Consider the following 51944-nt stretch of genomic DNA (forward strand, 5'->3'; position numbering starts at 1 on the left):
CGACGTCTCGGAAGGATTCTCGACAAGATGTCGATGGTGAGGTCGTGAAGTGACAAATGAAGCGCGCGGGTGTACTCGTGTTTTTTTTTTAGTTGGAGGCGCCGGACGATGATGTGAATCCGCCTCTGTTTCACGGGGGGAAGGTTGAGATTGTTAAAAGGAAGTTTTTTATTTTTAAACACCTAAAAAAAAAGGGGGGGGGGGGGGGGGGGTATTCTAAGCATTTTGATTTAAACATGTGTTATTCATCTTTAAAAAAAATTTTAAATTGTTATAATAACCTAACAAAGATAGCTTGGATTTTATAAATGTGAGCTATGAAAATTTTAGATGATTGTTATTAAGAATTTGCATTTTGCGTGTCCATCGGCGGGCATGTGGATTTGTTTTTTATTAGATAACTAAGTGGAAGAAGGACAACATGGTAGCAAAATCTAGAAAGCACGCACGTAAGGTAACGCTTGATGCTGCAGTAAGTAATGCGATTGCGAAGGCTGTGGATGCTCGCAAGGTGGCGGCATTTACGGTTGGAGCTGCTGGTGTGTTGGCTGGTGCTGCATTCGCTTTTGGAGCAACTCCTGCAATGGCTGCGGATGCTGGTGCTGCGGCTGAGCCTGCAAAAGCTCCTGTGGCTGTAGATAAGAAGTCAGGCACTAAGCCTGATGATAAGGATGAAAAGAAGGAGCAGAGTTCCACTAATAAAGATTCTGAGCAGAAGAATGATGCTAAAAATGAGCAGAAGGATGAGCAGAAGAATAAGATTGAAGCTAATACTGAAGACAGTAATAAGATTAAGCTGACTGACGAAAATAATAAGACTGACGAGAAGGTTTCTACAGATAGCGCTCCGGTAGCTAATAACACTAATGCGGAAACTAACACTCCTGTATCTAATAGCACTCCAGTAGAAACTAGCACCTATGCAGCTAGCGCTTCTGCAGCTAGTAGCGCTCCTTCAGAAACTACTGCAAGTCCAGTACCTAATGGACAAGATCGCGCTGGCGACGAGCACAGTCCTAATGAGATAGCTTTTTCCAAAAACCTGCCAAATATTTATGGTTGGGCAACTCCTAGCAACACGTTTGACGAGAAGCTTGAAAAGCAAGAAATCGTGTACCATTTGCCAAAGAAGGATAATAAGCCGGTTGTACGCGTAGTAATTCTTCCAGATTCAAAAGATAGTATTAATACTGATGATCCTAGTGCTTACGAGAAAATCATCGAATTTGATTCTGAGCATGTAAAGGACAGGCGCCAAAGCTATTCTGGAATTTACGAGTTAAAGACGAATGAGTCTGACGGTAGCGTGGACTTGATTATGAAGCAGCCATTCAGTGATGGCGGCATATCTTCGGGTCAAGGCTATTGTGCAAATCGCTCAATCTTCTTGTATTACGATAAGGATAATTTGCAGCATGACAAAACATCTAATAACTTCCGCGTCGCAACGCTTGTTCCGCCAAAAACAGCGGGATCAATCGTCTTAAAGTACAACGAGAGTTTGTCGGCAGATAAAGTACGAGAAGTTCTTCACAAAGCAGTAAATCTTCCTACTGAACATAAGGCTGGTAGCACTGTAGCTGAGCAGCTTGTTGCTCAAAGTAAGTCAGCGGGTGTTGGTTTACGTGTTGATGAAAGCACTGTTAATAACACTCCAGATACGGTAGACGCAAAAATTCCGAAAGACATGGGTTCTTATGACGGTGACATGTTCTCCGAAATTAATAAAACCAATGATAGTGGAGATTACTCATTTGGCGAGCGAAAGCTCAAAACGTATCTTGTAACAGATTTGGGAATGAAGTCTCCGGAAATACCTCTTACTGTAGTGCGCTATAGCACTCGCATTGAGAAGCCGGTTGTGGAGGACCCGACTCAGCTTTCGCAAGATGTTAAGGAAGAAATTGCAAAGAAGCTTGCAAAACTTAACGGCGTATCTACCGACAAAGTCAAGTTTGACAGCAATGGCAATGCAATAATCGACTTCGATGGCTTGAGCCCGCAAGATGATCCAAAGATTCCTTTGAGTGACTTAGTGCTTACAAGAGTTGCTACTGATAAAGTTGCAATTCCAAGTGATTCTGATACTTCAACGGTTAAGGCTGTAGTTGTTGCTAATCCTTTGGGTTACTCGCAAGCTGAGTTGAAGCAAATCAAGAAGGCTATTTACGAAGCTAATAAAGACAATCAAGAGCTTGGTTTGAGCGGAACAGACTATGAGAAGCAGATTTCGCTTGGTTGGATTGAAGGTAATTTGCAAAACTCTGGTAAAAATAACCAGGGTATTTCAAACGGTCAGAGTGAAAATACTATTACTGTTACTATCAGAACCGATAAAGCATACGCTCAGTTTAAGTCTAATATTAAAGAGCATCAACTTACGCGTTTGATTGATTTGCGCAAGGATTACACGCTTAGCTGGGATGCTGATAAGAACAAGATTAATGGTCGCGCAAGCGATGAAGGTCTTGCTTGGATAGAAAATGGCAAGACGCTTGTTTATCGTTACGATCCAGATAAAGGCGAACAAATCAATACGCAAGCCGTACTTGATTTATTGAAGGCTACCGTAAAGTCTGATGTGAAGGCTGATAACCCACAATTGCGAGATAATCTTCTTGGCACTGAGATTACTACTGTTAAGCGAGAAGGTTTGAAAGGGGAGACTACACGTAGCCACAGATCTTACACAATTGACGACAATAAAGAGCCAATTGGTGTTCTAAACCTTGTTAAGCTCAATGGTGGCGGTTATGGTGGCTTTGCAAAGCCTGTTGATAACTCCGACAAGAAGATGGGTGACGAGCAGTCAAGCGTAAATAAATATACGTTTGATGACGAAAGTAAAGCGGTTGAAGTTGCTGGCAAGAATGGCAAGTGCATGATTGGGCGCTTGTTCATTGAGCCTTATAGCTTGTATTACTACAACTACGTGTATGGCGAGAACAAGTATAATTTGCGCAATACTCCTAAGGGTATCAACGTTGTGTTTGTACCGCAGACGAAGAATAAGAAGGATAATCTTTCTAAGTCGATTGGCGAGCACAAGCTTGCTGACGACCAGAAGACTCCTACCGAGTCGAAGTACTACAACGCGTCTGCTGATAAGAAAGATGCGTACGACAAGGCACTTGCTGCTGCCAAAGAAACGCTTGAAAAAGTTGGTAACAAAACTGATGCTGATTTAAGTGAAGACCTTAAGGCTGAGGTTGATAACGCAACAATTAACCTTAAAAAGGCGCGTGAAGCTCTTGATGGTGATGATACTAAGAAGGAAGAGCTGAAGAAGTCGATTAATGCTAATGGTAAAGCTGCTGATGGTAGTACTGCTGCAACTCCTGGTACGGTAACTACTGACAAGTATAAGAATGTTACTGATCAAGCATTCCAGACCGATGATGGCAAACCTGATACTAAAAAGAATGAGGATGCCAAGAAAGCTAAGGAAGATTACGATAATGCGCTCACTGAAGCTGAGAAAGTAAACAACGACAAGAACGCCACGCAAAAGGCTGTTGACGACGCAAAGGCTAAGCTTGATGCTGCGCGTAAGGAGCTTGATAAGTACAGCACTAACAAGGATAAGCTTAACGCTGCCATCGCTGAGCATGGTCAGGTAAACACGGGTGATGCGACTAAGACTGATCCTACAGAGAAGCTCAAGACCGCCGACCCAACCTACCAAAACTCTGAAGAGAAAGAGCGCAAGGCGTATGACGACGCTGTTAAGAAGGCAAACGAGCTTTCTAAGGATCCTAACGCTTCTCAAAAGGATGTAAACAAAGCTATTGAGGATCTTAAGAAAGCTAAAGCAGATCTTGATGCTAAGGCTACGGATAAGTCCAAGCTCGCTGCTGCAGAAAAGCTAAGTTTTGATAATCCTGATACTTCTGACCAAAGTAAACAAAGCGTCTTCTACAAGAATGCACTTACTAAGAAAAATAATGGTAACGATCAAGAAAAACAAGCAGCCGACCAAGCAATTAAGAATTATGACCAGGCATTAGCTAATGCTCGCACCATTCTTAACAACGAAAAGGCGACACAGGCGCAAGTTGACGAAGCTAAGAAGAAGCTTGAAGCTGCTGAAAAAGCTTTGCATGAGAATTATAAGTCCGACGATAACGACCTTACGAAGGCAATTGCAAACAATGTGAGTGGTTACCTTATGCCAGCGTACTTCAATGCGTTTGATCAGGCTCAAAAGGATGGCGCAGACTCTCAGGCTGCAAAGGACTTTAAGGCGTATAACGATGCGTATCAGAAGGCTAAGGAATTAAGCAAGAAGCTTAAGGAAACTGAAGAGTCCAAGAAGCCAAAGCAAACAGAGATTGATGCTGCCAAGACTGCGCTTGAAGATGCTCGTAAAGTCATCGATAAGTATGCAACTGACACCAGTAAGATTTCTGCGGCGTTGCTTCACAGCTTGGCTATAACTAAAAGCCCAGCGTATCTAAACGCGTCTGCAAATACTGATCCAAATTCTGACGAAGCTAAGGCAAAGAAAGCATACGATGATGCGCTTGATGCTTTGCAAAAAGCCTTCAATGATGAGATGCCTCAAGATACGGTCGATGGCAAGCCTGGTAGTCAAGTAATCTCGACTGACAAAGTGCCTGACAAGGATGTAGACACAAATAGTGCGAGCTACCTTGACGGCATCCAGTCCCACGCTAAGGGTCAGCCTTTGAATAGGGATGTGCCAAAGCTACTTGCAGATCTTAATGCTGCTGTAAAAGGCTTGGATAAGTTTAAGACTAATACCGACGACTTGATTAAGTCGATTAACGAGGACGACAATACCAAGCAGACGCCTGCGTATAAGAATACGAAAGATCCTGACTATAAGGGCGAAGATGGTACGACTGCTGATACTAATAAGAACAGTGAAGCATCTGCTGCAAAGACTGCTTACGACAATGCTCTTGATGCAGCTAAGAAGGTGATGTTGAATCCTTCTGCAACTCAGGCTGATGTTGATTCTGCAAAGAAGAAACTCGACGAGGCTCGTAATGCTCTTAAAGATTACAACACAACTGTCGATAAGCTGAAGAGCAGCGTTGATAAGAACGGTAAAGACGCAGAGGGTACAAATCCTGCTGTCGAAGGTACAAAGGATTCCGACGCATACCGCAATGCGTCTGATCCTCACTTCATGAAGGAAGAGGGCGGCAAGCTTGTTCCTGATAAGGAGAAGAATGAGAAGGCCGCCGCAGCCAAGAAGGCGTATGATGAAGCTTTGACAAAAGCTCAGGAGCTTTTGAAGAAGCATGATGATGAAAATACGCCGCAAGACGCAAAGCCAACTCAAAAAGACATCAACGATGCGCTTAAGGCTCTCGATGATGCTCGTACTGAGATTGAGAAGTATAAGACTGATACCACTGAGCTTGACAAAGAATCGAAGAAGTCTACTGCAGACGGTGCTACCGTGGCAGATACAGACTTTGAAGCTACGCCAGAGTTCAAGAACGCTAAAGCTAAGACAAGCGATGGTAATGAAAACGCAGACGTTACTGCTTACAACGCAGCCCTCAAGAAAGCTCGCGAGCTTGTAAAGGCTGCAGCAGATCAAGGCAAGAAGAACAGCGAACGTCCAACGCAGCAGCAGGTTGACGAGGCGCTTGATGCCTTGAAGAAAGCTAAGAAGCAGATTGAAGACAACTACAAGACGGATACTTCGAAGCTTGAAGAAGCCAAGAAGTATGCAAATGGCGACTTCAAGAAGACTCCTGAGTATAAGAATGCTGTGGCGCTTAAAGATGACACCTCTACGACTGCGGATCAACAGAAGAAGAATAAAGCCAATACTGACGTTAGCGCTCTCGATGAGAACACTGAAAACGGTGCTCTGAAGAAAGCTAAGGATATTATCGATAATCCAGCTGGTAAGACTCAGAAGGAAGTTGATGATGCGCTTGATGCTTTGCAAAAGGCGATGGACAAAGTTACCAGCGATTATAATACTGATGTCAAGCTGCTTTCTAACGAAGTAGGCGATAAGGATGAACATGGCAAGGATGTAACACCTCCATTTGAGGAGTCGATTCCGTACAAGAATGCTCTGTATAAGAAGCAGTCCGAAACTGGTACTGATGCAGCGGCTAATACTTCTGCCACCAAGAAGCTTCAAGATTATAACGATAAGTTTGAAGCAGCGAAGAAGATTATCAATCAGGTGAATAACCCAGATCCGAATGCAAAGCCAGAAGATCGTCCAACGCAGAAACAGGTTGATGATGCTCTTAAGGCTTTGCAAGATGCAAAGAAAGCTATCGATGATGCCTTTACGACCAGCGCTAAGGATTTGAAGGATGAGTCTGCGAAGTCCACTGCTGATGGTGCAACTACCGTTGGTAAAGATGACTTTGAGAATACTACCGAGTTCAAGAACGCTGATTCTAAGAAGAGTAAAGACGGCAAGGATAATGCTGACGTCACTGCTTATAATGAAGCGTTGAAGAATGCTAGAACTTTGCTTGGCAAGTTCGATAAGGATGGTAAGCCAAATTCTGGTGTTAAGGATGTTCCAACCCAGCAAAAAGTTGACGAGGCTCTTAAGAAGCTGAAGGAAATCAAGGACAAGATTACTGCTGACTACAAGACGAGTCCTACTGAGCTTCAGCAAGAAGTTGACAAGTCTAAGGACGGAGATAAAGACAAGCGTGATGACGTGTTCGAGAACACTCCTGCGTTCAAAAACGCGACTGCTAAGGGTGATGATGCGGCTAAGCAAGCTCTTAAGGATTACAACGACAAGCTTGAAGCTGCTAAGAAGCTTCTCGGCGCCTTCAATCGCAACGATGGCAGTGTAAAAACTCAACTTCCAGAAGGCATGGATAAGGCTCCAACTCAGAAAGAGCTTTACGACGCTCTAGATGCATTGCAAGCCGCTAAGAAGAAGATTACTGATGACTACAAGACTAATAAGTCTGATTTGAATACTGAGGCTGGTAAGGATTCTGACTTCACTAAGACTCCTGAGTATCAGAATGCTCAAGCTAATGGTGATGACGAGTCTAAGAAGGCTCTCGAGGATTACAAGAAGGCTCTCGAAGACGCTAACAAGGTTCTTGGCGACAAGGATGCAACCCAGGCTCAGGTTGATGAGGCTTTGAAGAAGCTTCAGGATGCTAAGAAGAAGCTTACTGATTCTAATAAGACTGATAAGTCTAAGCTTCAGACTGAGGCTGATGATGATGCTAAGTTCCGTAAGTCTTTGTACTTCATTATTGGCAAACGCGACGATATTGAGGCTTATAAGAAGGCTTTGGCTGAAGCTGACAGCGTGCTTAACGATCCTAATGCAACTCAGGCTCAGGTTGATGAGGCTTTGAGGAAGCTTCAGGCTGCTAAGTATAAGCTTAATCACCCGTTTGGCGCTGGCAGTGGTGTTGGTAGCGGTAGCGGCTATGACACCGATGCTGATGCTGGGGATGGTTTTGATACTAGTGATTCTCAGAGTGCTTCGGTTGATAAGTCTGCTTTGCAAGTCGAAGTTAATAATTCTGAAGCGGATTCTTCTGCTGTGTCTAAGTCGAACACGGCTGCTGCTAAAGCTTACGTGAGTGCTTTGGCTGAAGCTAAGCGTGTGCTTGCTGATAAGAATGCTACTCAGGCTCAGGTTGATGAGGCTTTGAGGAAGCTTCAGGCTGCTAAGGCTGCATGGCGTAATGCTTCTGGCGCTTCCGGTAGTGCTAGTGGTCTTGCTAAGACGGGTGCTGAAACCGGATTGTTCGCAAGTATTGCTGCAATCTTTGCTGGCTTTGGTGTTGCAGGCGTGGCGTCTCGCCGCCGCAAGCATTCCAACGAGTAAGTTCGCTCATAACTAAGTAATCCCTCGCAGGTTATCCTACGATAATCCGCGAGGGATTTTTTTTTTCGCTGCTGCACTAAACTAAACCCTCCAAACGTGAGGTAAGTTACTCGCGCAGCGCGACGACCTGCCTGAGCGCATAGAGCGTAGCACGCGAAGGCAACTCGGAGCGGAAACTCGCTTAAGTTGGAAGTCCAGTGGACTTCCAACGCGAGTTTCGCGCGCGAGCGTAATCCGCGCGAGCGCTGACTGCACTAGTAACGAAAAAACGACATTATTCGTTACTGACGCAGAACGCAATCTGCGCTAGTAACAAAAATGCTTAGTTTTGCGATTTGACATACCGGTTCAGTTAACAAATTTTTGCCAGAAGTGCTAGAATTCTACACGGTAGTGTGATGAAATTCACATAATTTTGTTACATCTACCTGCAGCATTTGGGTATTGCTAAGTTAGCAATATTGAAACGTTCTGCATTTGTAATTCTTGAAAGTCAAGGTTACATCGCGGGAGCTTGTTCTATACAGGCTGAGAGGGCGAAAGCCGACCGTAAACCTGATGCGGGTAATGCCGCCGTAGGGAAGGAGTATTATGCGAAATATTCGTATTATTGGTGCAGGTATTATTGGTTTAGCAACAGCGTGGAGACTTACGGAAGCTGGCGTAAAAGTTAGCATAATTGATCCAGATCCAGTCTCGGGCGCTTCTCACCATGCTGCCGGCATGTTAGCTCCTACCGCAGAAATGCAATATCAGCAAGAAGCGTTGTATCCGCTTATGTTTGAGTCCGCAACCATGTATAAGGAATTGGTTGATTCGGTTGCAAAGTACACCGATAAGCCAACCGGCTACTTAGAGTGCGGCTCTTACGTAATTGGCGGCGACGCTGCAGATAACGAGCACGTAAACGAGTTGCTAAACTTGCAGCACCGTTACGGCCGTAGAGCTGAGCATATTTCTGTGAGTAAGCTTCGTGAAATTGAACCTGCTCTTTCGCCAACTATTGCTGGCGCTGTAAGCGTGCCTGACGACCATCAAATCAACCCTCGTCAGTTTACTGCAGCAATGATTGATGCACTTGAAAAGCGTGGTGTTGTTATTGAGCGTCGCGCAAGCACTCCAGACGATTTGGGTCCAGACACAGTTTTGGCATCTGGCTTGGGTGCTAAGGATATGCTTCCTCAGCTTAAGCTTCGCGCTGTGTGGGGCGATATGATTCGTATGACTATTCCAGAGCCTTTGCGCCCAATTTTGAGCTCTGTGGTTCGTGGATTTGTGCATGACCGCCCAGTTTATTTGGTGCCTCGCGCTAAGGAAACAGGCGAGCTCGTGCTTGGCGCTACTTCTCGCGAAGACGACCGCGATATTCCAAAGGTCGGTGGCGTGCTTGACTTGCTTCGCGATGCCGCAAGTGTGCTTCCTGGCATTCAGGAATGCTCGATTACTGAGGTTACCGCTGGCGGTCGTCCAGGAACTCCAGACGATTTGCCATTCATTGGTATTGATCCTAAGACGCATACCACGATTTCTACTGGCTACTTCCGTCACGGCATTTTGCTCACCGCTTTGGGTTCTTCTTTGACTACAAAGCTTGTGCTTGAGCAAGAGTTGACTGAGAAGGAAAAGGGCTTCTTGGAGAGCTGCAATCCTGCTCGCTTCTAATTGCTAATTCCAGTGAATTCGCTAGATTCCGCTGTGAATTGTGTGAAGCGTTCAAATATAGACGTAAATGTGATGCAGAAAGTACTTTTAGTAATTCAGCTTTTAGTTAGTAAAGGTTAGATTATGCAAATCGTAGTCAATGGTGAAACTGTTGAAGTGCAAGACGGATTGACTGTTGCTCAGCTTATTGCGCAACGTTATGGATCGGATGCAGGACCCGGCATAGCGGTCGCAATTGGCGACGATGTGCTTTCTCGCACGCAATGGGAATCAGCCGTCATATGTGATGGGAATCAAATCGAGATTCTTAGTGCAGTTCAAGGCGGCTGATTTCAAATAATTTGAGTATAGTTTCAAAAAAAATTTAAATAAAAGGCTTAAAATGACAGAAAATAATACAGAAGAAAGTGCCGATACTTGGCAGCTTTGCGGTAAGACTTTGCATTCAAGGCTTTTGCTTGGCACTGGTGGCATGACAAGCATTGACATTATGGAGAAGTCACTTGTGGCTTCTGGTGCGGAAGTGGCAACGGTTGCTATGCGCCGTCACGCAAAAACAGGCGTGGATATTTACGGCATGTTGCAGCGCCACAATATTAACGTTTTGCCAAATACTGCAGGCTGCAAAACTGCGCATGACGCCGTGCTTACAGCAAAAATGGCTCGCGAATCTCTTGGAACTGATTGGATTAAGCTCGAAGTGATTGCAGACGATGATACTTTGCTTCCAGATACTCGCGAAGTTTTGCTTGCTGCAGAAAAGCTTATTGAAGAAGGCTTTAGCGTTCTTTGCTACACGAATGACGACCCGATTGTGGCTCGTCGCTTGGTTTCGCTTGGTGTGAAGGCTGTTATGCCTGGTGGCGCTCCAATTGGAACTGGTCTTGGCATTTTGAATCCTCGAAATATTGAGCTGATTGTTCAAGAATGCAAGGAAGCTGGCGTTCCTGTGATTTTGGATGCTGGCGTTGGCACTGCTTCCGACGTTGTTAAAGCTTTTGAAATCGGCTGCTCTGGCGTGCTTCTTGCAAGCGCTGTAACTCGCTGCCCAGATCCTGTAACGATGGGTCGCGCAATGGCTGCTGCTGTAACTGCTGGAAAGCTTGCTCACGATGCTGGTCGTATTCCTAAGCGTGAACATGCGCTCGCTTCTTCGCCTGTTGAAGGTCGCGCTTGGGCTGATTCTGTACTGTAAATTTTGTACTGTAATTTTTCGGCATATTATTCAACATGACGATTAATAAAATTTACGACAACCTGCAGGAGCTTGAGGCGGAACGAACTAGCCGCCACTTGCTCCTGCCGGGCTTTACTAATGAACATCAGCAGTTACTTCGCGATGCGAAAATCTGCATGGTTGGCGCAGGTGGACTTGGTTCGCCGTGCTTGCTTTCGCTTGCTGCAGCAGGAGTTGGCGAAATCACGATTTGTGACGACGATGTTGTTGAGCTTTCTAATTTGCAAAGGCAGACTTTATATACTGTCGATCAGTGTGGCAAATCTAAAGCGCAACTTGCAGCTAAACGTTTGCAAGCGTTATCTCCAGGTTTAAAAATCAACCTTGTAGATAGATTTAATGAAGACAACGCAAAGCAGCTTGTAGAAAATCACGACTTAATAATTGACGGTTGTGATAATTTTGCTACTCGCTTTTTGATTGCGGATGCTGCTTGGAGCGCTGGTACGCCGGAAGTTTACGGCTCGGTGCTTTATTATGAGGGTCAAGTAAGCGTTTTCGTTCCAGGAAAAGGGCCTGGTTTGCGTGACTTATATACTTGCCCGTCTCCTAAAGAAAAAGTGCCAAAATCGGCAGTATTGGGTGCGACTGCGGCTATTGTTGGCGCAATGATGGCAACTGAAGCAATCAAACTTATAACCGGTATTGGCACGCCGCTTATTGGCGTTTTAGCGCGCTACAACGCATTAGATAATTCTTTGCGCCGCTTTAAGTTCAGCGCGTGAAGCTTGCGTAATTTCTCCTTAAGTTATGCTTTTATTTAAAACTTGAGTCTGGTTGTATAAAGTTTTTTGTAATTTTTGGGAATAAAAGTTGACTTTTACAAGTTGAGTGTAGTAGGCTCAAGTTTTGGAAAGTAAAAAAAGCTGATGCTTTGCTAGTTTCCAACAAGGAATCTAAATAAAGCTCAGCTCACGTAACTACAAAACTTGAAGGAAAGCGTAATTGCACAAAATGTGCAATACCTAGTTAAGGAGAAATTATGGGACGCGCAGTAGGTATTGATTTGGGAACAACCAACTCTTGCATCGCTACTCTTGAAGGCGGTAGCCCAACCGTTATTGTAAACGCTGAAGGTGCTCGCACAACACCATCTGTTGTGGCATTCAGCAAGTCCGGCGAAATCTTGGTTGGTGAAGTTGCTAAGCGCCAGGCTGTAACAAACGTTGATCGCACGATTAGCTCCGTAAAGCGCCACATGGGCACTGATTGGACTGTTGACATCGACGGCAAGAAGTGGACTCCACAAGAGATTTCTGCACAGGTTTTGATGAAGTTGAAGCGCGACGCTGAAGCTTACTTGGGCGAGCCGGTAACCGATGCTGTTATTACATGCCCAGCTTACTTCAACGATGCTCAGCGTCAGGCAACTAAGGATGCTGGCAAGATTGCAGGCTTGAACGTGCTTCGTATTATTAACGAGCCAACTGCTGCAGCTTTGGCTTACGGCCTCGAAAAAGGCAAGGAAGACGAGCGCATTTTGGTATTCGACTTGGGTGGCGGTACTTTCGATGTGTCCTTGCTTGAAATTGGTAAGGATGACGACGGATTCTCCACAATTCAGGTGCAAGCAACTAACGGCGATAACCACTTGGGTGGCGACGATTGGGATCAGAAGATTATCGACTGGCTTGTTGGCGAAGTTAAGAACAAGTACGGCGTTGATTTGAGCAAGGATAAGATTGCTTTGCAGCGCTTGAAGGAAGCTGCTGAGCAGGCAAAGAAGGAGCTTAGCTCTTCTACTTCCACCTCAATTTCTATGCAGTACTTGGCAATGACTCCTGATGGCACTCCAGTGCATTTGGATGAGACTTTGACTCGTGCTCACTTTGAGGAAATGACTTCTGACTTGCTTGGCCGCTGCCGTACACCATTTAACAACGTGCTTTCTGACGCTGGTATTTCCGTAAGCCAGATCGATCACGTGGTTCTCGTTGGTGGTTCTACTCGTATGCCAGCTGTGAAGGATTTGGTAAAGGAACTTACAGGCGGTAAGGAAGCTAACCAGTCCGTGAACCCAGATGAAGTCGTGGCCGTTGGTGCAGCCGTGCAGTCGGGCGTTATTAAGGGAGATCGCAAAGACGTTCTGCTTATCGATGTAACTCCACTTTCCTTGGGTATTGAAACCAAGGGTGGAATTATGACAAAGCTTATCGATCGCAACACTGCAATTCCAACGAAGCGCTCGGAAGTCTTCTCTACTGCTGAAGACAATCAGCCATCTGTGTTGATTCAGGTTTACCAGGGCGAACGTGAGTTTGCTCGCGATAACAAGCCTCTTGGCACTTTTGAATTGACTGGTATTGCTCCAGCTCCTCGTGGCGTTCCTCAGATTGAAGTCACTTTCGATATTGATGCTAACGGCATTGTGCACGTTTCCGCTAAGGATAAGGGCACTGGTAAGGAACAGTCCATGACTATTACCGGTGGTTCTGGTTTGCCAAAGGACGAAATTGACCGCATGGTGAAGGAAGCTGAAGCTCACGAAGCTGAAGATAAGAAGCGTAAGGAAGAAGCTGAAGTTCGCAACCAAGCAGAAGCCTTTGCTTACCAGACTGAAAAGCTCGTGAACGACAATAAAGACAAGCTTTCCGACGAAATCTCTAAGGAAGTTACCGACAAGGTTAATGCTTTGAAGGAAGCTTTGAAGGGTGACGACGTTGAGAAGATTAAGTCTGCTCAGAGCGAGTTGATGACTTCTGCTCAGAAGATTGGTCAGCAGCTTTACGCTCAGCAGGGTGCTGCTGGTGCTCAGGGTGCTGCTGGTGCCGAAGCTGGCGCTCAGTCTGCTGCTGGTGCTCAGGCTGGTTCTGCAGCTAAGGATGATGATGTAGTTGACGCCGAAGTGGTGGACGACGACAAGGACGATAAGGACAACAAGTAATGTCCGACTTTAACGCCAACGAATATTTGCAAGATATGGAAGATGCTGACTCGCTGGATGTAAAAGCTACAGGTGATTCTGTGAAATCGTCTGCGCAATCTTCATCGAAAGCTACTGAAGATGCAAATCCTGCAGAAACGAAAGCTGACGCGAAAGCTGATGCTAACGTTTCTGCGGATTCCGCAAATTCTGAGGATACAGCGAATTCCACTGAATCTTCAGAATTGAAAGACAGCCAAGACGCAGATAGCGGCAGTTTAACTCCCTTAGGTAAAGCTAAGAAAGAAGCTGCAGAGTACTTGGAAGCGTTACAGCGAGAGCGTGCTGAGTTTATAAACTTCAGAAATCGTTCTGCCAAAGAGCAGGATCGTTTCAGACAGCATGGAATTATTGACGTGCTGACAGCATTGCTTCCAGCATTGGATGATATTGACCGCATTCGCGAGCATAGCGAAATGGATGATTCGTTCAAGGCTGTTGCAACTAAGATAGATAAGGCTTTTGAAAAGTTTGGTGTGGAAAAGTTTGGTGAGAAGGGCGAAGATTTTGACCCAACCAAGCATGATGCAATTTTGCACAGACCAGATCCAGACGCTACAAAAGAAACTGTTGATGCTGTAGTTGAAGCAGGATATCGAATAGGAGATCGCGTTATTCGCGCCGCTCGTGTGGTCGTTTCTTCACCGCAGCAATGATTTATTCTCTGCTTGCTATCAAGTGTGGTAGAGATTTGAGATTTTTGCACTGATTGGATGCTTGCACGTTTATGAAGTTTTGCGGTTGTGCTCTGCAGACGCTGATTCCTGTTGATTAGCGAACACTAGTATTAGTGCTACTGCATGTGCCACTCCAGGCACTCTTTCTACCACAGCAAAAACAACTGTGATTGGAATTAACGTGTGAGTGATAGGAATTGCTTGGTCGAGCAATATAAAAGCGGAACGATAGTAATAATCTTGTTGACGAATACTATTTTTGCAGAAAAGTAAGTAAAAAACTAAACTCAACTACGCAACCGCTAAGTCCAAATAAGGTATAAGAGCGGAGCGCTGCGAGACAAGTAATTCCTATCACTCACATTTGCGTAAAATAAAATCGCAAATAAAGAAATCCCTCAAAACTCGCACCACAAACAATCTAAATAAATCTATAGCCTATATTTGGTCAAAAGCGAAATAGCCAATGTGCTTGTGAAGAAAGGAGGCACAAATGGCTGAAAATGAATGGTTAGCTAAGGATTTTTATAAGGTTCTCGGTGTCTCCAAAGACGCAGATGAGGCAACGATTACCAAAGCGTATCGCAAACTTGCTCGTAAATATCACCCTGATTTAAACAAAACAAAAGAAGCTGAAGAAAAATTTAAGGATGTTTCTGAAGCTTATGACGTATTAAAAGATAGTCAAACTCGCCAACGTTACGATGCTATCCGTCAATTTGGTGCTGGTGGTGCTCGTTTCGCTGGAGGAGCAGGTGGTGCTGGCGGTTTCGATGCGTCGAGCTTCTCGGACATTTTCTCCATGTTCAACGGCGGCTCTGGCATGGGTGGTATGGGCGGAAACGGTTCGCGCATTCGCTTTACATCCAACGGTGCTGTACCAAATATGAGCGACATTTTCTCCATGTTTGGTGGAGGTCAGCGCTCTCAAGATTCAGCAGGATTCCAAGGTACGAGTGGCTTTGGTGGTGGGTATTCTCAATCGCAGGAAGCTGACGTGCCTGAAGTTGGCGAAGATATAACAACCGATATAAAGCTCACATTTAAGCAAGCTTTTAAAGGCGCTACAGTATCGTTGCGTGCGGCTGGTGAAACTTTTAAAACGCATATTCCAGCTGGTGTAAAAACCGGACAGAAAATTCGTTTGAAAGGAAAAGGCAAGCCAGGCAAGTTCGGTGGTGCTGCAGGTGACTTGTACTTGCATGTTCAAGTAGAAGCATCAGATAAATTTACTTTGCGAGGCGACGATTTGATTTCTACATTGCCGCTAACGTTAAGTGAAGCAGTGCATGGTGCAAAAGTTAGCATAAACGACGTAGACGGCAATCCTGTTACTTTCAAAGTTCCAGCTTGTGTTTCAAGCGGTGATGAAGTTTGTATAGAAGGTGCTGGAGTGCCTGGAAAGAATGGCAATTTTGTTGGTGTTGTGCAGATTCGTTTGCCAAAGCGTTCGAGCATGTCTCTCAGACGCGTTGCAAAAGAATTTGATAAAACTGCTGGCGAAACTTATGCTGAAGAAATTAAAAAATTAAGACAAAACTAAGTTAACAATAATTTAGTAGGTTAAACACTGTTGAATTGCTTGTAACAGTGCTTTAAACATACTAAAAGGGCAAAGGAAGGCGTGCTATGACACCAATAACGCGTGAAACTAAAGCACTGTATGAAATGTGTGCAGTTGCTTTAGTGCGTGGTACTGCAACGCTTGACGGGGCAGATGAAGTAGGATTTGTTCTTGATTTGCCAATATTTACCGTAAGCCATGTGGCACGCCTAACCAATACGCATCCGCAAACTTTACGACAGTATGATCGGCTTCATTTAATAATGCCGCATAGAACTGAAGGTGGCGCTCGCCGCTATTCTTTGCGAGATATAGACAGGATTGTGCAAACTCAGCATTTAAGCCAAAATGAAGGCATTAATCTTGCTGGCATCATGCAAATACTTGATTTGCAAGAAGAAAATCGACAGCTTAAAAGGCAAGTGAGGCATTTGCTAGATTCTGCAGAGTCTTCAGAGCGTAACATTTTTGCTGCAAATGCAGATGGTGACATTGTGGAAATGCAGCGTTCTCGCAATGCGCGTCGCTGGAGGCGGGATATTCTTACAGAGAGACGAGCGTTACCTTCGTCGTATTCTTCGGAAAGCTATAACAGCAATTATAAAAATCGAAAGTCTTCAGATGAAAAATCTGTGGTGTTGTGGAGAGCGTGGAGCATATAGTAACGTAGGCATGGCTACTTATTGTGCTTTTAGAAATTAGTGAGAACTAGCGAGAAGAATTAGTTAGCGAGAATTAGCGAGAAGAATTAATAGTGCGAAAAGTAATGCAGAATTAGTGCGAAAAAATATGCACTATAAAAGCTAAAGCAAATATATGCAATATGAAGGATTGTGAATGGCTGAACAGACGACGAATGTGTGTGCAAATACTCTTAACTCTAGTGAAGAAAAACATGTGTTGCGTGCAGTTTTTTGGGATATGGATGGCACTCTTATAGATTCAGAGCCGTATTGGCATGAGTCGGAATTTTATTTAGTAAAAAAATACGGTGGATATTGGGATGAAGATTTAGCTTGGGAATGCTCTGGCGGATCTCTTGACACTGTTGCCAATAAGATGATTCCAAGTGGCACAAAACTTACAGTAGAAGAAATTGGCAAAGGCATGGTTGATTACGTTGCTGCTCGTGAAGCTGAATCCGTGCCTTGGGTCCCAGGAGTTTTAGACGTGCTTAAAAGTCTTACGGATGCTGGCATTCCTTCAATTTTGGTTAGCAATTCGCCGCGTTGTTTGGTTGAAAATATTGTGAATCATGCTCCAGAAGGTGCTTTCGCTGGGTACGTGTGTGGAGATGATGGATTTAAGCCGAAGCCTAGTGCTGAGCCTTATCTTGCTGCAGGGAAAATGGTTGGCATTGAGGGCACGGATGAGGAAGTTGCAAAGCAGATGGCTAATTGCATTGCCATAGAAGATTCTCTATCTGGTCTTACTGCTGCAATTAATTCCGGAGCAACTGTAATTGCGCAAACAGGTTTTTCGCGCGCAAACATATCTGAAAGCAAGCATCATGCAGAACTTAACGGTTATGAAAATATTACTGCTAAAATGCTTGAGAACATTGTTTTGAGCCGAAACTAATTAATAAGCTATCAAAACTAATTAACAAACTATTTAGCTATTTACTTAGCTAGCTATTCACATATCTGTTTGTAAATTAGCTACAGTTTTGTTTATAAATAGCTACAGTTAATTTACTAGTTTCCTCCAGTTGTGTCATAGTTATTGTCGTAACTATGACCGCCAGAATTATTGTCGTAGCTGCCAACGCCGCCCGATGATGAATCGTCATGACCATACAGCTGGCTATCAAGGTCTAAAGTTTTATCTTTGTCTTTGTCTTTGTCCTTATCCTTGTTTTTATCTTTATCTTCATCCTCGGTTTTTGCGTGCGTGATTGCGCGTTGTTCGCCTAATCCCCATTTTCCATCAGGCCCGCCAATTTTGCCTGTGTCTTTTGCTTCAGGGAATTTAGTATTCGGTGTTCCTATCACCGCTTGACGCATGTATCTTGTAAACAAGTGCACAGGGTAGTCGCTTCCTCCAAGATATCCGTGGAACGGTTTAATTACTTGTGGACTACCTTTTGCATCTGGATTCCATATAGCAAATGCGGTAACAATATTTGGCGTAAATCCTACAAAGCTACCAGCAGTTTCGTCGTTTGCTGTTCCAGTCTTTCCTGCAATTTCTCTACCTACAGAGCGAGCTTCGGTTGCTGTACCATGTTGCACTACGCCAATCATTGCTTTTGTAGCTAAAGCGGCATCAGCTGGTGAGAATACTTGCTTTCCAGCCGTTGGTGCGCGGTAGAACTCTTTACCGTCAGGATTTTTTACGCTGGCAACAATATGCAGATCTGGGCGTCTTCCTTGGTTTGCAAATGTTGCATATGCGCGCGCGATTTCGCTTACATGTACAGAATCATTTCCAAGAACAGTAAACGGATTATTACCATTGACGCGGTCAGGGTTTAAACCTGCCATAACTGCAGTATTAGCAATTTTCTTAGCACCAAGTTTACTTTGCAAATCCATATATACTGTGTTCACAGAATTTGCAGTTGCGCTATATAAGTTAATTGTGCCGTAGCTCATGTTTGCAAAGTTTCCAACAGGCTTATCAATACCATCAAACTTGCGTGGAGAATTGCCATTGAACATTGTATCCAAGCTAGTGCCAGCCTGAATTGCTCCCATAAGCGCAAAAGGCTTCATAGTAGAGCCTGGCTCGTAAAGCGCTTGTGTAGCGTTATTAAGCTGTTTCTTTAGATAATCGTCTCCTGCGTAAACGGAAATGATTGAACCATCTTTTGCGTTTATTGAAATTCCGCCAACTTGCAGTCCTTCTGGCACAATTCCTCGTCCATCTTGAGAAGGACTTGCAACTTTGAACATTAAATCTTGCTTAGCTTTATCGATAGTAGTAATAATGCGATATCCGCCGCTGTCAAGATCTTCCTGCGTAAAAGCACCATTCCTAGTTAACTCATCGCGAACCATATGCAATAAGTAACCTTGTTGACCTGCGTAAATGTTTTGAGTCGTCTGAGTAATAGTTTTAGGCATTTTTGCTTGCGCTGCTTGAGAAGCTGTAATGTAGCCATCTTCTTTCATAATGCGTAACACGCGCTTAAAACGAATGCCTGCTTCTTTTGGACCAATTGCAGGATCCCAGCTACTTGGTGCTGGAATAATACCTGCTAAAAGTGCAGCTTGTGAAAGTGACAAATCTTTTGCTTCTATACCGAAATATGCTTTAGCTGCAGCTTGAATTCCGTATGCTCCTCTACCCAAGTAAATAGTATTCATATAATTGCAAAGTACTGTATCTTTATCTTGAGTTTGTGCAATTTTCAAAGCTAAAATAGCTTCTTTTAGTTTTCCAAAATAAGTTTTTGTTTCACCGAGATAATATCTTTCCGCATATTGTTGCGTAATAGTGGAGCCGCCCCAACGCCCGTGCTTTGTAACGTTATGGAGTAGTGCGCGTCCAATTCCTTTAAAATCTATTCCGCCATCGTGGTAGAAGGAACGATTTTCTGAAGCAACTATTGCTTTACCAACATATTTAGGTAGTACTGAACAATTGATAATTTCGCGATTTTGCTCAGCAAAAGAACCTAATTCAGTTTTGCCGTCTGAATAGTACACTTTCGTCTTATCTGCCATAGCAACTTTGTCTGGTGCCGGTATGTCTGTAGTTGCATACAGATAAGCAAAAGCAATTGCGCCTAGCAAAATTGGCACAAAAATAACGATAAGTGCCCAAAAAATAATAGGGTGTCTGCCTCGCCAAGTTCTACGACGCCTTCTGCGTGTTGCTGCGCGAGAACGTTCGAATCTCGAATTGCGGCTGCTTTTGTTTGATTCAAAAGAATACGAATTTGTACGATATGATTCTTGTCCTCGTGGTGGGACAGGTGAAGGCATATTCGTATTTTTTTGTGATTGTGACGATATGCTTCGAGTAGCTTTCTCATGCGAAGTAGACGCTCGTCTTCCATCTTTACGTGCAACCATACATTCCACCGTAGCGTCCGGTGTTGAATTTTTCTACAAAACAGCATGTTTTTTGTTTAGAAAAGATTAAAAATATTTAATATTAGTACATATTTGTTAAAGCAATAGTATTATGAAATGTGTATGGTGCGGCATAATGTAATGTCGCTTATTTTTGCAGGGCAAGGAGTCTATATGAGCATCCGCGTTGCCATTGCCGGTGTCGGCAATTGTGCTTCGTCGCTGGTTCAGGGCGTTGAATATTACAAAAACGCTGATGACGGTGAGAAAATTCCAGGGTTGATGCACGCTGTATTTGGTCAGTATCGTGTGCGCGATATTGAGTTTGTTGCGGCGTTTGATGTTGATTCTCTAAAGGTTGGGCATGATTTAAGTGAAGCAATTGGCGCTTCACAAAATAACACAATTCGTTTTGCTGATGTACCAAATTTGGGTGTAGAAGTATTGCGTGGTCCAACTTATGACGGTCTCGGTGATTATTACCGTGAGATGATTGATGAGTCAGAAGCTGAACCTGTTGACGTTGCTCAAGTTTTGCGAGATAAGCACGTGGATGTGCTTGTTTCTTATCTTCCAGTAGGATCTGAGCAAGCCGATAAAGCTTATGCAACTGCTGCGATGGAAGCTGGATGTGCATTTGTAAACTGCTTGCCAGTCTTTATTGCTTCTGACCCTGAGTGGGCGCAAAAGTTCCGTGATGCTGGAGTTCCTATTATTGGCGATGACATTAAAAGTCAGGTAGGTGCAACTATTACTCACCGCGTTATGGCTAGACTTTTTGAGGATCGCGGTGTGCGCTTGGATCGCACGTATCAGCTGAATGTTGGCGGAAACATGGACTTTATGAACATGCTTCAGCGTTCAAGACTTGAGTCTAAAAAGATTTCTAAGACTCGTGCAGTAACTTCAATCGTGCCTCATGAAATGGATGAGCATAATGTTCATATTGGGCCTTCGGATTACGTAGCTTGGTTGGATGATCGCAAGTTTGCTTTCGTACGTTTGGAAGGTACTACTTTTGGTGATGTTCCTTTGAATTTGGAGTACAAGCTTGAGGTTTGGGATTCTCCAAATTCCGCAGGTATTGTAATCGATGCTGTTCGTGCTGCAAAGATTGCTTTGGATCGTAAGCTTTCTGGCCCGATTTTGGCGCCAAGCTCGTACTTTATGAAGTCTCCTGCAGTTCAGCATGAAGATAGCGAAGCTCGCCAATTAGTTGAACGCTATATTTCTGGTGATGTTGAAGCTAATGAGTCTCAGCTCGATGAAGATACTGAATTTGCAAAAGAACATGGCAAGAGCGTGTGGCGCGCATAATTTATTACTACTCGACATGTAGCGAAAATCGTGTAATATAGATAAAGCCTCCGTGTGGCACTAAGTCACCCAATCCCCCCAGGGCAGAAATGCAGCAAGGGTAAGTGGCCTCTGGTGGGTGCGCGGAGGTTTTATTATATGTAAAACTAGCGCGGTTGCAAATACTGTCGTAAAGTCTAAAGTATGAGTGAAGAATTTGCAGGAATTCAATCCAATAGCATTGACAATCAGCACGATGATTCTGATGAGAAAAATGATGCGCTGTCAGTAGGTGAAACTTCGCAAGATATTAATCGCAACAATGAAGGTAGTGCCTATTCGCATCCTTTGGATTCGATTAATACTATTACGCCATTTTCTCCAATCTCGTCTGAGGATAATGACGAAAAAATATCGCCTTTATTCCCAGAAAATAATGAAGAAAAATCTTCTAAACAGCCTGCGAAACAGTCTGTGAAACAAACTAAACGTCAATCTGATTTGTCTGATTTGTCTGATCTTTCTGGCTCGTCTGATTTGTTTAATTTGTCTAGTTTGCAAGGCTCGTCTGATTTGTCGTATTCGACTAATCAGTTATCTTCTAAAGATTCTCAATCAGATGCAGATGATATTGATCAGCTTGATCCACTCGTAAAGCGTCCTCGAATATCTACCATATTGTGGTGTGTTGCTATTGCAATTGTTTTCTTGGCTTCTGCTGCGTTCATATGGTTTATTAGTGTGCAAACAGTACTTGGTCAAAGCTATGAGGAAATGGTAATTGATGGATTTGGTTCTCATGGTATGCCATCTTGGCTTGCATTTTGCTTGCGACCTATAAGCGTTTCTATGGTTGTTATAGTTGCTGGCATAATAATTGCTCTTGTTTCACTCATAGTAGTTTGTATTCGTAAGCGTTGGTGGCTTCTTGGTCAATGCGCTGGAATTATTATTCTTTCGGCTGCTGCTGAACCATTGAAAAAAATTCTTCCTCGCCCAATGCTTATAAGTATTGAATATTTGGCTGCAAATTCAGCACCTTCAGGTCATACATTACTTATTACTGCATCATGTGCGTTGCTTATTTGTGCAGTTTCGCGTGTTTGGCGCGCATGGGCGTCAGTAGCTGCAGCTTTTATAAGCGTTCTTGTGGAACTTTCTTTGGTTGCAGCACATTGGCATAGAGTTTCTGACGTTCTTATTTCATTGCTTATCGTTGGTGCTGTAACGCTTATTATGCTCGCATGCACTCGCAGTAGTGGAATGGATATGCCAGCTTATAGACGTTCCTCAATTAGCGTTCAAATTGTAGGAAGCTCTATGATTACGATTGGCGTGTTGGCGTGTTTGTATGCAATTTATTTAATATGGCAAATTCTTCCTGGTGTTGATATTTTTGCTCAATGGGCTGCAAGCACATCTTATGTAGCAACTTATTGGCTGATTATAGGTGTGTCTTTGCTTGTTTTTGGCGTAATTATGGTAATGCGTCACTCTACAGCTTCGCCGTTGAGTAGGCTTGGATTAGTAGGCGCTCCGCCGACGCCTCCATCTGCTTCTAAGTAATATTGTCTACTCTATCTGCTTTTATCCACCGAGGTGGAATGTAATAGACGTATAACTTAAGTTGCGATACAGTTAGCGTGAAACATATAGTTCGGATTATATGTTCGATTGTGTTAGGAAAGGAGCGAATATGGCAGCACAGAATAAGCTAGTCATTGTGGAGTCTCCCACGAAAGCGCGAAAAATTGGCGGGTATTTAGGCAATGGTTACACCGTCATGGCTTCGGTTGGGCATATTCGCGATCTCGCTCAGCCAAGCCAAGTTCCAGCCTCACGCAAAGCGGCGTTTGGCAAGTTTGGTGTAGATGTCGATCATGGTTTTGCGCCATATTACGTAGTTGGCTCAGATAAAAAGAAAACTGTTTCCGATTTAAAGTCTGCGCTCGCAAAAGCTGACGAATTATATCTGGCAACTGATGAGGATCGCGAAGGTGAAGCTATTGCGTGGCATTTGGTAGAAGCGTTGAAGCCAACTGTGCCAGTAAAGCGTATGGTGTTTCATGAGATTACTAAGGATGCAATTCAAGCCTCGCTTAGTAATACTCGAAATGTTGACGACAATATGGTTGACGCGCAAGAAACTCGTCGTGTGTTAGACCGTTTGTATGGATATGAGCTTTCTCCTGTTTTGTGGAGGAAAGTTGGTCCTGGTCTTTCTGCTGGACGCGTGCAGTCTGTTGCTACTAGGCTTATTGTTGAGCGCGAACGCGAGCGTATGGCGTTTACTAAGGCGTCTTACTGGGATATTAGCGCGGTTTTAAGTTCTAAAGGCTCAGATGGTGAAAGTGTTGATTTTGAAGCGCGCATGAGCGAGCTTTCTGGTCGTCGTCTGGCTGGTTCTAAAGATTTCAATTCAAAAGGTGAGTTGGTTTCTACAAAAGATGAATCACAAAAAGCTTTGCATGTTGATGCTGATTTTGCATCTAAGCTTTCTAAAGCTCTTGAAAATTCAGATTTTGTAGTTGACTCTATGGAAACGAAGCCGTATCGTCGCCGTCCTTTGCCGCCTTTTACTACATCAACTTTGCAGCAAACTGCTGGAAACCGACTTTCAATGAGCTCTCGCCAAACTATGCGAGCTGCGCAATCTTTATACGAAAACGGCTATATCACTTACATGCGTACGGATTCCGTAACGCTTTCCAAAGAAGCTATCGAAGCTGCGCGTAGTGCCGCTCGTGCAGCGTTTGGCGACGAGTATGTTTCGCAATCTCCTAAGCAGTACGCAACTACGTCTGCAGGAGCGCAGGAAGCTCACGAATGTATTCGCCCTGCTGGAGCGCGTTTCTTAAGCCCGGATGAGCTTGCGGATAAATTACCTGCGGATCAGCTGAAATTGTATACGCTTATTTGGCAACGAACCCTTGCGTCACAAATGGCTGATGCTACAGGTTTTACTGCAACTGTTAAGTTAAATGCTTCTGCTGGAGAATATGGAGAAGCTTTGTTCCAAGCTTCTGGAACAGTAATTACTTTTGCTGGTTTTATGAAGGTTTTTGGCAATGCGCATGCAACTGAAGGTGAAAGCGATAAGGCGCTTCCTCAAATGCAAGCTGGGGATGTTCTTGAAGCTAAAAGTATTAGTGCGGATTCTCACGAAACTCAGCCTCCTGCAAGATATACCGAAGCTTCTTTAGTTAAAACGCTGGAAGCTAAGGAAATCGGCCGCCCTTCTACTTACGCAACGATTATTTCCACAATTATTGATCGCGGATACGTGTATGAGCGTGGACGTGCATTAATTCCTTCTTGGCTTGCTTTTGCTGTAATTAAGCTTTTGGAAGCGAATTTCCCGAAGTATGTTGATTACGCGTTTACTGCTGATATGGAAAATGGTTTGGACAGAATTGCGCACGGTGAAGAAACCGGTCGCGATTGGTTAACTAGATTCTATTTCGGTTCTGGTGAGGGTGCTGCTAATTCAGCTGATGAAGCTCATATTGGTTTGCAACAGCAGGTTGCAGAGCTTGGTGAAATTGATGCGCGTGAAATAAATACCATAGACATTGGCGATGGTTTGCATGTGCGTATTGGACGCTATGGTCCTTACTTGGAAGACATTAAGAATCTTGATGCTGAAGGCAACCCTCGTCATGCTTCTTTGCCAGAAACTTTAGCTCCAGATGAGTTAACTGTTGATGCTGCTCGAGAATTGCTTGAGAATAATGCTGAAGGGCCACGTGTGCTTGGAGTAGATCCAGAAACGGGTGGGAACGTAGAAGTGCGCAACGGTCGTTTCGGTCCGTACGTGGCACTGGTAGAAGAGCAGGATAATGCGGAAGATTCTAAATCTTCTAAGGCTTCTAAGTCTGCTAAAGCTCGTCCAAAAATGGCTTCTTTGTTTAAAACCATGGATCCAGCGACTTTGACTTTGCAAGAAGCGTTGCAACTTTTGAATTTGCCACGTTTGGTTGGCGAGTATGAAGAAGTTGATGCAGAAGGCGTTGTGAAACTAGCTCGTATCGAAGCAAATAATGGTCGTTATGGCCCATATTTAACTAAAACATATTCTGCTGTAGATACTTCTGCTGGAGAAACTGTTGAATCTAAGCCGGATACGCGATCTCTTTCTAGTGAAGACGCTATTTTTAGTACGACTTTAGAAGAAGCGAAGGCTTTATTTGCGCAACCAAAGTACGGTAAGCGTACTCGCGGTGCCGCTAAGCCGCCTCTTCGTGAGCTTGGTGCAGATCCTGAAACTGGAAAGCCAGTAGTGATTAAGGATGGTTTCTACGGAGCTTATATTACTGATGGTGAAACGAATCGCACTTTGCCAAAGCAGTATACGCCTGAATCGATTGATCCGCAGGATGCGTTTGCACTTTTGGCGCAAAAGCGTGCCGCAGGTCCAGTAAAACGCAAAAAGCGCGCGACTAAGAGCACTGCAAAATCTTCTGAAAAGAAGTCTACTGCGAAAAAATCTACAGCAAAGAAAACTTCTACAAAGAAGACTACTACGAAAAAATCTACCGCTAAAAAAGCATAGGAATGAAATCTAAAGATTAAATAGACCTTGCATATGGAGTCAAAAATATGGCATCTAAAAATGACGATTTCTCTGGTGGCTGCGCTTGCGGAGGAAACTGCGGCTGCAGAAGTGAGCAATCTTATGCAAATAAAGGTTTATTTATTTCTTTCGAGGGCATTGATGGCGTTGGCAAAACTACGCAAGTTGAGGCTCTTAAGGATCATTTGCAATCTTTGGGGCGAGAAGTTGTAGTGACGCGCGAGCCTGGCGGTACGCAGTTGGGTAAAACTTTGCGCGAAATACTGTTGCATGGCACGAGTGTATCTGCCAGAACAGAAGCTTTGCTTTTTGCTGCGGATCGTGCACAGCATGTTGCGCAAGTGATTCGCCCTGCACTTAGCCGTGGTGCAGTAGTAATAACGGATCGTTATATTGATTCTTCGCTTGCTTACCAAGCAGGCGGTCGCGAATTGACTATGGATGATGTGCGAACTTTAAGTGAGTGGGCAACGGATTCTCTGTGGCCTAATCGCACTTATTTGCTAGATATGCAACCGGAAGATGCTTTTAAACGTTTGCATCGCGAGCAAGATCGCATGGAATCAGCTGGAATGGATTTCGCACGTCGCACTAGAGAAGCATTTTTAGATTTAGCGCAGGAATCTGCAGATCGTTATCGCGTATTAGACGCAACGTTCTCAGCGAAATCATTATCTGAACTTATTGTGCAAGACGTACATAACTTAATTGAAGAAATTGAAACTAAATAAAGTAGCGAACTTTATAAAGTGAAGAAGTAAAGAAGCTATGCAGGGGGTGAAGCGATGAGTGTGTGGGATAGCGTTATTGGGCAAGAACAGGTAGTTTCTAGACTGCGAAAAATTGCTTGTGCGGATGCTAGCAAAATAGCGCAATCTTGGCTGATTTGCGGAGCTGCTGGCTTCGGTAGTGCGCAAGTTGCGCGCGCTTTCGCTGCAGCTCTCGAAAGTCCTGATCATGGAGAAGGCAGTGATGGAATTAGCGGCGAAGGTGAGCTTAGTAAAACTGCCAAAGAAGTTTTAGCAGGATCGCATCCTGATGTGCATACGCTTGCAACAAAAGGCGTAACTCTTAGTATTGACGATGTACGTGAGGCAATTGGGATTTCTGAGCAGATGCCTAGCACTGCTCCTTGGCGAATCATAATTATTGAAGATGTTGACAGAATGTTGGAACGTAGCACGAACGTTCTTCTTAAAGAGATTGAAGAGCCAAGCGAGCATACGATTTGGCTTTTATGCGCTTCAAGTGTTATGGATGTGCTTCCAACAATTCGTTCGCGTACGCAACTTGTGCAATTAGCTACTCCAAATGAGCAGTCTATAGCAGAATATCTTACTAAAAAAACGGATGCGGATAATAAGCTAGCAAATCGTGCAGCCAGGCTTTCTCAAGGAAATATAGCAACTGCTTTTATTTACGCAAGCGATGAGCGTGCTTTAAGTAGGCGAGATGAGCTTGTTGCAGGATTGCTTCGTATGCATGATGCTGCCGACGCAATTATGCTTGCTGCAATGCTTATTGACGATGCAAAAGCACAAGCAGAAGATGAGGTTCAGCGAAATGTTGAGGATCAACAAAAAGAATTTCGCAGGATTAACGGATTAGGCGATGAGGATCGTATTCCGCCCAAATTGCGCGCACTCTACAATGCAATTGGAAAAAAGGATGACGTAAAACGTAAAGTAACTCGTGTAAGCCGTGACGTGTTATGCCGTTCTCTTGATGCAATCGATAGCGTGTATAGAGATGTTTTAGTTGTTATTAACGACGCGCAAAAGTCTTCGCCAATTATAAATCAGGAATACAAGTCTAGAATTATCCAGTTGGCACAAAGCATGACAGCAAGTAGTGCCTTGGGTTGTGTCGACAGCATTGCTACTGCTCGTCGTCGGCTTTCGAGAAATGGTAACGCAACTCTTGTTTTTGAAGCACTATTTTGCTCACTTTTGCAAAGTCAATAAAATACAAAAGTATCATATCCTCCACGGAAGTGACATATCGCTTGTGCCTATTCTTGGTGAATTTGTTGATTCGCGTCGCATGATTTCCGGTCTAAACTCCATATGTGCAGGTAACCAATGTTGCTCTGATTTGTTGACAGCGGTTAGGCGGATTGCTTCGCGTGCAATTTGCTGGTACGGAGGACGGATTGAAGAAAGCTTTGGTTCAGATATTTCTGCCTGTCTGCTATCTCCGTAACCTATTACGAGAACATCCTGCGGAACTTGCAAAGAAAGCTCATCTAAAGCTAGAAGTGCTCCAAGTGCGACAGCGTCATTTGCGCAAATAACAGCGTCTGGTTTGCGAGATTGCTTAGCAGTAGAATCAGAAAAAAGCCGCATTGTATCCTTGAATCCACGTTGATAAGTAAGTTCTCCAAAAGTTGTCCAATCTGGCTCAGAAAGTAAACTTAATCGGCTTGCAGCAGTCTGAAAATTGGCAAATAGGTTTGCGCTTTGTGTGGAGTCAACATTTCCACTTAAATAAGCAATATTATGGGCATCGTGATGCGAAAGATGTATTAAAGCAGCTTCCATCATTGATTCTTGATCCATGCCAACCCAATTGACGTGGAATGAAGTAGCAGTGCCACCAATTTGCACAATGGGAAGATTGTCAACGTAGTTTTCAAGTGTTTTTGTTAAATCACTATTGTTAGATGGCATGACAATAAGACTGTCAACATTATGACCGATAAGCTCTTCTATGCGTTCTTCTTGAGCTTCTGCGTCTTTTCCAGTTCCAACAAGAAGTATTTTATCTATTTCATGAGCTGCTTCATCCAATGCAGAAAGCATATTTACACTGAATGAATCATCTACGTTGCTTGTGCCTATTACTACGCCGATTGTATTAGTTGTGTCACTTCTTAATGCGCTTGCTGCATAATTTACTGAATAATTAAGCTGCTCTGCGGCTTTCCTTACGCGTTTTGCGATATCGTCATCTTTGGCTCGTCTACCAGAAAGTACACGAGATACTGTTGCAATTGAAACTTTTGCAAGAGCTGCTACATGAGTTATGGAGGCGTTTTGATTAGTTTGATTTGTCATATTTGCCCCCGAATAAGTGCGGTGCTGTAATTATTGGTAAACAGCACCGCAAATTGAATATTATTTATTTGTCAGTTTATGTACACTTATTTATTTATATTATTCGCCTTTCGTGACTACATCGACAAGATTGTTAGCTACATTTTCAGCGTCTTCACCATCAACGGTAATTGTGATTGAATCTCCTTTAGTAATACCCAATCCCATAATTGAAAGAATGCTATTCGCACTTACAGGGGTACCTTCGCCTTTCGCAATCGTTACAATGCAATTTGAGGACATCGCGGCTTGAGAAAATTCTGACGCTGGGCGAGCATGTATTCCAACTGGGTCTTCAATAGTAACAGTACGAGTTGCAATTGCCATTTTTTCTCCTTTGAATAATAATTAACAAATTCTGCTTTTATTTTTATTTTTCATATAAAAGCAAACCATATTTTTTTTTTCTTAAGGTTTTTTGTTTGCTATTTTCAACATTAAGTGTAGCATAATTAATTGAAAAATACAGAAAACGTTTTCACTTGTTGTAACAACGTTTTTAATGGTGTATAGTTTCATTAGTAAGAAACGTTTACCTACAAGAAATGCTTATGCGGCGTTGCGGCCGTAATAAAGTTTCTAAACCTAAAGGAGGGTTTTAAGTATGGTAATCACTGGTGTTGGCATTGGGCTCTCGATGGCATATGGTGAAGTATTGTGTATGGCACCTGCTTTGCATGAGCCAGAGGATTCTCCTCGTGCTGTTAGTGTGTTGGCTGAGGATGCAAAAAAGGCTGTTAAAAATGCTTTAAATGAAGTAAATAAAGACCTAAGCCATCGTGCAAGTGAGGCTCTTGAAGCAAAGGATGAGGGGACTCGAAAAGCAGCACCAATTATGCAAGCTCTTGCACAGATGGCCATCGATCCAGCGTTAATAAGTGCAATTGAATCTGGTATTGATAAGGGGAAAACAGCTGAACGTGCCACTTGGGAAGGGTTCGCACAATTTGAAGACATGTTGCGTAATCTTGGTGGTTACATGGCTGAGCGTGCAGGAGATTTGCATGATGTTGGCCAGCGTGTTATTGCATCTTTGATTGGTGTTGAAGCTCCTGGTGTGCCGGAAAGTGATTCGCCTTTTGTGCTGGTTGCTAGGGATCTTTCACCTGCTGATACAGCTTCACTTGATTTAAGCAAGGTTCAGGCAATTGTCACTCTTGATGGTGGTCCTACAAGTCACACTGCTATTCTTGCTCGTGCTCGTGGGATTGTTGCTGTTGTTGGAGCGCACGATGCCTCTCAGCTGAAGAATCATCAAATTGTTGTAGTAGATGCCGTTAATGGTCATGTTATAAGCAGTCCTAGTGAAGAAGAAATCGCGCATGTTAAAGAGTCTCGTGAGCGTTTAAGCCGTGCTCGTGAATTGCGTGGATTGCCTGGAAGTACAAACGATGGTCATTTGATTCCTCTTTTAGCCAATGTAGGAAAGCCCTCAGATGCTGCAACTGCTCATGAGTATGGAGCAGAAGGAGTAGGTCTATTCCGAACGGAATTTCTGTTTATTGGTAACGAGCAACCGCCTAGTATAGAAGAACAAACAGAATCTTATACAGAGTTACTATCTCAGTTTGAAGGCAAGAAAGTTGTTATTCGATTGCTTGATGCTGGAGCAGATAAACCGTTACCATTCTTGACTCCTGAAGATGAACCAAATCCTGCTCTCGGACTTCGAGGTTTGCGTACTCTAAGACAGCATATGGATGTTCTAGATGGTCAGCTGGAGGCATTATCTCGTGCTGATGCTGTGACGAATGCTGACTTATGGGTGATGGCTCCAATGGTTTCAGACGAACATGAAGCAGCATATTTTGTAAAACTTGGTAAATCTAAAGGTCTTAAAAAGGTTGGCATTATGGCAGAGGTGCCTTCTATCGCTCTTGTTGCCGAGGAGGTTGCTCAAGTCGCTGATTTTGTATCTATCGGAACGAATGATTTGACGCAATACACTCTTGCAGCAGATAGAACCCTTGGGTCTGTTTCTAATTATCAAACTGCTTGGCACCCTGCAGTGTTGCGTGCGATCAAAATGATTGCAGACGCTGGTAACGCACATGGTATGCCAGTCGGAGTGTGTGGAGAAGCTGCAGCAGATCCAGACTTAGCGGTTGTTCTCACAGGTCTCGGTGTTAACTCGCTTTCTATGACGCCAGTTGCCTTGGACGATGTTCGAGCAGAACTTGCTCAAACTACATTTGATGAAGCTAAAGCTAAAGCTCATGAGGCTTTAGCTGGAAAGTTCTACCACTCAATCATGCAAGAATAAGCCAAGGGAGTAATTCAAAATATGATTGTTACGAAAAACATTAAAAATTCGATTACCAATCAGAAATAATCAAGAATAATTAACATGCTTAGAAAAGAGAAAATATGAGTGCTGATATTGATGAGCTTCTCCCGGATTCTGCAGTAAACCTTGATATTGCAGCGAAAGATTGGCGTGATGCTATTTGTCTTGCGGGCAATGCTTTGAAGGAGTCTGGCTTTACTACTGATGAATATACGGATCAGATGATTGAGACAGTTGAAAAAATGGGTCCGTATATTGTTATTGCCCCAGGCTTGGCTTTGGCGCATTCGCGCCCGTCGGAAGCAGTGTTAAAAAGTGGTTTGAGCTGGATTCGTTTAAGTACGCCTGTTAAATTTGGTAACACTGCCAACGATCCGGTCTCTTTAGTAATTGGTCTTGCAGGTCACGATGAAAATGAGCATATTGGCGTTATGTCCGCGGTTGCTGCAGCTTTGTCTAATCCTGTGAAGACTAGAGAACTTGCGCAAGCAAAAAACGCTAAAGAAATTCGCGCAATTCTTAAAAGTTAAATACTAAAGAATTAGTTAATTTTGCAAAATTAAAAAAATACAACTCAACGAAAGAGGTTATCTATGAATATTCTATGTGTATGCGGAAACGGCATTGGCACGTCTGTACTTTTAAAAATCAATGTTGAGGCTGCGGCAGCAGACTTAGGTCTTGATGTTACAGTTACTACTTCCGATGCTGGAAGTGCAAAAGGTACTGCCAATATGAATGATCTTGTGCTCACTTCTCCTCAGCTTGCTCCAGAGCTTGAGGGCACTACCACTCCTGTAGAAACAATTGAAAATTTCATGGATGTTGAAGAGGTAAAGGGTGTGCTTGAGCGTTACGCATAAATTATGTGTAACAAATAAACGTTTGATTATGCTGATTACGTGCTTACTGCTTTGGCATAGTCGTACTGTTATTTCATGCGCTATTCGCTTTTCTAAATAAAAAGAAGGAAATAAGATGAACATTGTAGTTCAGGTTTTAAATTTCATAAGTCAGCAGATTTTGAATGTGCCGGCTTATTTGATTGGTATTATTGCGGCAATCGGTCTTATCGCACTCAAGCGTAGTGCAGGACAAGTGATTGCAGGCGGCTTAAAAGCTGCTATGGGTTATCTCATTTTGGGTGCAGGTGCTGGCGTTGTTGTTGGCGCACTTGCTCCATTTGGTGACTTGGTTTTGAAGTCTACTGGTGCTCATGGTGTTGTACCTACAAATGAGGTTATTACTGCTCAGGCTGCAGGTCAGTACGGTGCTACTTCTGCATACATTATTGTGCTCAGCTTCGTTCTTATGCTTCTTGCTGCACGCTTTACTCCTTTGAAGTACATATTCTTGACTGGTCACCACATGGTGTTTATGTCTATGCTTTTGGCTCTAGTTCTTTCCGTTGGTTTTGGTGCAGGCAACCAGTTGCTTATTGTTATTGTCGGCTCTGTCATTATGGCAACGGTTATGGTTGTTCTGCCAGCTTTTGCGCAGCCTTTTATGAACCGTATTACTGGTAGCGATAAGCTCTCGATCGGTCACTTTAACTCTTTAAGCTACATTGTTTCTGGTGCTGTTGGTGCTGCTGTTGGTAAGAAGTCTAAGTCTACTGAAGATATCAACTTCCCTAAGGGTTTGAGCTTCTTGCGTGATTCAATGGTCTCCACGACTTTGTTGATGGTTGTGCTGTATTTGGTATTCGCAGTGTGGGCTTCAGTTGTGTTGCCAGTAAAGGAACTCTTCAAGATTTTCGCGTCTCACCCTACGGATTATAGTGCCTTCTACATGGCGGCTTTTGCTCAGGCTCTGCAATTTGGAATTGGTGTTAGTGTCATCCTTTATGGTGTTCGTATTATTTTAGGTGAATTGGTTCCTGCATTCCAGGGTATTGCTAACAAGGTCGTTCCAGGCGCTCGTCCAGCATTGGATATTCCAATCGTATTCCCATACGGTGCTAATGCTTCTCTTATTGGCTTCTTGTCTTCCTTCGTTGGAGGTCTTGTAGCTCTCGGACTTATTGCAATTTGGATGGGTCCAGCTTGGGGATTGGCATTGATTCTCCCAGGAATGGTGCCTCACTTCTTCGATGGTGGTGGTGCAGGCGTGTTTGGTAATGCAACCGGTGGTCGTCGTGGTGCTATTCTCGGTGGTTTTATTAACGGTTTAATTATTACATTCCTTCCAGCAGTATTGCTTACTGTTATGGGTTCCTTCGGCTTGGCAAACTCCACCTTCGGCGATGCTGACTTTGGTTGGATTGGTACTGTTGTGGGTAACTTCGCTCACCTCGGTGCCGGCGTTGGCGCTATAAGCTTGATTATTGTTGCTGTTATTCTGTTTGCCTTGGCTTGGGTATGGCAGGTTAAGGTTGTTAACACTGGCTGGCTTCCTGCAGTAAAGCATGCTGAGTTCATTGAAGAAATTAAGAAGCAAGAGCGTGCTGCTAAGAAAGCAGCTATGGCAGCTAAGGCTGCTGAAACTCATGAGGAGGCTGTTACAAAATAAATAGAGTACGGTAAAAAAATTACATTTTAGTTAATGCGCCCAGTTTAGATTTTTCTGGGCGCACGTTTTATATTGACCGTCAAATTATGCAGTTAGCGTTGTTTCTGTAGTGTTTTTTGCTTGAGCGCCACGATCCGCTTGAATAATTAGATTGCACAAACGTTGCGTTTATTTGTTACTCGCGCAGTTGATTAGTGTTGTGTAATGGTAGATACTTAAATTATGAATATTTCTACAGATTTCACTACCATTCCGGATGATTATTCTAAAGCTGCGCCGGAGCAGAATAAGATCAGTGGAGTGCCGGTAGTTTCTTTCCCGTTTTACGTTGATAATATGCCATCTTTCGTGCATTATTTGCATTGGCGTTTTGTTGACGACGACGCAATCCCAGTATGCGGTTTTGAGTGGATTCACTGGACTGCTGCAAACGTGCCTGTTGAAGCGTTAATGTTTGATTTTAACGATTCTCACGCTTTGCAAATACCGGAAGATTTTTCTCGCACAATGACTTCTATGATTCCGGAAGCTCTTCAAGGACGCAACTCGCAAGCAAGCAGATTTATTGGTTGCAATGATCCAGCAATTACTATGCGTTACAACGGCCCTCAGCCTCCTGATAAAGATCACGAATATATGTTTGAAGTTTTTGGCACAGAAAAGCCTTTGCCAAACCTTAAGCCGGGATTCTATATGAATGAATTGTTGCGCGAAGTGAGAAACGTAACTTCAGGTGTAGACGCTGGTGGCATGTTCCTTACTGGTAAAGCCTAAACGCAAGCGCTAGAGCAACCAATTATGGGAGCAGTTAACGCCTAAGCGTTAGAATCAAACAGTAATAAATATAAAAATAAAATATAAAATCTAAAAACAGGGGATGCAAATATGGCATGCACAACAATTCTTGTTGGTCGAAAAGCAAGTTACGACGGATCCACACTTATTGCGCGCAATGAAGACTCAGCAAATGGCGAGTTTAATCCAAAGCGTTTAGTGGTAGTAAAGCCTGAAGATCAGCCTCGCGTTTATAAGTCTGTTCTTAGCCACGTAACAGTTGAGTTGCCGGATAATCCAATGCAATACACAAGCGTGCCAAATGCAGACTTGCGCGAAGGAATTTGGGGAGAAGCTGGCGTTAACGAAGCAAACGTGGCAATGAGCGCAACTGAAACGCTCACATCCAACGAGCGCGTGTTAGGCGCAGACCCAATGGTTGAGCTTCAAAAAGAACAAGGCAAAGTTGGGGATGCTGACTATAAGCCGGAAGTGCCGGGTGGAATTGGTGAAGAAGACTTCTTAACGCTTGTTTTGCCTTATATTCGTAGCGCTCGCGAAGGCGTTGAGCGTTTGGGTGCATTGCTTGAAAAGTACGGCACTTACGAGATGAACGGCGTTGCGTTTTCGGATGTGAACGAGATTTGGTGGTTCGAAACTGTTGGCGGTCATCATTGGATTGCTAAGCGCGTGCCAGATGAAGCTTATGTTGTTATGCCAAACCAGCTTGGAATTGACGAGTTTGATTTGGACGATGCTTTTGATGCTCAAGAAGAGCATATGTGCTCTGCTGATTTGCTTGAGTTTATTGAAGAAAATCACTTGGATTTGTCTGTGGAAAACGCTTCTCCTTTCAATCCGCGCGATGCATTCGGCTCTCATTCGGATTCTGATCATGTTTACAACACTCCTCGCGCATGGTTTATGGAGCGCTTCTTGAATCCTTATGACGAAGTGTGGGATGGTAAAGATGCTGACCATCGTCCGGACAGCAACGATATTCCTTGGGCTCGCCAGCCTGAGCGTAAGGTAACAATTGAAGACGTTAAGTACGTTTTGAGCTCTCACTATCAGGGCACTGAGTATGATCCTTACGGCAAGCTTGGAGATGAGCATACTCGTCACATGTTGCGTCCAATCGGAATTAACCGTCAAAGCGAGCTTGCTGTAATGCAAATCCGCCCTTACATGCCGGAAGCAATGCGTGCAATTCAGTGGATTACTTACGGTTCTAATCCTTTCAATTCTTTGATCCCGTTCTATCCAAACGTAAATCGCACTCCAAAGTATTTGGAAGATACGACTACTCGCGTAACAAGCGAAAACTTCTATTGGGAGAATCGTATTATTGCAGCTCTTGCTGATGCCGCATTTAACGACACTGCAAACGCGATTGAGCGCTACCAGGAAGCTGTCGGTTCCCTTGGCCATGCAATGGTCAAGTCTACGGATGCTGCCGTGGCAGATATTCTTGGCGTTGATTTGGCTGATTACGAGCCAGAGCGTGAAGGTGATGAAGGCGAAGATTACGATGATTTAGTTCGCGATCCTGAAGCTATTATTGCAGAGCTTCGTAACGACAAAGTGCGCGAGGCTTTGGCAGAAGCGAATGACGATATGGCAGCAAAGTTGAAGAAAGAAACCGATTCTTTGCTTGACACAGTGCTGTACATCACTAGCATGCGTATGAAGAATGGTTTTAATCGTTCCGATCACTGAAATGCAATTAAATAAGTTTTCGTAAATTGATACAGAAAAACTTACGAAAATAATTTAATAACTCAAGTGCCTTCCTAAGAAATGAACTTTTTATTTCATGCGGAAGGCATTTTTGTTATCTTTTGTTATTTTGCTATAGACGTTGCTAATAGCGCGTATAGATATTGCGTGTGGTGCCTATGCTACGAGCAAACAATCGTATAGTATGAATCATGTAATTAACATTATCCGCATGCATAGTTGTGCCAATATGCCTATGAAAGAGGGGTACATGAGCATTCTTGATTCATACACTACAACATTCGGTTTGGTTAAAAAAATTGATGCCTTTGGCTATTTGGATTATTTAAAGCAACATCCAGAGGAGCCTAGGAAGTGCGGTAAAGTTCTGCTTGTTACTGCTGATACTCCTTTAAAAGCTTCTCGCGGAGAAGGTAAAACAACTACAACTATTGCGTTAGTTGATGCATTGCGTGAGCGCGGTGTGGACGCAGCTGCAGTTCTTCGTCAGCCGAGCATGGGCATTACAGCCGCTGGTTCTAAAGGTGGCGCGAGTGGTGGCGGTAAGTCTTCGCTTTCTCACCCTGAACTAATTGACTGGGGTCTGTGTGGTGAAATGGCTGCTATTGCTTGCGCGCAGAATTTGCTTGTGTCGTTTGCGGAAAAAGCAGTCGACGAGGGTGTTATTGATACTATTTTAGTTCCTCGAGTTAGTGAAGTTCCTTCGCGATCTTTGCGAAGCATTGCTGTTGATTTTGGCAAGGGTACTGTTCCTGAGCGCGTTGTTTTGACGCCAACTTGCGAGCTCATGCAAATCGTAGTGTTGTCGCGCAGTATGGACGAGATTTCTAATCGTGTTTCTTCAATGATTGCTGGCACAAAAGACGGTAAGCCTGTTAAGTTTGGCGAGTTTGTGGATTTGTGGCGAATTACAAATATTCTTGCCGACGCTGTAAAGCCTGCAAAAACTGAGACGATTAATGGTTCTCCAATCTACGTACATTGTGGTCCGTTTGCGAACGTTTCGCTTGGTATTCCAAGCCTTGTAAGCGTTGAAATGGCTTGCGCTGAGCATGATGTTGTGGTTGTGGAAGCAGGTTATGGCACGGATGCTGGTGCTCAAAAGTGGTTAGATATTGCTGCTCGCGAGTTTGGTGCAAAGTGGCCTGCCGCTGCAGTTGTAGTTACTCGCGCAACTACTTGGCGAGATGACGAAACTTTGGCTTGGCGTTACCCATTCCATGTTTCTCGTTTGGAATCTCTTAATATCCCTACGTTCCCGTTGATTAATTTGTGGGAAGGCGAGGATGATCAAGTGCCTGAATTGTTGGAACAAGCTAAGTCTTTAGGATTCAGAAAGCCGATTGTTGGCAATTTATTCCGCGATGGTGGAGATGGTTTGGCAGATCAGCTTGACGATTTTGTGTCTGCAATAACTGATGATGTTGAAACGAAAGTTCCAGAAAGTCGCAGAGGTCAAGCGCTTTTGGATCGCGTTAACTTGCTGTGTGCAGAAGCTTACGGTGTTCCAACTGAACGTGTGATTGAAAAAGCTGGTTTTGAAGATTCGTTATCCGCAGCTGAGGATTTGTGCGCGAATGCTGGCGTTGATTTTAACAGTCTTGCGCTAGTTGCTGTTAAATCTCCTGCAACTATGACTGACGACGATCATAAGCCTGCTGAAGAGCGCACTGTGACATTGAAGAAAGTGGAAGTTCACGCTGGAGCTGGAGTTGTGCAAGTAAATCTCACATCTTCACTAACTACTCCAATGCCAAAAATCGTGTGATTGCTTTAATTGCGAGACAAATGTAACGTTTTTAGGCTGATTTTCGTTACATTTGCTTCATTTATGAGGCAAATGTAACGAATCTAAAACAAAGCACTAAGGCAGGTTGATTAGCACGCAAAAGTGCGATGCAACCAATCGCAAGCAAGCTTAACCCACTGCTGAACTTCTGGCTGCACAAATTCAGTAAGCACATTTCCGTTTTCGTCGCGTTTTGCTGTTTCTTTAACTGCCAAAGCTAAGCCGTGCGGTCCTTTAGGGAACAGGTACGCTTCAACACTTACTCCAGCTTCAACGCAAGCGTTCACAAACATTATTGAATTTTCTACTGGAACTGTTTGATCAGTAATGGTTTGCCATACAAATACAGGTGGAGTTTTGCGGTCCACGTGATTTTCAAGCGAAAGTTTATTGACAAGTTCAGTTCGCTCTTCGTCGCTAACTTCTCCAAATAGACGATCGAACGTTGGCTTATGCGCATATTTTCCAGCAGAAATAACAGGATATGCGAGCATAAGAGCATTTGGACGCACGTCATCAGCAACATACCCGTTTGCTTCCTCAACTTCGTCGCTAACGCTAGTTGCAAGATTTGCAGCCACATGCCCTCCAGCGGAGAATCCAATAATTGCAACTTTTTGCGCATCTACGTGCCATTCTTTTGCGTTTTTGCGGATTAAGCTCATCGCTTCTGCGGCTTCTAAAAGCTGAGTTGGGTATGTGCTTGGAGTAAGCGAGTATCGCAACACAAAAGTGTGGAATCCTTCTGCAGCAAACTTCATAGCAACAGGTTCTGCTTCACGATTCGAGACGCGCAAGAAACCTCCGCCTGGCAAAATTAGAATTGCAGGACGGTTTTGCAAGCCTTCGCTATCTAAATTATCGTCTAAAATATATCCAATAAGCTGCGCATCGCTTCCATCTGTACTTTTTATTTTCTGATTTATAATCTTCATAGTGTCTCTTTTCGTTTCGCTTATATTGCAATTACACTAAGCATAATTCTAATCAAATACCTCGCTTTGTAAGTGCGTTCTTTTATAAATTCGTGTAGAGTTTTAAGAAGTTTTATAAGGAGATTCAAGATGTGTAACGAAGAAGATAGTTTAGGTAAGGTTGTTTTAGCTGCTACGCCTATTGGGAATATGTCAGACGCTTCTGCACGATTAATTAATCTTCTTGAAACTGCTGATATTGTTGCTGCTGAAGACACGCGTAGGCTTTATGATTTAGCGAATCGCCTTGGCGTACATGTTTCTGGTAGCGTAATCGCATATCACGATCATAATGAGCGCAACAAGGCAGATGGTTTGCTAGACAAAGTTGAGCAAGGTAGCACTGTTCTTGTTGTTTCAGACGCAGGTATGCCTACAATTAACGATCCAGGTCTTGCTGTTGTTCGACGTGCAATAGAGCGCGATTTGCCTGTTACTTGCGCGCCTGGTCCTAGTGCAGTTTTAGATGCGCTTGCTCTTTCTGGATTGCCAACTGATCGCTTCTGTTATGAAGGCTTTTTGCCTCGTAAATCTGGTGAGCGTCAACAACATTTGCGCTCGCTTAAAGCCGAGCGACGAACAATAGTATTTTATGAGGCTCCACATCGTATTGCAGAAGCAATGGAAGACATATTGGCAGTACTTGGCTCTAATCGTCCAATGGCGTTATGTCGTGAACTTACAAAAGATTTTGAGGAAATTCGTCGTGGAACTGTGCAAAGTATTCACGATGGTGTTTTAGCGGATCCTCCTCGAGGTGAAATAGTTTTAGTTATCGGTGGTGCAAGTGACGAAGAAGTGCAGTCTGAAAGCACAGATTTAAGCATTGATGCTCTTGCAAAGCTTTCACTTGAATGTGCAGAATCTGAAGGCTTGCGCATAAAAGAAGCCATTACGAAAGTAGTAAAAGAGCATCCGTTTGCTGATGGATCTTTTGCTAATCGTAAGCAAGTTTACGCGTCTTGTCTTGAGCATAAACCTGATCAAAAGTAAGATTTCTGCTCTTTGCTACCATTTTTTTGCTTTCTATTCATTGCTGTCATACGCAGAAAATAGCACTTCAAAACTGTAACGAACGTCAGGCCCACCTTGTTGAGAAATATATTCTAAAATTTGCGCGTCTGCTGAAGGGTTTGCAATAATCCATTTTCGAAGTTCAGGTATTTTTTGCGCGATATACCATAGCACTTCCGTTTTTGTTGCAGGGTCGATAGCAACAGATGGCGTGAGTATTATAGGTGGTTTTGGAGGGCTGTTTGTTCTAGTTGCATAAGAGTTCTTCATTTCCATGGTTTGTTTGCTTCTTTCGCAATGTTTCGTATCCAATTTCTTGCATGTATTGAGCCTGGGAAATATGGGTTTCTGTCAATAGTGCGTTTGCATTTTCGCAAGTCAATGCTGTATTTAGATATCAATAAGTGAGCAATATCTTTTCTATAAGGTTCGTACTCTTCGTTTTCGCTTGGAGTGTACGCTAAATCGCAAATTGTTCGTTCTGGCGTTGTTATTCTAATTTTTCCAAGTATCACGTATTCTTCATTGTTTAAGTGTCTTCGAAATGCGCGTATTGCATGGCCGTGCGGCTTTTTTCTTCTATGCCCGTAATCAATAACATCTATATTTTCAGGAAAATTGCCTCCTATCCAAACCCATGCTGCAGTAAATAAGCAGGCTATGCTTTCTGTAGGCATAAGATTGCTTACAATATTGCTTCTTCCTTGAGTGGAAGTAGCTGTTTTATTTGAATATCCTGCATTTAAATCAAGCCTATTGAATACGCCAATTTGAGAAAGTTTTTTCATGCACATTGGGCCCGGTAAATGGTTGTCGTCAAGTAATTCCGGGAATTGCGTTTGTGCTTCTTCGCAAATATCCAATAAATCGCGTATGTTTTGTTGTTTTTTCAATTTTCCTCAATCCTTTCTTTCTGCGTATTTATTTTTTAGCGCGACTATTTACAATGCGTATCGCGCATATTGTTGTTTTTCTAATGCATGTTTTTCTAACGCATATTTTCTAGCGAATGCTTTGTAATGCATGCTTTGTAGCGGATAAGTTTCGTAGTGCATAAGTTGAGGTTATGTTCATATTTGCTTCAATTCCAGGCTGCTTTTATAACTTGTGGATATGTGGATGAACTCGTATGAGGCTTGTTATTCAGCGTGTTTTTCTTGTATATTTGGGATTCGTTTTGCAATGTTCTTATCTACTGTCCGCGTTGAACAAGATAATAATTGTCTATGAGTCATATTTTGGTGAATGTTGCTTGGCCGTATGCTAACGGCCCTCGTCATATTGGTCACGTCGCAGGCTTCGGGGTTCCGTCAGACGTGTATGCGCGTTACGAGCGCATGAAAGGCAATGACGTATTAATGGTGTCTGGCACGGATGAGCACGGCACACCTATTTTGGTTGAAGCAGATAAGGAAGGCGTTTCTGCGCAAGAGCTTGCTAATCGTTATAATCGCGTGATTACTAAGGATTTGTGCGATTTAGGTTTGAGCTACGATTTATTCACGCGTACTACCACTGCAAATCATGAGCATGTTGTGCAAGAAATGTTCCGTCAATGCTTAAAGAACGGCTATATTTACAAGGGCACTCAGAAGGTTGCTATTTCTCCTTCAACTGGTCGTACTTTGCCAGATCGCTATATTGAAGGCACATGCCCATTGTGTGGCGCAGATGGTGCTCGTGGTGATCAATGTGATGCTTGTGGAAACGAGCTTGATCCGGATGAGCTTATTAATCCAGTTTCTAAAATTAATGGCGAAACTCCGCGCTTTGAAGAAACTGAGCATTATTTCCTAGACCTGCCTGCTTTGGCTGAGGCGAATGTTAACTGGCTTCATTCTCGCGAAGGTTGGCGCACGAATGTTATTAATTTCTCGCTTGGATTATTTAATGAAGTAAAGCCGCGAGCTATTACGCGCGATATTGATTGGGGTATTCCTGTTCCTGTTGAAGGATGGATTGATAATCCAAATAAGCGTTTATATGTTTGGTTTGATGCTGTTATTGGATACTTGTCTGCATCTATTGAATGGGCTCGTCGTCAAGGTAAGCCGGATGCATGGCGTGATTGGTGGTGTGATCCTAAGGCTCCTGGCTACTACTTTATGGGCAAAGATAACATCACTTTCCATTCTCAGATTTGGCCTTCAGAAATGCTTGCTTACAATGGTGCCGGTTCTAAAGGTGGCGAAGCTGGCGTTTATGGCCCGTTGAATATGCCTGAACAGGTTGTTGCTTCTGAGTTCATGACTATGGAAGGCAAGAAGTTCAGTTCTTCACGCGGAATTGTGATTTATGTGAAGGATATTTTGGCGCGTTACCCTGTGGATGCTGTGCGTTACTACATTTCTATTGCGGGTCCAGAAAATTCTGATGCAGATTTTACTTGGGCTGAGTTTGTGCGTCACAATAACGAAGAGCTTGCTGCAAGTTGGGGTAATCTTGTCAACCGTGTTGCAAATCTTATTAATAAGAACTTTGGCGCAATTCCTCCTCTTGATGAAGATTCTATGACTTCAATGGATCGCGCTCTTCTCGATCAAACTTCTGATGCTTTTGCTTTGGTTGGTAGTTTGATTGAGCGCCATCGTCAGAAGAATGCTCTTGCTGAAGCAATGCGAGTAGTTGCGGATATTAATAAATATATTTCCGCAACTGAGCCGTGGAAGATTAAGGACGATGAGGCGCGCCTTGGTACTGTGTTGCATGTTGCAGCTCAAGCTGTTTCGGATGCCAATCATCTTCTTGCGCCGTTCTTGCCTCATGCAGCTCAAAAAGTTTGGGAAGCGCTTGGTGGAACTGGCGTATTCTCGCCTCTGCCTCATATTGAAGAAGTTGAAGATTTGGATAACCCAGACTTTAAGTATCCGATTATTACGGGCGATTATCGCTTGGGAGAAACTGTTCATCCTTGGGAGAGTGAGGAGTTGGTAGCAGGTACTCCTGTGCCTAAGCCAAGTCCTATTTTTGCCAAGATTCCAAAAGAAGCAGTTGAGGAGGAGCTTGAGCGTTTCGCATCTGCTTTATCTGAGCGTCAGCGTGTCGAGGCAGAAAGACTCGCTGCTGCAAAAAAATCTTTGGAAAATAATGGGGAATAGGTTGAAATTTTCAATAAATAAATTGTAAAATTAGAAAACCTAGCGAACGTTTCTCTAAAAGAAAATATTTTAAGGAAATTTTAAGGAAAAAACTCTTTTCTTTGGACGAATGTTTAGCTATACTAACATATGTTAATGGTTCGCCATTAGCGAGGTTCGTTCGCGAACCCCATAATTGAAACCTTCTTCTCTCTTTCTCTCTGCCCCGGCGGGTTTCTCTTCTCGCCGGGCTTCTTTTTATCTTTTGACCTTTAACACATGTTTTTGTTTTTGCATGTAAAATTATTTATTGATTTATTTTTTTTTTATTTGTGTGAGCAAAGGGGAAAACAGCGCATGTATGTCAATTCAAATAAACGCAAAGACGCGAGTAACGTGCGCTGGGTATTGCAATACTGCAAGCCAGACATGTGGAGAGTAGGCGTATCGCTTGTACTTTTTACAATTAACGACACAATGGCAATGACAATGCCGTTGCTTTCGGGCTTTATTGTAGACAAAATCATTATTGGCAAACAGCATAATCTACTTATAAGCGTATGCATTTTAATGGTCGCAATGATGATTATTCGCGTTGGCTCAAGATATATTTACCAGCTTCAAATGGAAAGATTCGGCCAAAACGCCGTGTACCGCCTTGTAAGCGACGAGTATGAGAAGCTTCATTCTCTCGATTTTACGTACTTTAATCACACGCGCACAGGCGATATTATGAGCCGAATGACGTCGGATACAGATGCGATTCGCCATATTTTAAGTTGGGTTTCATATATGGCGTTAGATTGCGTAGTAATGTTCGTGCTTGCGCTAGTTATAATGTTTTCAATTCAGTGGAAGCTCGCTTTAGCACTTATGGCAATTACGCCATTTTTGTTCCTGCTTGCAAAAATTATGGGCAAAAAAGCTAGACCGAAGTTCCTTGCAATTCGCGAATCCTTCGCGCGCATGAATTCAATGGTTGAAGAAAATATCGAGGGTAATCGCGTAGTAAAAGCTTTTGTGCGCGAAGATTACGAAACTAAAAAATTCGACGAGTGTAACGAAGACTATTTTAATCGCAATATTACGCTTGCAAAAAACACCCAAAAATACATGCCGTGGCTTGATGGCATGGGTTTTATGCTCGAGCTTATAACAGTTGGTTTCGGCGGATGGCTTGTTTTAAACGGCAGCATGACATTAGGCACATTCGTTACTTTTAACAGCTTCCTTTGGATGCTTCACATGCCTGTACGAATGGCGGGATGGCTTATTAACGACTGGCAGCGTTTTAACGCAGGATGCGTGAATATTCGCAAGCTTCTTACGCAAGAATCGCATATTAAACATCCAAAAGAAGCTGACGAAACAGTTAAAATCAAAGGCAAAATTACTTTTGAGCATGTTGATTTTTCATTCCCAGATGATCAAGACTCTCTAATTTTAAAAGATATTGATTTAAACGTTCCTGCTGGGAGCAAACTGGGTATTCTTGGTGAAACTGGTTCCGGCAAATCAACTCTCGTAAGTCTTATAGCAAGATTCTACGATCCTACGCGCGGTCGTGTTTTAATTGATGGAAAAGACGTGCGCGAATGGCCGCTAGAAACTGTTCGTAACCAAGTTAGCATAGTTGCGCAGGAAACATTCCTATTTTCGGACACTATTGCAGGAAATATTAGTTTTGGATTAACTCAAACTAAAGAAAATTGTAAGGAATTAGATAATACTATTCGCACGATGGCAACAATTGCTGCAGCGGACGATTTTATTATGAATATGCCAGAAGGCTATGAAACAGTAGTAGGTGAGCGTGGCGTAGGTCTTTCTGGTGGACAAAAGCAGCGTTTGAGCTTAGCTAGAGCATTGGCAAATAATCCTGCAATCTTGATTATGGACGATACAACTTCTGCTGTAGATATGGAAACGGAAGAGCATATTCAACAAGAGCTAAAGAAACTCGACGGCACGCGCACTGTAATCACTATTGCGCACAGAATTTCATCCGTTAAAGATGCAGACATGATTGTTGTGCTAGATCACGGCAAAATCGTTGAACGTGGCACGCACGCAGAACTTGTGGCAGCACACGGAAGATACTGGGAGATTTACAGGAAGCAGCTTGGATTGCAAAGCGGTAAATCTGCAGGATTCGAAACGAAGGGGGAGTAGAAATGGCGCAACGAAACACTTATCGCGAAGATGAAGAACAAGAAGAGCATGTGAACGTGCATGAGCTTATGCGCGTTAAAAAATACATGAAGCCGTACACTGCTAAACTTCTACTCGTAATTATGGTAGTTATAAGCGGAAGCATAATTATGACAGCAATGCCAATGATTACAAAAACGCTAATCGACGTTGTGTTGCCGCAGAAAAATGTAAATTATTTATATGCAATTATTGCAGTATTTGCAGTGCTCATTATATTGTATGAACTCGGTTTAGCGTATAGAACTTTAGCAATTACGCGCATCGGTCAGATGATAATCAAAGACATGCGCCGAGATATTTTTACGCACGTGCAATCATTATCTTTTGACTATTTTGATTCGCGTCCACACGGGAAAATCCTGATTCGCATTGTAAACTACATCAATACGCTTTCTGACACGCTTTCGTCTGGTTTAATTAACGTATTTTCCGACGTTTTTGTGCTTATTATTACATTGATAACAATGTTTGTTATAGATTGGCGAATGGCTTTGTGGAGCTTAGCGCTATTCCCAATATTTATAATTTGGACACGCACTTTACAAATTTTGCAAAGAAAAGCGTCTAAAAAGTTATCAAATAAACAAAGTAATTTAAATGCGTATTTGCACGAATCAATCGCAGGAGTAAAAACAACTCAAACTTTTGCGCGAGAAGCTACAGCATACGCTACTTTCCAAGAGCAACAAGCAGAAGTAAGAACTGCTTGGATGCGAAACGTTAGAGTGCAAATGTTACTTTGGCCTGGCGCTTCAATTATTGAGACTGCAGCAATAGCGCTTTTGTACTACGTTGGAGTGTCTAATTTAGGCGGAATGAACGTTAGTACGGGTACGCTTATAGCATTTGTTTGGTATTCGACTACTTTTTGGGATCCAGTAGTAAATATTGGAAACTTCTACACGCAACTTGTAACATGCTCAGTTTATTTGGAACGAATTTTTGAAACTTTAAGAATTAAGCCAAATATTGTAGATAAACCAGATGCTATTCAATTGCCTCAAATCGAAGGAAAAGTAGACGTAAACGACGTTGTTTTCCGTTACGAAGAAGATGGAAGGCCAATATTAAACTTGGTTGATTTGCATATTAATCCTGGCGCTACTGTAGCTCTTGTGGGACCTACTGGCGCAGGAAAAACAACTCTTGTAAGTCTTCTTTCTAGATTCTACGATGTTTCAGAAGGCTCAATTACTATAGACGGGTACGACGTACGTTCAGTAACGCTCGCATCTCTTAGAAAACAAATGGGCGTAATGTTGCAAGATAGCTTTATTTTCAGTGGAACCGTACGCGAGAACATCCGCTACGGAAAGCTCGATGCAACTGATGAAGAAATTGAGAATGCAGCGCGCGCAGTTCATGCTCACGAATTTATTGAAGAATTACCGAACGGATACGATACTGAAATTGAAGAGCGAGGAGCCACTCTTTCTGCAGGTCAGCGTCAGCTTATATCGTTTGCGCGAGTATTACTTGCAAATCCGCGAATTCTTATTCTAGACGAGGCAACAAGCAATATTGATACTCGTACAGAAGAAGCATTACAAGCAGGATTAGCTCAATTACTTAAAAATCGCACATCTTTTGTAATAGCGCATAGGCTTTCGACGATTGAGAATGCAGATTTGATTTGCGTAATCGATCATGGAGAAATTGTTGAAAAAGGCACTCATAACGAGCTTATGGATGCAAGAGGAGCATATTATCGTCTTGTAAAATCGCAATATGATGCAATTCGCAAAACAGTTTTATAAACACTTATAATTGCAATAAAAATTGACAGTTGAGTTTGTGAGTAGACTTAAAAATATGAGTAAACATCATCGCGAACATAATTGGGCGCCGGCTTTAGCATCGCAATCTGCAGTATGGGAAAATCTGCTACAAGAAGGAATAACAATTGCAGACGATCATACGCACATGCTTAGCGTTGTGGATTTTGCGCATAATCTAAATCAAGAATTAGCAGAAAAAGGTCGCGATGTAATAGCGGAACCTACTGCAGACGACTTAGTAGCTCAAGCAAAATCATCAGGCGTTTCGCACATGCTAGAAGTCGGATGTGAATATCCAGATTGGGAGCCGACGATTAAGTTTGCTCAAACGCATGAAAATTCAGTTCGCGCAGCAATAGCAATACATCCAAACGAAGCAGTATTACACGGTCACAAAGGAGCTAAAGGCCCTGACGGACTGCCGATAGTTTATAAGCCGTATCACGATATTCCATTTGACGAAGCTATGCAACATTTGCGTTCGCTAGTAATTGCGCATCCAAAAGAAGTAGTGGCAATAGGTGAAACCGGTTTAGACTACTTTCGTACGGGAGAGTCTGCGCGAGAAGCACAAATACAGGCTTTCCGCGACCACATTGCGCTCGCAAAAGAATTAAACTTGCCTTTGCAAATTCACGATCGTGACGCTCACGAAGACGTAGTAAAAGTCTTGCTAAAAGATGGTGCTCCTGAGCGAACAGTATTTCACAGCTATGCTGGTGGTGTGGATTTAGCAGAAATATTGAAAGAGCACGGCTGGTACGCAAGTTTTTCTGGAACTATAAGTTACAAAGGCAATGATGAATTACGCGAATCTGCGCGAATAATTGGCAAAGATCATATAACTGTTGAAACGGATGCTCCATATTTAACGCCAATGCCGTATCGTGGACGTCCAAACGCGCCTTATATGGTTCCTTATACGCTAGAAACGCTTTCTGAAGTTTTAAATATATCGTTATTGCAAGCAGCGAAAGTTACACGCGAAAATACGCGAAAAATTTACGAATTTTAGGAATATAAGAATCCTTAATTTTCAAGGATTTTTTAATATTTTTTGCGCGATGCACTATTGTTGTATACAATATCCAAGTACGGAAATAAAACTGTGAGGTGTGAGGTTTATGCGACTTCTTGTTGGCATCAAGAAGAAGCCTCATATATGGAGGAACAATTAAGCATGACTAAGTCACGCACTGCTGTACCGTCAAACGATAGTACAAAGGATCCTCGCAACGGCGCGAAAGATTCCGAGAAAAGCACTAAATCCTTAAAAAGCACTAAGGACGCTATATTGCGAGCTGCCTCGTTTACTAAGGCTCCTCAGGTGTCAAAAAAAACGACAACGCGTGAAGAGCGCAAAGTAATAGCTCAACAGCAAGCGCAAGAGGTAAAAGAAGCAGAAAAGCTTGTTGCTAGTGCAGTACGAGGTCCGTTAGGTAGATGGTGGGCAAAATTGCAAACCAGTTCCGATCGTTTTACATTGGGAATGGCAATTGTTGCTCTTGGCGTTGTTTATGGCGATATTGGTACTTCTCCGCTTTATACTGCGCAAACATTTTTAGCAGGTCAAGGTGGCTTACAAAGCATAAATCGCGCAACTATATACGGCATGCTTTCGCTGTTATTCTGGTCAATCACATTAATTACAACCGTAAAATACGTATTTGTTGCAATGAGAACAGACAACAAAGGCGAGGGCGGCATTTTTGCTTTATATTCGCTTCTGCGTAAAAAAGGTGCGTGGCTTGCAATACCGGCAATGATTGGTGGAGCCGCATTTTTGGCAGATTCTGTGCTGACTCCTGCAGTTTCCATCTCTTCAGCAGTTGAAGGTTTGCGTACTATTGCAGTGTTTAAGCCAATATTCTTAGAAAATGAGAATTTGTCGATGATGATTACGATTGTTATAATCGTCATACTTTTCTCTGTACAGCAGCGCGGAACCGAGCGAATTGGCAAAGTATTTGGCATTGTTGTGATGCTTTGGTTCGCTTTTCTTGCGCTTGTTGGCGTTATGAATATTGACCAAGATTGGGCTATTTTTGAAGCACTTAACCCAATTTATGGCGTGAAATTCCTGTTTAGCACGCACAATGTGCAGGGATTAGCTGTTATGGGCGTGATCTTCCTTTCTACTACTGGTGCTGAAGCGTTATATTCCGATATGGGGCATGTTGGTAGAGGTAATGTTTACGCAACCTGGCCATTTATTAAAGTTGCTTTGCTGCTGAATTACTTTGGGCAAGGCGCTTGGATGTTGAAAAATCAAAACGATAAAGCGTTATGGTCAATAGAAGGCTTGAACCCATTCTTCCAAATGCTTGAACCGAATGTACGATATGTTGCCGTTATTCTTTCGGTTACTGCAGGCATTATTGCTTCTCAAGCGCTGATTACAGGCGCATATACGATGGTTTCTGAGGCAACAAGCCTAAATTGGATGCCTCATTTGCAAGTGCGATATCCTGCTAGAACTCGTGGACAGCTGTATATTCCAGTTGTGAACGTTGTTCTATGTGTTGCCACTATCACAGTTCTTGCGGTATTCCGCGACTCTGAGCATATTTCTGGCGCATACGGTTTAGCTTTAACTCTAACTATGCTTGCTACGACTATTTTGCTCACAGTGCACATGTGGTATCAAAAGAAGCATTTTGGTGCTTTCGTGTTTGCAATTGTATTCCTCATGATTGAGATGATGTTCTTTGTGGCTTCTATGGCGAAATTCATGCACGGTGGCTGGTTTACTATGCTGCTTGGTGCTTCAATTTTGATCATTATGGTCACTTGGAAAGACGGAACTAAAATCGAACGTTCGCAACGTTTGCACATGAAGCCGAAAGATTTCTTACCTGTGCTAGATAAGTTGCATGGAGATTTTAGAATTCCGTATTTCGCCGACAATATTGTGTATTTGACTTCCGATCGTGAAATGAAGCGTCTCGATACTGGAATCTTCTTCTCCATTTTTGCTGATCACCCAAAGCGAGCTAGAGCTTGGTGGGCTGTTTCTGTAGAAACAGATGACGCTCCGTTTACTCGTGAGTATTGTGTAGAGAATTTCGGTACTGACTACTTATTCCGCGTAAAAATTAAGCTCGGATTTAAAGTGTCGCCTTCTATACCAGCGTATCTTCACCAAATCATGCACGATTTGTCTCACACGGGCGAGCTTCCTCGTCAAAAATCTGTGTATCCAAAGGTTGATGCAGATCCAGATATTGGACCAATTCGTTACGTGCTGTTGCACAAAGCGTTGATGCCGGAATCTAATATTTCTGTGCGTGGAGCGTTATCTCTAAAGATGAAATATGCAATTAGGCATGTTGCTGGTACGCCTGTTAAATGGTTTGGTTTGGCTCCGTACAATCCGGTTGTTGAAGTGCAACCGTTGTTTGTTTCTACTCGCAGGCCTCCGCGTTTGAAGCGTGAAGACTGCTCTCAGCGAGCAGTTCAATCTTTGCAAGGTGCTTCAGCAGTTGAGACTAATATTCACGTTGCGAAAGATATTAGACCTACTGACGCTGAGCAAACTGCTGTTATGAATGCACGAGATATTGCGGCTGCTAATGTGATGTTTGCTGACGAAAAACTTGCCAATACTGGGAAAATTAGCCCAGTTCCAATTAAAGAGACAAAAAAAGTTAGCGCGGAGAAGCCTAATAAAGACGTAGCAAATATCGATGCAGCGAATGTGACGCATGCTGTTGTACAAGCTGTGGAGGATGCTGCTCGCATAGATGATGCGAATAGTGTGGAATCCAAAAAAAGCATTGCAATTGAAAAGAATTCTGCAATTGAAAAGAGCGCTGCAACTGAAAAGAGCGCAAAAAATAATCTTAAGGAAGAATCTTAAGGAAGAGTCTTAAAAATGGAAAATGGTGCAGAAAGCATACTTAATTGCAACTCGATAAAACTCGCTAATTTACCTGATTTTAGTGAAGTAGAGAAATTGCATAAAGCAACTGCACCATCTTCTGCTGCTTATGAGCTTATTCACGGTCATTGTGTTGTAATATCGACAATCTCTTGGCAAATTGCTCATCATTGCAATATGCTTTTGTCATCTGAAAATCATGCTCCTCAAATGAGTGACACTTTGCGTAAGCGTGCTGAATTAGCAAAAAATTGCCTTCAGGAGCTTGTTGGAGATAGTTATGCAATATTACCTGCGATCAGTGGTGGATTAGCTCCAAAACAGTATATTGATGAATACGCAGCTTTAATAGGTGGATTGTTGCACGATATTGGCACGTATTTTGTTCTTGAAAGTGATGGCAGTAGCAACGCTGGTGGCATATTGCGCTTTGATGGGCCGAATTATATTTTGCACGGTTTGCGCGGATATAAATATTTAATTGATAATGGTTTTAGCGAGGACGCTGCGCAATTTGCGCGCAATCATACTGGAGTTGGTTTGACTCGAGAGCAAGTTGTTGCGCAAAATTTGCCTCTTCCTGCTGAAGACTATATTCCGCAAACAGTTGAGCAAGAAATTGTTATGGTTGCGGATAAATATAACAGCAAATCAATTCCTCCTCGTTTTTTGACAGTTGACGCTTATCGTCGCAAGGCTGCGCGATTTGGTGAAGACAATGCTAATAAGTGGATGCAATTGGTCGCGAAATATGGTGAGCCAGATATTGCAGGTCTGGCAGAAATCTTTAATATGCGCGTTGACGCGTGAGCGTTAGTGATTTTTTGCGTATTTTTATCCTATTTTTGCGTATTTTTTAAGAAATTTATTATTTTTTAAAAAGTTTTTATAAATTCGATATTGGATAGCATGCTTTTTTGGGTGCTTTTTTGCGTTTTTCGACACGCCGGTGTTTTGGCTTGTTTTCAATGGTTTTGGGGTGTTTATTTTTGGTGGGTTTGCGTTTTAGCGTGGGTTGGTGTAAGTTTATCTCTTGCTGCT

At 43.1% G+C, this 51944-nt stretch carries 35 protein-coding genes, 1 other RNA gene and 1 riboswitch; of the genes, 30 read left to right on the plus strand and 6 right to left on the minus strand.

All coding sequences use genetic code 11. The features are described from left to right. Positions 1-421: 421 nt before the first annotated feature. The 10 genes from ACJV2T_RS05255 (at position 422) to ACJV2T_RS05300 (ending at position 17460) form a co-directional block, all read left to right on the plus strand. Positions 422-7816: a peptidase gene (locus ACJV2T_RS05255; RefSeq protein ID WP_419399355.1), complete on the plus strand. Its 7395-nt coding sequence runs from the start codon at positions 422-424 to the stop codon at positions 7814-7816. 496 nt (positions 7817-8312) lie between these two features. Further along, positions 8313-8416, plus strand: a riboswitch (TPP riboswitch). Next, a complete protein-coding gene (gene thiO, locus ACJV2T_RS05260) occupies positions 8408-9478 on the plus strand; it encodes a glycine oxidase ThiO (protein WP_103085092.1) in 1071 nt (356 codons plus the stop codon). (Overlaps the previous riboswitch by 9 nt.) 123 nt (positions 9479-9601) lie before the next feature. Continuing rightward, positions 9602-9808, plus strand: coding sequence for a sulfur carrier protein ThiS (gene thiS / locus ACJV2T_RS05265; RefSeq protein ID WP_415687656.1), 207 nt, complete (start codon positions 9602-9604; stop codon positions 9806-9808). Positions 9809-9860: 52 nt separating this feature from the next. Continuing rightward, positions 9861-10673, plus strand: a complete 813-nt coding sequence (locus ACJV2T_RS05270) for a thiazole synthase (RefSeq protein WP_419399356.1) — start codon at positions 9861-9863, stop codon at positions 10671-10673. Between the two features lie 35 nt (positions 10674-10708). Beyond that, complete coding sequence (locus ACJV2T_RS05275) at positions 10709-11440, plus strand: HesA/MoeB/ThiF family protein (RefSeq protein WP_419399357.1); 732 nt, start codon at positions 10709-10711, stop codon at positions 11438-11440. A 257-nt stretch (positions 11441-11697) separates the two neighbouring features. After that, entirely contained in the window at positions 11698-13599 is a 1902-nt protein-coding gene (gene dnaK, locus ACJV2T_RS05280) for a molecular chaperone DnaK (RefSeq protein WP_419399358.1), read from the plus strand. Continuing rightward, positions 13599-14294 (plus strand): nucleotide exchange factor GrpE, encoded by a 696-nt coding sequence (gene grpE / locus ACJV2T_RS05285; protein ID WP_419399359.1) that lies wholly within the window; start codon positions 13599-13601, stop codon positions 14292-14294. The genes dnaK and grpE overlap by 1 nt, the downstream gene beginning before the upstream one ends. A gap of 514 nt (positions 14295-14808) precedes the next feature. Beyond that, positions 14809-15858: a DnaJ C-terminal domain-containing protein gene (locus tag ACJV2T_RS05290; protein ID WP_391496053.1), complete on the plus strand. Its 1050-nt coding sequence runs from the start codon at positions 14809-14811 to the stop codon at positions 15856-15858. An 86-nt stretch (positions 15859-15944) separates the two neighbouring features. Beyond that, the gene (locus ACJV2T_RS05295; protein WP_116971482.1) at positions 15945-16541 is read left to right on the plus strand and encodes a heat shock protein transcriptional repressor HspR; all 597 of its coding nucleotides are present in this window, start codon (positions 15945-15947) and stop codon (positions 16539-16541) included. Between the two features lie 175 nt (positions 16542-16716). After that, the gene (locus ACJV2T_RS05300; protein WP_391496052.1) at positions 16717-17460 is read left to right on the plus strand and encodes an HAD family hydrolase; all 744 of its coding nucleotides are present in this window, start codon (positions 16717-16719) and stop codon (positions 17458-17460) included. A 116-nt stretch (positions 17461-17576) separates the two neighbouring features. Here ACJV2T_RS05300 and ACJV2T_RS05305 read toward each other — a convergent pair whose 3' ends face one another. Beyond that, positions 17577-19901 (minus strand): transglycosylase domain-containing protein, encoded by a 2325-nt coding sequence (locus ACJV2T_RS05305; RefSeq protein ID WP_419399360.1) that lies wholly within the window; start codon positions 19899-19901, stop codon positions 17577-17579. 174 nt (positions 19902-20075) lie between these two features. On the opposite strand from ACJV2T_RS05305, the gene ACJV2T_RS05310 reads away from it, so the two are divergent. The 6 genes from ACJV2T_RS05310 to ACJV2T_RS05335 all read left to right on the plus strand — a co-directional run bounded on the left by ACJV2T_RS05310 (position 20076) and on the right by ACJV2T_RS05335 (position 27734). Further along, positions 20076-21218, plus strand: coding sequence for an inositol-3-phosphate synthase (locus tag ACJV2T_RS05310; protein WP_419399361.1), 1143 nt, complete (start codon positions 20076-20078; stop codon positions 21216-21218). 41 nt (positions 21219-21259) lie between these two features. Next, positions 21260-21356, plus strand: an RNA gene (gene ffs, locus ACJV2T_RS05315) — signal recognition particle sRNA small type. Positions 21357-21401: 45 nt separating this feature from the next. Further along, positions 21402-22763: a phosphatase PAP2 family protein gene (locus tag ACJV2T_RS05320; protein WP_419399362.1), complete on the plus strand. Its 1362-nt coding sequence runs from the start codon at positions 21402-21404 to the stop codon at positions 22761-22763. Between the two features lie 130 nt (positions 22764-22893). Beyond that, positions 22894-25749 carry a type I DNA topoisomerase gene (gene topA, locus ACJV2T_RS05325; protein WP_419399363.1) on the plus strand — a complete coding sequence of 952 codons (2856 nt, stop codon included), beginning with the start codon at positions 22894-22896 and terminating at the stop codon, positions 25747-25749. A gap of 47 nt (positions 25750-25796) precedes the next feature. Beyond that, positions 25797-26501, plus strand: coding sequence for a dTMP kinase (gene tmk, locus ACJV2T_RS05330; protein WP_415683103.1), 705 nt, complete (start codon positions 25797-25799; stop codon positions 26499-26501). A 54-nt stretch (positions 26502-26555) separates the two neighbouring features. Continuing rightward, positions 26556-27734 (plus strand): DNA polymerase III subunit delta', encoded by a 1179-nt coding sequence (locus ACJV2T_RS05335; RefSeq protein WP_419399364.1) that lies wholly within the window; start codon positions 26556-26558, stop codon positions 27732-27734. Positions 27735-27746: 12 nt separating this feature from the next. On the opposite strand, the gene ACJV2T_RS05340 is transcribed toward ACJV2T_RS05335, so the two are convergent. Both ACJV2T_RS05340 and ACJV2T_RS05345 read right to left on the minus strand, forming a co-directional pair. Beyond that, entirely contained in the window at positions 27747-28826 is a 1080-nt protein-coding gene (locus ACJV2T_RS05340; protein WP_004108041.1) for a LacI family DNA-binding transcriptional regulator, read from the minus strand. Between the two features lie 99 nt (positions 28827-28925). Next, positions 28926-29192: an HPr family phosphocarrier protein gene (locus ACJV2T_RS05345; protein WP_004108039.1), complete on the minus strand. Its 267-nt coding sequence runs from the start codon at positions 29190-29192 to the stop codon at positions 28926-28928. A 277-nt stretch (positions 29193-29469) separates the two neighbouring features. Here ACJV2T_RS05345 and ptsP point away from each other — a divergent pair, with 277 nt between their 5' ends. The 7 genes from ptsP to ACJV2T_RS05380 all read left to right on the plus strand — a co-directional run bounded on the left by ptsP (position 29470) and on the right by ACJV2T_RS05380 (position 37945). Continuing rightward, positions 29470-31128, plus strand: coding sequence for a phosphoenolpyruvate--protein phosphotransferase (gene ptsP / locus ACJV2T_RS05350; protein WP_419399365.1), 1659 nt, complete (start codon positions 29470-29472; stop codon positions 31126-31128). 104 nt (positions 31129-31232) lie between these two features. Continuing rightward, entirely contained in the window at positions 31233-31682 is a 450-nt protein-coding gene (locus tag ACJV2T_RS05355) for a PTS sugar transporter subunit IIA (RefSeq protein WP_004108034.1), read from the plus strand. A gap of 63 nt (positions 31683-31745) precedes the next feature. Continuing rightward, positions 31746-32015 carry a PTS sugar transporter subunit IIB gene (locus ACJV2T_RS05360; RefSeq protein WP_004104746.1) on the plus strand — a complete coding sequence of 90 codons (270 nt, stop codon included), beginning with the start codon at positions 31746-31748 and terminating at the stop codon, positions 32013-32015. Between the two features lie 115 nt (positions 32016-32130). After that, complete coding sequence (locus ACJV2T_RS05365; protein ID WP_391496046.1) at positions 32131-33663, plus strand: PTS ascorbate transporter subunit IIC; 1533 nt, start codon at positions 32131-32133, stop codon at positions 33661-33663. Between the two features lie 222 nt (positions 33664-33885). Continuing rightward, positions 33886-34437 carry a YbhB/YbcL family Raf kinase inhibitor-like protein gene (locus ACJV2T_RS05370; RefSeq protein WP_101886199.1) on the plus strand — a complete coding sequence of 184 codons (552 nt, stop codon included), beginning with the start codon at positions 33886-33888 and terminating at the stop codon, positions 34435-34437. 111 nt (positions 34438-34548) lie between these two features. Continuing rightward, positions 34549-36156 (plus strand): C69 family dipeptidase, encoded by a 1608-nt coding sequence (locus tag ACJV2T_RS05375; protein WP_415687678.1) that lies wholly within the window; start codon positions 34549-34551, stop codon positions 36154-36156. 271 nt (positions 36157-36427) lie between these two features. Beyond that, complete coding sequence (locus tag ACJV2T_RS05380) at positions 36428-37945, plus strand: formate--tetrahydrofolate ligase (protein WP_415683116.1); 1518 nt, start codon at positions 36428-36430, stop codon at positions 37943-37945. 110 nt (positions 37946-38055) lie between these two features. Here ACJV2T_RS05380 and ACJV2T_RS05385 read toward each other — a convergent pair whose 3' ends face one another. Next, positions 38056-38901, minus strand: a complete 846-nt coding sequence (locus ACJV2T_RS05385) for an alpha/beta hydrolase (protein ID WP_419399366.1) — start codon at positions 38899-38901, stop codon at positions 38056-38058. Positions 38902-39030: 129 nt separating this feature from the next. Here ACJV2T_RS05385 and rsmI point away from each other — a divergent pair, with 129 nt between their 5' ends. Continuing rightward, entirely contained in the window at positions 39031-39933 is a 903-nt protein-coding gene (rsmI, locus tag ACJV2T_RS05390; protein WP_119527538.1) for a 16S rRNA (cytidine(1402)-2'-O)-methyltransferase, read from the plus strand. A 33-nt stretch (positions 39934-39966) separates the two neighbouring features. Here the strand turns inward: rsmI and ACJV2T_RS05395 are convergent, their stop codons facing one another. Continuing rightward, positions 39967-40230, minus strand: coding sequence for a variant leucine-rich repeat-containing protein (locus ACJV2T_RS05395; protein WP_419399367.1), 264 nt, complete (start codon positions 40228-40230; stop codon positions 39967-39969). After that, on the minus strand, positions 40221-40847 hold the full coding sequence (locus tag ACJV2T_RS05400) for a hypothetical protein (RefSeq protein WP_415687685.1): 627 nt from the start codon (positions 40845-40847) through the stop codon (positions 40221-40223). The genes ACJV2T_RS05395 and ACJV2T_RS05400 overlap by 10 nt, the downstream gene beginning before the upstream one ends. Before the next feature lie 333 nt (positions 40848-41180). Here ACJV2T_RS05400 and metG point away from each other — a divergent pair, with 333 nt between their 5' ends. The 6 genes from metG to ACJV2T_RS05430 all read left to right on the plus strand — a co-directional run bounded on the left by metG (position 41181) and on the right by ACJV2T_RS05430 (position 51713). Beyond that, positions 41181-43052: a methionine--tRNA ligase gene (gene metG / locus ACJV2T_RS05405; protein ID WP_419399368.1), complete on the plus strand. Its 1872-nt coding sequence runs from the start codon at positions 41181-41183 to the stop codon at positions 43050-43052. A gap of 336 nt (positions 43053-43388) precedes the next feature. After that, the gene (locus ACJV2T_RS05410) at positions 43389-45203 is read left to right on the plus strand and encodes an ABC transporter ATP-binding protein (RefSeq protein ID WP_419399369.1); all 1815 of its coding nucleotides are present in this window, start codon (positions 43389-43391) and stop codon (positions 45201-45203) included. Positions 45204-45205: 2 nt separating this feature from the next. Continuing rightward, on the plus strand, positions 45206-47002 hold the full coding sequence (locus ACJV2T_RS05415) for an ABC transporter ATP-binding protein (RefSeq protein ID WP_419399370.1): 1797 nt from the start codon (positions 45206-45208) through the stop codon (positions 47000-47002). 55 nt (positions 47003-47057) lie between these two features. Next, on the plus strand, positions 47058-48038 hold the full coding sequence (locus tag ACJV2T_RS05420; protein WP_419399371.1) for a TatD family hydrolase: 981 nt from the start codon (positions 47058-47060) through the stop codon (positions 48036-48038). A gap of 165 nt (positions 48039-48203) precedes the next feature. Further along, a complete protein-coding gene (locus ACJV2T_RS05425) occupies positions 48204-50882 on the plus strand; it encodes a KUP/HAK/KT family potassium transporter (RefSeq protein ID WP_419399372.1) in 2679 nt (892 codons plus the stop codon). A gap of 15 nt (positions 50883-50897) precedes the next feature. After that, complete coding sequence (locus ACJV2T_RS05430) at positions 50898-51713, plus strand: HD domain-containing protein (RefSeq protein WP_415687697.1); 816 nt, start codon at positions 50898-50900, stop codon at positions 51711-51713. Positions 51714-51944: the final 231 nt, after the last annotated feature.

This window comes from Gardnerella phocaeensis, assembly GCF_048545075.1.
Taxonomy (GTDB): Bacteria; Actinomycetota; Actinomycetes; order Actinomycetales; family Bifidobacteriaceae; genus Bifidobacterium; species Bifidobacterium vaginale_J.

Coding starts and splice junctions, on each gene's coding strand:
- rsmI (WP_119527538.1), top strand. CDS start 39,031: ATGTGTAACGAAGAAGATAGTTTAGGTAAGGTTGTTTTAGCTGCTACG.
- ACJV2T_RS05340 (WP_004108041.1), bottom strand. CDS start 28,826: ATGACAAATCAAACTAATCAAAACGCCTCCATAACTCATGTAGCAGCT.
- ACJV2T_RS05270 (WP_419399356.1), top strand. CDS start 9,861: ATGACAGAAAATAATACAGAAGAAAGTGCCGATACTTGGCAGCTTTGC.
- ACJV2T_RS05300 (WP_391496052.1), top strand. CDS start 16,717: ATGGCTGAACAGACGACGAATGTGTGTGCAAATACTCTTAACTCTAGT.
- ACJV2T_RS05345 (WP_004108039.1), bottom strand. CDS start 29,192: ATGGCAATTGCAACTCGTACTGTTACTATTGAAGACCCAGTTGGAATA.
- ACJV2T_RS05430 (WP_415687697.1), top strand. CDS start 50,898: ATGGAAAATGGTGCAGAAAGCATACTTAATTGCAACTCGATAAAACTC.
- ACJV2T_RS05290 (WP_391496053.1), top strand. CDS start 14,809: ATGGCTGAAAATGAATGGTTAGCTAAGGATTTTTATAAGGTTCTCGGT.
- ACJV2T_RS05415 (WP_419399370.1), top strand. CDS start 45,206: ATGGCGCAACGAAACACTTATCGCGAAGATGAAGAACAAGAAGAGCAT.
- ACJV2T_RS05410 (WP_419399369.1), top strand. CDS start 43,389: ATGTATGTCAATTCAAATAAACGCAAAGACGCGAGTAACGTGCGCTGG.
- grpE (WP_419399359.1), top strand. CDS start 13,599: ATGTCCGACTTTAACGCCAACGAATATTTGCAAGATATGGAAGATGCT.
- topA (WP_419399363.1), top strand. CDS start 22,894: ATGGCAGCACAGAATAAGCTAGTCATTGTGGAGTCTCCCACGAAAGCG.
- ACJV2T_RS05395 (WP_419399367.1), bottom strand. CDS start 40,230: ATGGAAATGAAGAACTCTTATGCAACTAGAACAAACAGCCCTCCAAAA.
- dnaK (WP_419399358.1), top strand. CDS start 11,698: ATGGGACGCGCAGTAGGTATTGATTTGGGAACAACCAACTCTTGCATC.
- tmk (WP_415683103.1), top strand. CDS start 25,797: ATGGCATCTAAAAATGACGATTTCTCTGGTGGCTGCGCTTGCGGAGGA.
- ACJV2T_RS05360 (WP_004104746.1), top strand. CDS start 31,746: ATGAATATTCTATGTGTATGCGGAAACGGCATTGGCACGTCTGTACTT.
- ACJV2T_RS05425 (WP_419399372.1), top strand. CDS start 48,204: ATGACTAAGTCACGCACTGCTGTACCGTCAAACGATAGTACAAAGGAT.
- ACJV2T_RS05295 (WP_116971482.1), top strand. CDS start 15,945: ATGACACCAATAACGCGTGAAACTAAAGCACTGTATGAAATGTGTGCA.
- ACJV2T_RS05310 (WP_419399361.1), top strand. CDS start 20,076: ATGAGCATCCGCGTTGCCATTGCCGGTGTCGGCAATTGTGCTTCGTCG.
- ACJV2T_RS05420 (WP_419399371.1), top strand. CDS start 47,058: ATGAGTAAACATCATCGCGAACATAATTGGGCGCCGGCTTTAGCATCG.
- ACJV2T_RS05320 (WP_419399362.1), top strand. CDS start 21,402: ATGAGTGAAGAATTTGCAGGAATTCAATCCAATAGCATTGACAATCAG.
- ACJV2T_RS05375 (WP_415687678.1), top strand. CDS start 34,549: ATGGCATGCACAACAATTCTTGTTGGTCGAAAAGCAAGTTACGACGGA.
- ACJV2T_RS05255 (WP_419399355.1), top strand. CDS start 422: ATGGTAGCAAAATCTAGAAAGCACGCACGTAAGGTAACGCTTGATGCT.
- thiS (WP_415687656.1), top strand. CDS start 9,602: ATGCAAATCGTAGTCAATGGTGAAACTGTTGAAGTGCAAGACGGATTG.
- ACJV2T_RS05385 (WP_419399366.1), bottom strand. CDS start 38,901: ATGAAGATTATAAATCAGAAAATAAAAAGTACAGATGGAAGCGATGCG.
- metG (WP_419399368.1), top strand. CDS start 41,181: ATGAGTCATATTTTGGTGAATGTTGCTTGGCCGTATGCTAACGGCCCT.
- thiO (WP_103085092.1), top strand. CDS start 8,408: ATGCGAAATATTCGTATTATTGGTGCAGGTATTATTGGTTTAGCAACA.
- ptsP (WP_419399365.1), top strand. CDS start 29,470: ATGGTAATCACTGGTGTTGGCATTGGGCTCTCGATGGCATATGGTGAA.
- ACJV2T_RS05355 (WP_004108034.1), top strand. CDS start 31,233: ATGAGTGCTGATATTGATGAGCTTCTCCCGGATTCTGCAGTAAACCTT.
- ACJV2T_RS05380 (WP_415683116.1), top strand. CDS start 36,428: ATGAGCATTCTTGATTCATACACTACAACATTCGGTTTGGTTAAAAAA.
- ACJV2T_RS05305 (WP_419399360.1), bottom strand. CDS start 19,901: ATGGTTGCACGTAAAGATGGAAGACGAGCGTCTACTTCGCATGAGAAA.
- ACJV2T_RS05370 (WP_101886199.1), top strand. CDS start 33,886: ATGAATATTTCTACAGATTTCACTACCATTCCGGATGATTATTCTAAA.
- ACJV2T_RS05365 (WP_391496046.1), top strand. CDS start 32,131: ATGAACATTGTAGTTCAGGTTTTAAATTTCATAAGTCAGCAGATTTTG.
- ACJV2T_RS05335 (WP_419399364.1), top strand. CDS start 26,556: ATGAGTGTGTGGGATAGCGTTATTGGGCAAGAACAGGTAGTTTCTAGA.
- ACJV2T_RS05275 (WP_419399357.1), top strand. CDS start 10,709: ATGACGATTAATAAAATTTACGACAACCTGCAGGAGCTTGAGGCGGAA.